This is a genomic window from Moraxella lacunata, assembly GCF_002027545.1.
Taxonomy (GTDB): domain Bacteria; phylum Pseudomonadota; class Gammaproteobacteria; order Pseudomonadales; family Moraxellaceae; genus Moraxella; species Moraxella lacunata.
On sequence record NZ_MXAN01000037.1, the window covers coordinates 1 to 42,587 of the forward strand.

General features: G+C 44.4%; 42 protein-coding genes and 1 pseudogene. 11 read left to right on the plus strand and 32 right to left on the minus strand.

The window, feature by feature from the left end; translation table 11 throughout:
• Window positions 1-99: 99 nt before the first annotated feature.
• The 8 genes and pseudogenes from rpmG to alaS form a co-directional block, all read right to left on the minus strand.
• A complete protein-coding gene (gene rpmG / locus B5J94_RS05790; protein WP_003659281.1) occupies window positions 100-255 on the minus strand; it encodes a 50S ribosomal protein L33 in 156 nt (51 codons plus the stop codon).
• Between the two features lie 20 nt (window positions 256-275).
• Window positions 276-512 carry a 50S ribosomal protein L28 gene (rpmB, locus tag B5J94_RS05795; protein WP_029102716.1) on the minus strand — a complete coding sequence of 79 codons (237 nt, stop codon included), beginning with the start codon at window positions 510-512 and terminating at the stop codon, window positions 276-278.
• 251 nt (window positions 513-763) lie between these two features.
• Window positions 764-1,108, minus strand: coding sequence for a HopJ type III effector protein (locus B5J94_RS05800; protein ID WP_062498159.1), 345 nt, complete (start codon window positions 1,106-1,108; stop codon window positions 764-766).
• 91 nt (window positions 1,109-1,199) lie between these two features.
• Window positions 1,200-1,367 (minus strand): annotated as a pseudogene (gene csrA, locus B5J94_RS05805) (carbon storage regulator CsrA); the annotation flags it as partial.
• Window positions 1,368-1,532: 165 nt separating this feature from the next.
• A complete protein-coding gene (locus tag B5J94_RS05810) occupies window positions 1,533-2,819 on the minus strand; it encodes an aspartate kinase (RefSeq protein ID WP_062498157.1) in 1,287 nt (428 codons plus the stop codon).
• A 36-nt stretch (window positions 2,820-2,855) separates the two neighbouring features.
• Window positions 2,856-3,371: a hypothetical protein gene (locus B5J94_RS05815; protein WP_143821911.1), complete on the minus strand. Its 516-nt coding sequence runs from the start codon at window positions 3,369-3,371 to the stop codon at window positions 2,856-2,858.
• Window positions 3,371-3,622, minus strand: coding sequence for a hypothetical protein (locus B5J94_RS13850; RefSeq protein ID WP_143821912.1), 252 nt, complete (start codon window positions 3,620-3,622; stop codon window positions 3,371-3,373). Before B5J94_RS13850 ends, B5J94_RS05815 begins: the two co-directional genes overlap by 1 nt.
• Before the next feature lie 163 nt (window positions 3,623-3,785).
• Window positions 3,786-6,449: an alanine--tRNA ligase gene (gene alaS, locus B5J94_RS05820; protein ID WP_062498165.1), complete on the minus strand. Its 2,664-nt coding sequence runs from the start codon at window positions 6,447-6,449 to the stop codon at window positions 3,786-3,788.
• Window positions 6,450-6,730: 281 nt separating this feature from the next.
• Here alaS and B5J94_RS05825 point away from each other — a divergent pair, with 281 nt between their 5' ends.
• The gene (locus tag B5J94_RS05825; RefSeq protein WP_062498152.1) at window positions 6,731-6,958 is read left to right on the plus strand and encodes a hypothetical protein; all 228 of its coding nucleotides are present in this window, start codon (window positions 6,731-6,733) and stop codon (window positions 6,956-6,958) included.
• A gap of 177 nt (window positions 6,959-7,135) precedes the next feature.
• Window positions 7,136-8,902, plus strand: coding sequence for a GspE/PulE family protein (locus B5J94_RS05830; protein WP_062498150.1), 1,767 nt, complete (start codon window positions 7,136-7,138; stop codon window positions 8,900-8,902).
• A gap of 89 nt (window positions 8,903-8,991) precedes the next feature.
• On the opposite strand, the gene B5J94_RS05835 is transcribed toward B5J94_RS05830, so the two are convergent.
• The 5 genes from B5J94_RS05835 to pgsA form a co-directional block, all read right to left on the minus strand.
• Window positions 8,992-9,750 carry a hypothetical protein gene (locus B5J94_RS05835; protein ID WP_062498149.1) on the minus strand — a complete coding sequence of 253 codons (759 nt, stop codon included), beginning with the start codon at window positions 9,748-9,750 and terminating at the stop codon, window positions 8,992-8,994.
• A gap of 241 nt (window positions 9,751-9,991) precedes the next feature.
• A complete protein-coding gene (locus tag B5J94_RS05840; RefSeq protein WP_156471025.1) occupies window positions 9,992-10,750 on the minus strand; it encodes a ComF family protein in 759 nt (252 codons plus the stop codon).
• 3 nt (window positions 10,751-10,753) lie between these two features.
• Window positions 10,754-12,022, minus strand: a complete 1,269-nt coding sequence (locus B5J94_RS05845; RefSeq protein ID WP_143821914.1) for a phospholipase A — start codon at window positions 12,020-12,022, stop codon at window positions 10,754-10,756.
• A 250-nt stretch (window positions 12,023-12,272) separates the two neighbouring features.
• On the minus strand, window positions 12,273-14,423 hold the full coding sequence (locus B5J94_RS05850) for a cytochrome c biogenesis protein CcdA (protein WP_158081041.1): 2,151 nt from the start codon (window positions 14,421-14,423) through the stop codon (window positions 12,273-12,275).
• Window positions 14,424-14,569: 146 nt separating this feature from the next.
• Window positions 14,570-15,217, minus strand: coding sequence for a CDP-diacylglycerol--glycerol-3-phosphate 3-phosphatidyltransferase (gene pgsA / locus B5J94_RS05855; RefSeq protein WP_062498140.1), 648 nt, complete (start codon window positions 15,215-15,217; stop codon window positions 14,570-14,572).
• Between the two features lie 167 nt (window positions 15,218-15,384).
• Between pgsA and B5J94_RS05860 the strand changes: the two genes are divergently transcribed.
• The 4 genes from B5J94_RS05860 (at window position 15,385) to B5J94_RS05875 (ending at window position 20,265) form a co-directional block, all read left to right on the plus strand.
• Window positions 15,385-16,614, plus strand: coding sequence for a BaiN/RdsA family NAD(P)/FAD-dependent oxidoreductase (locus B5J94_RS05860; RefSeq protein ID WP_062498138.1), 1,230 nt, complete (start codon window positions 15,385-15,387; stop codon window positions 16,612-16,614).
• Between the two features lie 193 nt (window positions 16,615-16,807).
• The gene (gene pnuC / locus B5J94_RS05865; RefSeq protein WP_062498134.1) at window positions 16,808-17,566 is read left to right on the plus strand and encodes a nicotinamide riboside transporter PnuC; all 759 of its coding nucleotides are present in this window, start codon (window positions 16,808-16,810) and stop codon (window positions 17,564-17,566) included.
• Window positions 17,567-17,842: 276 nt separating this feature from the next.
• Window positions 17,843-18,286: an Mpo1 family 2-hydroxy fatty acid dioxygenase gene (locus B5J94_RS05870; protein WP_062498132.1), complete on the plus strand. Its 444-nt coding sequence runs from the start codon at window positions 17,843-17,845 to the stop codon at window positions 18,284-18,286.
• A gap of 311 nt (window positions 18,287-18,597) precedes the next feature.
• Window positions 18,598-20,265 (plus strand): formate--tetrahydrofolate ligase, encoded by a 1,668-nt coding sequence (locus B5J94_RS05875; protein ID WP_062498130.1) that lies wholly within the window; start codon window positions 18,598-18,600, stop codon window positions 20,263-20,265.
• Between the two features lie 89 nt (window positions 20,266-20,354).
• On the opposite strand, the gene B5J94_RS05880 is transcribed toward B5J94_RS05875, so the two are convergent.
• From B5J94_RS05880 to nth, 3 genes are all read right to left on the minus strand, one after another.
• Window positions 20,355-21,098 carry a Frag1/DRAM/Sfk1 family protein gene (locus B5J94_RS05880; protein ID WP_062498129.1) on the minus strand — a complete coding sequence of 248 codons (744 nt, stop codon included), beginning with the start codon at window positions 21,096-21,098 and terminating at the stop codon, window positions 20,355-20,357.
• Between the two features lie 247 nt (window positions 21,099-21,345).
• On the minus strand, window positions 21,346-21,681 hold the full coding sequence (locus B5J94_RS05885; protein ID WP_079363997.1) for a hypothetical protein: 336 nt from the start codon (window positions 21,679-21,681) through the stop codon (window positions 21,346-21,348).
• Window positions 21,663-22,310, minus strand: a complete 648-nt coding sequence (gene nth / locus B5J94_RS05890) for an endonuclease III (RefSeq protein WP_062498163.1) — start codon at window positions 22,308-22,310, stop codon at window positions 21,663-21,665. The genes B5J94_RS05885 and nth overlap by 19 nt, the downstream gene beginning before the upstream one ends.
• A 267-nt stretch (window positions 22,311-22,577) precedes the next feature.
• Between nth and B5J94_RS05895 the strand changes: the two genes are divergently transcribed.
• A complete protein-coding gene (locus B5J94_RS05895; RefSeq protein ID WP_062498127.1) occupies window positions 22,578-23,069 on the plus strand; it encodes a 4'-phosphopantetheinyl transferase family protein in 492 nt (163 codons plus the stop codon).
• A 160-nt stretch (window positions 23,070-23,229) separates the two neighbouring features.
• Here B5J94_RS05895 and B5J94_RS05900 read toward each other — a convergent pair whose 3' ends face one another.
• Window positions 23,230-23,727, minus strand: coding sequence for a transposase (locus tag B5J94_RS05900; protein ID WP_062498126.1), 498 nt, complete (start codon window positions 23,725-23,727; stop codon window positions 23,230-23,232).
• Between the two features lie 95 nt (window positions 23,728-23,822).
• Entirely contained in the window at window positions 23,823-26,189 is a 2,367-nt protein-coding gene (locus tag B5J94_RS05905; protein ID WP_062498124.1) for a Lon protease family protein, read from the minus strand.
• Between the two features lie 168 nt (window positions 26,190-26,357).
• Here B5J94_RS05905 and rsmG point away from each other — a divergent pair, with 168 nt between their 5' ends.
• Together rsmG and B5J94_RS05915 are read left to right on the plus strand one after the other, a co-directional pair.
• Window positions 26,358-27,014, plus strand: a complete 657-nt coding sequence (gene rsmG, locus B5J94_RS05910) for a 16S rRNA (guanine(527)-N(7))-methyltransferase RsmG (protein WP_062498121.1) — start codon at window positions 26,358-26,360, stop codon at window positions 27,012-27,014.
• A gap of 340 nt (window positions 27,015-27,354) precedes the next feature.
• A complete protein-coding gene (locus tag B5J94_RS05915) occupies window positions 27,355-28,107 on the plus strand; it encodes a ParA family protein (protein WP_062498119.1) in 753 nt (250 codons plus the stop codon).
• Here the strand turns inward: B5J94_RS05915 and B5J94_RS05920 are convergent, their stop codons facing one another.
• The 12 genes from B5J94_RS05920 to B5J94_RS05975 all read right to left on the minus strand — a co-directional run bounded on the left by B5J94_RS05920 (window position 28,108) and on the right by B5J94_RS05975 (window position 36,962).
• On the minus strand, window positions 28,108-28,569 hold the full coding sequence (locus B5J94_RS05920; RefSeq protein ID WP_062498117.1) for a threonine/serine exporter family protein: 462 nt from the start codon (window positions 28,567-28,569) through the stop codon (window positions 28,108-28,110).
• Entirely contained in the window at window positions 28,569-29,393 is an 825-nt protein-coding gene (locus tag B5J94_RS05925; RefSeq protein ID WP_062498115.1) for a threonine/serine exporter family protein, read from the minus strand. The genes B5J94_RS05920 and B5J94_RS05925 overlap by 1 nt, the downstream gene beginning before the upstream one ends.
• Window positions 29,394-29,526: 133 nt before the next feature.
• Window positions 29,527-30,459, minus strand: a complete 933-nt coding sequence (locus B5J94_RS05930) for an electron transfer flavoprotein subunit alpha/FixB family protein (RefSeq protein WP_062498113.1) — start codon at window positions 30,457-30,459, stop codon at window positions 29,527-29,529.
• Between the two features lie 149 nt (window positions 30,460-30,608).
• A complete protein-coding gene (locus tag B5J94_RS05935) occupies window positions 30,609-31,358 on the minus strand; it encodes an electron transfer flavoprotein subunit beta/FixA family protein (protein ID WP_062498111.1) in 750 nt (249 codons plus the stop codon).
• A gap of 307 nt (window positions 31,359-31,665) precedes the next feature.
• Window positions 31,666-31,878, minus strand: a complete 213-nt coding sequence (locus B5J94_RS05940; RefSeq protein WP_062498109.1) for a cold-shock protein — start codon at window positions 31,876-31,878, stop codon at window positions 31,666-31,668.
• 307 nt (window positions 31,879-32,185) lie between these two features.
• Window positions 32,186-32,590, minus strand: a complete 405-nt coding sequence (locus B5J94_RS05945) for a hypothetical protein (protein WP_143821915.1) — start codon at window positions 32,588-32,590, stop codon at window positions 32,186-32,188.
• A gap of 150 nt (window positions 32,591-32,740) precedes the next feature.
• Complete coding sequence (ilvC, locus tag B5J94_RS05950; RefSeq protein ID WP_062498104.1) at window positions 32,741-33,763, minus strand: ketol-acid reductoisomerase; 1,023 nt, start codon at window positions 33,761-33,763, stop codon at window positions 32,741-32,743.
• Between the two features lie 46 nt (window positions 33,764-33,809).
• A complete protein-coding gene (locus B5J94_RS05955; protein WP_062498101.1) occupies window positions 33,810-34,178 on the minus strand; it encodes a PIN domain-containing protein in 369 nt (122 codons plus the stop codon).
• Window positions 34,165-34,407 carry a hypothetical protein gene (locus tag B5J94_RS05960; protein ID WP_062498099.1) on the minus strand — a complete coding sequence of 81 codons (243 nt, stop codon included), beginning with the start codon at window positions 34,405-34,407 and terminating at the stop codon, window positions 34,165-34,167. Before B5J94_RS05960 ends, B5J94_RS05955 begins: the two co-directional genes overlap by 14 nt.
• A gap of 37 nt (window positions 34,408-34,444) precedes the next feature.
• Window positions 34,445-34,732, minus strand: coding sequence for a putative quinol monooxygenase (locus tag B5J94_RS05965; RefSeq protein WP_062498097.1), 288 nt, complete (start codon window positions 34,730-34,732; stop codon window positions 34,445-34,447).
• Window positions 34,732-35,244: an acetolactate synthase small subunit gene (gene ilvN, locus B5J94_RS05970; RefSeq protein ID WP_062498095.1), complete on the minus strand. Its 513-nt coding sequence runs from the start codon at window positions 35,242-35,244 to the stop codon at window positions 34,732-34,734. The genes B5J94_RS05965 and ilvN overlap by 1 nt, the downstream gene beginning before the upstream one ends.
• Complete coding sequence (locus B5J94_RS05975; RefSeq protein ID WP_228144537.1) at window positions 35,244-36,962, minus strand: acetolactate synthase 3 large subunit; 1,719 nt, start codon at window positions 36,960-36,962, stop codon at window positions 35,244-35,246. Before B5J94_RS05975 ends, ilvN begins: the two co-directional genes overlap by 1 nt.
• A 583-nt stretch (window positions 36,963-37,545) precedes the next feature.
• On the opposite strand from B5J94_RS05975, the gene B5J94_RS05980 reads away from it, so the two are divergent.
• A complete protein-coding gene (locus B5J94_RS05980) occupies window positions 37,546-38,007 on the plus strand; it encodes a hypothetical protein (protein ID WP_062498091.1) in 462 nt (153 codons plus the stop codon).
• Window positions 38,008-38,163: 156 nt separating this feature from the next.
• Here B5J94_RS05980 and rpoN read toward each other — a convergent pair whose 3' ends face one another.
• Window positions 38,164-39,765 (minus strand): RNA polymerase factor sigma-54, encoded by a 1,602-nt coding sequence (rpoN, locus tag B5J94_RS05985; protein WP_062498089.1) that lies wholly within the window; start codon window positions 39,763-39,765, stop codon window positions 38,164-38,166.
• Window positions 39,766-40,058: 293 nt separating this feature from the next.
• Here rpoN and B5J94_RS05990 point away from each other — a divergent pair, with 293 nt between their 5' ends.
• Window positions 40,059-40,925, plus strand: coding sequence for a nitrilase-related carbon-nitrogen hydrolase (locus B5J94_RS05990; RefSeq protein WP_062498087.1), 867 nt, complete (start codon window positions 40,059-40,061; stop codon window positions 40,923-40,925).
• Here B5J94_RS05990 and B5J94_RS05995 read toward each other — a convergent pair whose 3' ends face one another.
• The gene (locus B5J94_RS05995; protein ID WP_228144536.1) at window positions 40,926-42,047 is read right to left on the minus strand and encodes a tyrosine recombinase XerC; all 1,122 of its coding nucleotides are present in this window, start codon (window positions 42,045-42,047) and stop codon (window positions 40,926-40,928) included.
• Window positions 42,048-42,587: the final 540 nt, after the last annotated feature.

The window sequence follows — 42,587 nt, forward strand, 5'->3', positions numbered from 1 at the left end:
TAGCCATTTTTCATGCAAAATGGCTTAAAGCGTTAAATCTTCATCTTATTTTATAAAAATGTTATCAAAGGTAGGCACGCCCTAAATTAAAGAGCAAAATTATTTGATTTTTGCTTCTTTAAATAGAACGTGCTGGCGAATTTTTGGGTCAAATTTTTTGATTTCCATTTTGCCAGGCATGGTGCGTTTGTTTTTGGTGGTGGTGTAAAAATAACCAGTGCCAGCCGTAGAAACGAGTTTGATTTTATCTCTCATGGTATTATCCTTTTGCTAAATTAAATCTTTTGACCTTGGGCACGCAAATCGGCAAGCACTTTGTCAATACCGTGCTTGTCAATGATACGCATACCTTTTGAAGATACACGAAGACGCACAAAACGGTTTTCAGATTCTACCCAAAAACGATGGTTGTGTAGGTTTGGCAAAAAACGACGGCGGGTTTTGTTGTTAGCGTGAGATACGTTATTACCCACTAGTGGGCGTTTTCCAGTAACTTGGCATACACGAGACATGATGAACTCCTATATTACGATGTGGCACGGATATTGAGCGGTATCGGTTGTGCCGTTTAAACAATCGCCACAAAATTAGGTATGGACTAGGCGGATTATTTAAACTTGTTAGTGATGTCATTTCATCATTATTGTTAAAGGCGACAATAAATAGAAAGTGACAGAAAAATCAAAGCCCGAATTTTACACCAATTTCACTCATATTTCAAGTAAAATTTTAAAATCAGGCTTATTTTATCAAATTTACAAAATTAGCGAGCAGTCAAAGCACTCACAGGCATACCAAACCCTTGCCAACCATAATGCAAAAAGTTACGGATATTGGCGTGGTCGGTGCCGTCTGGTGTGTCTAGCACCGCCTGATAATGTTCGGCAAATAGTTTTAGGGTGTCAAGCTGATTTAGACCGTGCAGTTTGGCAAGACTAAACACCTTGGCAGAGCCTTCGTTAGTGCCGGCAGGATTGACCGCTTCGCCATTATGAAAGGCGACAGGCGTATAAGTGTAATTGGCATCAATAAAGGCAAGCACGTCTTTGAACGTCAAACCGCCCTGCTCAATGCCATTTAACAACCGTGAAATGTCAGTGTGATTCATCATGCATCCATTAGCGATTAAAATAATCGTCGTCGTCAAATGATGGTGGGGCAAAGTTGCCTTGTTCTAGATGGCTCATGTGCATTTGCATAGAGCGTTCGTGTTGGATACGCTGATAAATCTCTTCACGGTGAACAGCGATGTCTTTGGGGGCATTCACACCAAGACGGACTTGGTTGCCTTTGACGCCCAGCACGGTAACGCTGACTTCATCGCCAATCATGAGAGTTTCGCCAACACGGCGAGTTAGGATTAACATAATAGCTCCTTGCTATAAAAACAATGCTAAAAAGCAGAAAAAATAAAAATTACCCAAATTACCCAAGTTGTTATTATAAAACTTCTTGGGTAACTTGTCAGCTTTTTTTGGCAATTTTTACGTAATGATTATGATTAATAAACCAAATCGTTACATAATTGCTAGTTATAGCCCTGCAACCTTACTCTCACCGTCTTCACGGTCAAGCCCAAAGGCAGTGTGTAGTGATTTGACCGCTTTTTCCAAATGCTCTTCTTTAATAAGTACAGATACTTTGATTTCGGAGGTTGAAATCATTTGTAGGTTGATGTTTTCGGACGCTAATGTCTCAAACATTTTGCTTGCCACGCCTGCGTGCGAACGCATACCCACACCCACGATAGAGACTTTGACCACATCGCTCGCTCCCACCACTTGAGTCGCTCCAATGTCGTCTTTGACTTGCTCGTTTAGGATTTTCATGGCTTTGTCAAAGTCGCCACGAGGCACGGTAAAGCTAAAATCGGTTACGCCATTTTCAGACATGTTTTGGATAATCATATCCACTTCGATGTTGGCTTTACCAATCGGGCTTAAAATGGCGGATGCAATACCAGGGCGGTCTGGCACACCAAGCACAACGATTTTGGCTTCATCACGGTTAAAGGCAATGCCTGAGATTACGGCACGTTCCATATCATCTCCTTCATCAGCGGTAATCAGCGTACCGACAGTTTGTTTAAATTCATCATCAAAAGCCCCGTCATTACCTTCATCAAAGCTAGATAGGACACGAAGTGGCACTTTGTATTTGCCTGCAAATTCCACCGAGCGGATTTGTAGCACTTTTGAGCCGAGGCTTGCCATTTCTAGCATTTCTTCAAAAGTGATTTTAGAGAGCTTTTTGGCTTTTGAGGTTACTCGTGGGTCGGTGGTGTATACGCCGTCCACGTCTGTGTAGATTTGGCATTCGTCCGCCCCAATGGCAGCGGCAATTGCCACGCCTGTGGTGTCCGAACCGCCACGACCTAGCGTGGTCAAGTCGTTGTGTTCGTTCACGCCTTGAAAGCCTGCCACAATCAGTACTTTACCGTCAGCCAATTCTCGTTTTAGGTTATCAGCATCAATATGCTCAATGCGGGCTTTGGTGTGGGTGGTGTCGGTCTTAATGGCGACTTGACGACCCGTCATGGATTTGGCATCCACGCCCAAGTCTTTTAGTGCCATGGCAAGTAGAGCGATAGACACCTGCTCGCCTGTGGCAACCATTTGGTCGTATTCACGAGGGTCTGGGTCGTTTGAAATTTCACGAGCCAAACCGATGAGTCGGTTGGTTTCTCCGCTCATTGCCGAAACCACCACCACCACCTGATGACCGTGGTCGTGCCAGCGTTTGACACGCTTGGCGACATTTTTGATACGGGTGGTATTCCCCATTGAAGTACCACCGTATTTTTGTACGATTAGTGCCATAATTTTTCCTTATAAAATAAAAATGGCTTTGGAAGATTAAATGAGTTTGTTTAAAAGTTGGGATTTTTGTGCTTCGGATAAACCTAATTCTTTGCCTAATTTGTTGGTATAATTTACCCAATGAATGTGGTCGTAAATTTTTTCAAAATTTTCTTTATCAAGAAAACCAATATCTGCCAATACACCCCTTTGTCTTTTATCTTTGATTTCAAGGGTACTATGCTCTCGCATAAAACCCCTTTCAAATTTTGTTATATTGTCATAATATATGGTAATAATATCATTTGATAATGGTTTTTTGGGAAAACGAATGTAAGTATCAGTTACAATAATCTTTTTAGTTGGTTGTAATGATTTAATAACTATGAACACCCCAAGCAGATTAAATAAAATTAACAATAATATACCAATCATAGAGATAATAACTGACATAAAGCCAAAAGAATTTTCAGGCAAAAATATCATTGCAATACTCACGATATTACCAATCAGCATTATCCTTATTCCAAATTTTGCAGGAATACAATAATCATATTCTTGGTAATACGCCATTACAAATTATGCCCCTTTAATTCAAAATAAAACGCCACTGCCATTATCATCACCGCCACAAAAATCCACACCGCATAAAAAATCCAATAGTTTTTGACTTTAAAATTTTGGCAAATGGTTTTTTCATCAATCGTCATTACTATACCAGTCAAAAAACTTACTGATGTCCAAACACTACTTTCATCAATACTACCAAGCATTAACAAAAAGAATATCAAACAAGTGGTATAGCGTACGATTTTAATAACCATTGCAATTTTCTAATTAAAAAGTTTTTGGGTGTAAGGTGCGTACCACGCACCAATTTGTGCAATCAGCATAAACTTGGTGCGTATTACGCACCTTACAAATTGGGATTGTAGTACAAAATTGTACGGGCGAATTGCAATTCGCCCCTACACATTCCCAAATTACTTACGCCAATTTACTCGCCAACTCGCCTTGCAACTCCGAAAGTACCTTATCAAGCCCATCAACCTTACTTGCCCCGCCTTGGGCGTAGTCAGGCTTACCGCCACCTTTACCGCCCAATTCGCTTGCCAAATGACGAATGATGTCGCCTGCCTTGACTTTATCAGTCAAGCCCTTCGCCACGCTTGCCGACAGTGCCAAATCATCACTCTCGCCCACCAGTACAATCACTCCGTCAAGGCGAGATTTTAGGGTGTCCATGAGTCCACGAATGGCTTTACCGTCCACGCCTGCCACTTTGGCGATGAGTAGGTTTGTCTCGCCCACTTTGACCGCATTTTGTAGTAGCGACACCGCTTGTAGGCTTGCCAGTTTTTGCTCGGTGCGTTCTAGCTGTTTTTCAAGCTCACGGTTACGCTCGGCAAGGCTACCGACACGGGTTTCAATCTCGCCACGTTTTGCCTTAAAATTCGTTGCCAAATTACCCAAAATCGTCTCGCCTGTCTGCACATAACGCACCGCCCCCATGCCTGTCAAGGCTTCAATACGGCGAACGCCCGATGCGATACCACTCTCGGAGACGATTTTAAACAGACCGATGTCGCCTGTTTGAGCCACGTGGATACCACCGCACAGCTCAATGGAGAACGTAGAGTTATCGGCATTTGTCCCCATGGTCAGCACACGCACGGTTTCGCTATATTTTTCACCAAACAGAGCCATTGCCCCTTTGCCAATGGCTTCATCAATGGGCAGGTATTCAATCTGCACGGGGGTATTTTTTTGGATTTGCTCGTTTACCATGCGTTCAATGGTAGTCAGCTCATCATGACTGATTGGCTTATCATAAGAGAAGTCAAAACGAAGCACATCTGCCGACACCAGCGAGCCTTTTTGGGCAACGCCTGTGCCTAGCACCGCACGCAAACTGGCGTGTAGTAGGTGCGTGGCGGAGTGGTTTTTAGCAGACGCTTTACGCACATCGGCAATTACTTGGGCGTTGGCGGACTGATTTGGGGCAATCTCGCCCATTTTTACCGTGCCATAATGGATAATCGCCGTGCCTGATTTTTTGGTATCTTCAACAAAAAACACCCCTGTGGACGTGCTAATCTCGCCTATCTCGCCCACTTGACCGCCACCTTCGGCATAAAATGGCGTGGCAGACAGCACAATCACACCTTCATCGCCTTCGCCCAGACGCTCCACCGCCTTGCCGTCTTGGTACACGCCCATGATTTGGCTTTGGTTGTCTAGCAGGTCATAGCCGACAAATTCGGTTGGGGTCTCCACCTTTACGCTACTTGTGTAATCCACATCAAATTTGCCCGCTTCTCTGGCACGAGTGCGTTGGGCTTCCATCGCCACATTAAAGCCGTCTTCATCAATACCCACGCCACGCTCACGAGCGATGTCGGCAGTTAGGTCGGTTGGGAAACCATAGGTGTCATACAACTTAAACACCGTCTCGCCTGTCAAGGTGTCGCCTGTGTTTAAACTTTCTAATTCGCCCGATAATAGACGTAAGCCCTGTGCTAGCGTTTTGGCAAATTGTTCTTCTTCTTTTAAAATGACCGCTCCGATTTCGTCTTGTTTTTCAATCAATTGCGGATAGGCTTCGCCCATTTCCTTGATAAGAGCGGGGACAAGTTTGTAAAAGAACGCCCCGTCTGCCCCCAGTTTATTGCCATGACGTACCGCACGGCGAATGATACGGCGTAGGACATAGCCACGCCCTTCGTTACTTGGGCGAACACCGTCAGCGATGAGAAACGACACGGCACGGATATGGTCGGCGATGACTTTAAAAGACGGCTCATAAGTATTTTCCACGCCAATCACTTGGGCGGTCGCATTCATGAGATTGATAAACAAATCCGTCTCATAGTTGCCATATTTGCCCTGCATGACCGAACTGATACGTTCTAGCCCCATACCTGTATCCACGGACGGCTTGGGTAAGGGTTCTAGCGTGCCGTCTTTTTGGCGGTTAAACTGCATAAATACACAGTTCCAAATCTCCACATAACGGTCGCCGTCTTCGTCAGGCGTACCCGGTAGCCCGCCTGCGATATGCTCGCCATAATCATAAAAAATCTCGGAGCAAGGCCCGCAAGGTCCTGTATCGCCCATCGCCCAAAAGTTATCCGACTGATAAAGTCCGCCTTTATCGCCAATGCGAATAATCCGCTCAGGGGCAAGCCCGATGTCCTTATGCCAAATGTCAAAGGCTTCATCATCGGTATGATAGACAGTTACATAAAGGCGGTCTTTTGGCAGGGCAAGCCATTTGTCATCGGTCAAAAACTCCCACGCAAAGGCAATGGCATCCTTTTTAAAATAATCGCCAAAACTAAAATTACCGAGCATTTCAAAAAACGTATGATGACGGGCGGTGTAGCCAACATTGTCAAGGTCGTTGTGCTTGCCTCCTGCACGCACGCATTTTTGTGATGACACGGCACGCACATAGTCTCGCTTTTCTAACCCCAAAAAGGTGTCTTTAAATTGGTTCATGCCGGCGTTGGTAAACAGTAGCGTGGGGTCATTGTGCGGAATTAGGCTAGATGACGGTACAGGCGTGTGGTTTTTGCTTTTAAAAAAGTCAATAAAGGCTTGACGCACTTCGGTCAGTTGCATGGTTTTATTTAAGTGAGCGGTTGTCATGGTCATATCCAGTAGATTGCCTGTGATTTTTAAAAATCATGGGGCGAATTTAATTTTAAATAAACGGTTAATTTTATCACAAACCGCCATAATTAACAGTGATTTTAACCAATTTTTCACAAAATTTGGTTGAAAATCTAAAAATTTTAATAACTTTTTGGAATTAATATGAAACCCTTATAAAAATTATGGAATTTTAGATAAAAACGCTTAACATTCATGTAAAAAAGGTGTATAAATAGCGTATAGATTTTATCCATAAAAGTAATAGGGGGTTTACCATGAACATTCCACTGTTTAGTGCCATCTTTTCGATTGCTTCTACCGTACTCATTGGGGTTTTGATGATTGTGGTGTTTGTCAATGACATGACCAATATGCAAACGGTGCTTGGTGCTGTGGTCGCAGGACTTGTGGTAAGCATTCCTATCGCCCTTGTCGTTACCAAACGTATCGCTGCCATGACAAACTCTGCCAGCTCCACTCCCAATCAACAAAAAACGCAGTAACGCTTTTGGCACAGCTTATCTAGCCTAATATCACAATACCAGCCAGAGAGCCAAGCCACAGCCGAAACAACAGATACGCCATGATAGCACGCCCTATCATGGCTTGTCTTTATTTTGGTTAAACAAAGCCAATAATTCATGTTACAATAGCATTTATTTATCACAAATAGAGTCGTCATGAATGAGTTGTCCCTAATCGTCGATTTGCGTTGGTGCTTGGATGAGCTATTAAAAGAAGGTCGCATTGACCAAAAATCATACAATCTTGTCATCACCAGTCGCAACGACCCCGCCTTGCACCCTGTCCAAAACATCGCCCGTTTTAATCTGACCAATTTATTAGACCATCAGCCCCTAACTTTGGATAAGCTCAATCTGTGGTTGGCGGGCAAAGCTGGTGTGGACGTGGTGCGAATTGACCCCCTAAAAGTGGACGTGCCGAGCGTGACGGGCATCATGTCCTTTGAATACGCCAAAAATCAGTACATTCTGCCCATTGCTGTGACCGACACAGAAGTCATCATCGGCACTGACCAACCTTTTTATCACGATTGGCATGCCAACATCAGCCACATCGTCCACCCCAAAACCATCAAAACCGTCTATCTGTCGCCCGAACAGCTAAGTCGCTACCGTGCCGAGTTCTATCAAGTAACAAAAGCCATCGCAGGGGCAGACATCGCCCACAAAAAAGCAAGTGCGGACGTTACCAACGTAGAAGCCCTGCTCCAACTTGGCGATAATAGCAATCCCGATGCCAATGACCAACACATCGTCAAGGTTGTGGATTGGCTCTTACAATATGCCTTTGAACAGCGAGCTTCCGACATTCATTTGGAGCCACGCCGTGAGACGGGCAAGGTGCGATTTAGAATTGACGGGGTGTTACATACCGTGTATGAGATGCCGAGTGCGATTTTGACAGCCGTTACCGCTCGTATCAAGATTTTGGGGCGACTAAACGTTGCCGAAAAACGAAAGCCCCAAGACGGGCGATTAAAAACCCGCACGCCAAAAGGACTAGAAACCGAACTTCGTCTATCTACGTTGCCCACCGCTTTTGGCGAAAAGCTCGTCATGCGTGTGTTTGACCCCGAAGTGCTGGTACGCACCTTTGCCCAGCTTGGCTTGACGGGCAAACAGCTAGAAACGTGGCACGCTCTCACCTCTCATCCCAACGGCATTATTCTGGTAACAGGTCCAACGGGTTCAGGCAAAACCACCACCTTATATAGCACACTCAAACAACTTGCTACCGAAAAAGTGAACGTATGTACCATTGAAGACCCGATTGAGATGATTGAGCCGTCTTTTAACCAAATGCAGATTAACTCGGCGATTGATTTGCACTTTGCAGACGGCATTCGCTCGCTCATGCGACAAGACCCCGACATCATCATGGTGGGCGAAATCCGAGACGGCGAGACGGCAGACATGGCGGTGCAGGCAAGTCTCACGGGGCATTTGGTGTTATCCACCTTGCATACCAATGACGCTCCAAGCTCCTTGACACGGCTACATGATTTGGGCGTTCAGCCGTTTTTGACATCGGCAACCATTTTGGGTATTATGGCTCAAAGGCTTGTCAGAACGCTTTGCCCCCATTGTAAATCCGCCCAAGACGTGAGCGAAAACTCGCCCCTAGCGGACGAATGGCGTGGGCTTGTCGCTCCGTGGAATGCTCCCGTACCGTCCAAAATCTACACCGCCGTGGGCTGTGACGAATGTAGAAACACAGGCTACAAAGGGCGAATCGGGCTATATGAGATTTTGCCGTTGTCTAACGAACTCAAAAAACTGGTTGCCAAAGACGCAAGCCTTGACGACCTAAAACGCCAAGCATATAGCGAAGGCGTACTACCGTTACGCATAGAAGGGGCAAAACGTGTGGCAGAAGGTGTTACCACGCTTGAAGAAGTGCTAAGGGTGGTTCCATTAAATTGACCGACAATGCCATCTAAAAAATTCCAAAACCCGAAATCAAAACAAACCCCAAAGTTTAAAACTTTGGGGTTTTAAGTTAGGTGCTTAGATTAGAAGCGATATGTTGCACCAACTTTAACGATGGGATACCAGGTAGGGTTATTATCTCTGATGGTTTTTTCTAAGTCAGCTTTGAACTCTTTTTCACGTTGACCGCCTAGAACAGTAGCGTTATCCACATTCACCTCGGTTTTCCATTTACCAGTATAGGTAGCACCCACCTCACCAAAGAAACCTAAGCGACTGTTGCTGTTAATGTTTGGCTTAACGCCCAAAGTTAAGTAAGGGGCTAGGGTATTACCAGACTTTGCCTTAACGTTAATGTCGCCATTAACCTGATACTCTTTGTTATCAATCTTAAGGGTAGCATTAAGCTTGTTGTCTTGCACAATGACACCAGTACCCACGGTCAAGCGGTTTTTCCAAGGACGTAGATTAACACCAACATAAGGGTTGCTGTAATCGCCATCAAGTCTTAGGTTGCCTTGGTAGTCGTCCCACTCATCGCCCAGTACTTTTTTCCAGTTGATGATAGAGTCGCTACCACCAATATCGGTATCCACATCAAAGCTACCACCATTCCAACCAGCGACCACTTCGGTTGATTCGTTGGCTGACCATGCAATGCTCGCACCATAGCCCAATGTACCAATCTCAGCATTGATGGCACCTGGTTTGGCTAGTGTGGTAAATACAGTTTTGCCACTGTCCACAATAGTGTGACCTGCATCAGTTACGACATTTGCCATGGCAGTACCAGAAAATAGTACCACAGTAGTTAGGGTTGCTAACTTTAAAGTTTTCATCATTTTTTCTCCAAAAGTAATATATAAACTAAATATTAATTTATATGCTTTTATTTTAATATTAAAAAGCCATAAAATCAATAGTCAATTCAAAGGGATTTGTGATATTTTGATGACTTTCATGTTTTGTTGTGTAAACGTATAGACTTCAAATTACCAAAAAAGATTGTTTTATAAAAACAACAATCTTATGTATGGCAAGACAAAGTTTTTAAATCGATTCTCATCCGCCAAAAGCCACCCATCACCTACCCCACACCGGCAGATGAATCCCCTCTCGCCCATGCAACACACAAACGGCATGAACTTTGGCGGTAGCATGCTCTGACCAAATGGCATTTGCCATGGCAAGCAGTGTTGAGCCTGTGGTTACAACATCATCAACCAGTATCGCATGGCGGGTAGGTAGCGTACCGGTAAGATAAAAATCATGCTTCACATTTTGCAAACGCTCACCACGACTAAGACCACGCTGATGAATGGCATTATCCAAGCGAGAGATGCCCTGCCATATCGGTATCTGCCACAAAAAAGATAAATACTTGGTCAAAATCAGCACAGGGTGAAAACCCCGTTCCACCAAACGAGTGCCTGTGGTCGGAGTTGGAACAAGCACGGCGTTATCGGCACTCACGCCTTGGGGTCGCCTGACGTATCTCATCAGATGATACAAAACCATAAGTGATGATACATTCGCTTTATCCTTAAAAACCGTCATGACCCGCTTTAATGGCACCTCATAATAAGCAGCTGCATACAAAGGCATCTCCTGCTTATCATCACGTATGACAAATATTGGCAATCTATCCGCCCATTGTGCATGGCAATAAATACAAAGTAATGGCGTACGATAAAAAGGGGCATGGTAAAATGGGGCATGTTGGGTTGCATGTTCCATCTTTAAATCAGCTCTGACATCTATCGCTTGTCCACATAACTGGCAACACTCATGTATGTATGAAGCAAGCATGGCAAGGGCATATGGGGGCAGACGAGCAGGCAAGGATTATAACCCCATCCAATCGTTTAACATCACACCCACACCCACGGTTGTAGACTCATGATTATAATCAATGATGGATGAGCCATAGCCATGAAACAGCTGAACATAACCACTTACGCCTTTGCCGATGGGGCGAACATAGTCAAGTTGAATCGCTCCTTTGCTGTTCTTAGGATTATAACGCAAAGTGCCTGATACGTTATTACCCTTATCAAACTGATACATAAAACGCACATCACCATAATAATCCATGATATCAGGATTATCGTTGGGCTTGGAGCCATTGTCCTTTTTTAAGATACGCCCCCACACACGTGGCATGACCGTAAACTTACCCCACTCTGCTCCTGCCATGGCATAGGCACGATTCCACGAACGTGACAGCGGGTCATCCTCACCATTTGAGTGATGTACCACACCTGCACCCAACATACGCAACCTACCACCAAAGGGCAGGTCTGCCACCACAGGCTGAGTGATGAACAGCTCTGGCTGATAGTCATGAGCCCTAAACGGACGTGAGTTATCTTCGTTATACACCTGCCAATGCGACTGCTGAGTATAGCCAAACCACATGTCTGCGTTCGTGCCAAACAGGTCTTCGACAACTTTGGATTTAAATGACACTTGGAATTTTAACTCGGTACTACGAATGTCATTGTCGGTATAGTCCACCACTTCTTGAGTTGAGGTGCTGACCGAACGGTTGGGTTTGGTATTGACAAACACCGGCAGGACATACATGGGGTTATGGGGACGAGCCTTCCACAGTCCACCACTGTTTTTGTCCAAGTCATAAGCCAGACTCATCGGAGTGTATCTACCACCATCCACACTACCAAAGCCGCTGGCACTGATGTTAGGACTCATATCATCACTCATCTCATTCATGCCATCGTCTGTTAAAGTCATATCAATGGCCGATGAATACTTGACAGGCTCAATAAAGGCAATTTGTGGGCTACCTTTTATAAGATGTCCAAATGTCTGTTTTAAATCAAGGGGACGTTTTTCATGAAGCACGCTTGGCACCCTACCTAGGGCAATGCTATCAAAACATGCCAAACGCTCGCCATCATTTAACACAGACGCACAATCAAAAAACAGCCGTTCATCGTATATGGGGCTTGCAATGTCAAGCTCACTTATCTGCACACGCTCATCAGAGATGGGTAGTATCATCTCTTCTGCCCATGCCTGCCCACTCATGACACCCAAACACGGTAACAAGAATGACACAGCAAGGCTCAATCGCTTTGGAATAAAATTCATAAATATCTCACACAAGCACATAACGCAAATGATGTTAGCCGCTCATCAAATAAGAGCGGTACATTGGGCATCATGTATCTAAACCTTATCTAATTTTATCAATCATTATACACTAGAACAAACAGCATATTTTAACAAAAATCAAACATGCTTGTAAATTGTAAATCAAACAGTAATTAGGACGTGCCTACCTTTGATATTTGTATGAAAAACACAAAAGGTAGGCACACCCTAATTATTTAAAAAATCATCAAAATTTTGCCAATGCAGTCTCAAAATCGGTACGCTTAACCTCACCGAGCAGCATGGTTTGTAATTGTCCTTGCTGATAAATGAGCAATGCAGGTGGCCCAAACAGCCCATAACGTGCCAATACGGCTCGGCTGTCGTCATTGGTCTCAGTGATATCCAGTTTAACAACTTGATAATTTGACAGCACCTCGGGGCGGTTGGTAAACAGTGTGCGTTCCATGATGCGACATTCCACACACCAATCGGCGGTTACATCCACCAGTACTTTTTCATGACTGGCAAGAATGGGGTCAAGTTCATCCAGACTGCTTATCTTAATATCTGCCCTAGCATCTGCGATGGTCGCTGTCGCTGTTGTCCCAAGTTTGCTCAAAGGTCGCCATGGGTCATTTGCCCCCATGCTTGCTCCCACCACAAGGCACGCCGTCCAAACAACCCCTACCAAGGCAAAGGCATGGGATGCCATATTTTTTATTCTAAACAGCCATACCGCCGTCATCGCAAACCACACCGCCCAAATGACAAGCATGACAGGCGACAGCAGTAGTCGCTCCAACAAAGACAGCGATACCGCCAGTAATAATAATCCACAAAATTCCTTGACACGGTTCATCCACTCGCCTGCTTTTGGCATGAACTTACCTTGTGCCAAACCGATGAACATGAGTGGCACAGACAGCCCCAACCCCAAAGAGAATAAAGCAATAAAACCAAAAGGCACACTACCGCTTACCGAAACCGCCGTCAAAGCTCCTGCCATGGGGGCAGACACGCAAGGCGATACCACCAACGCCGATAACGCCCCAGCAATAAAGCTACCACCGACACTGCCCAGTTTATCGTCAGCAGATTGAGACTTTCTGTGTAAAATGTTTTGCACCCCAGATGGCAATGTTATCTTAACAACATCAAACATATACAAGGCAAGCAAGGCAAAAATAATGGCAAATATTCCCAACACATAAGGATTTTGTAACAGTCCAAGCACACCCAATGCCTGCCCAAACCACGCAATCAATCCCCCCAGTACGCCATAAGCGGTTGCTACGCCCAGCCCATAACTGCCCGACAAAACAAAGCCTTTTAAAGCGGTGTTAGATTTGTTGTGCGTTACAATATTAGCAACAATCGGTATCATTGGATAGACACATGGTGTAAAGGATAACAACAATCCTGCCAAAAAGAGCAACAATACCGCCAAAGCAGGGTTTTTGTTAATACCAAAGGGGTCGCTTTGGCTGCTGAGCGCCTGATGATTGGTGTCTAAGGTTGTCTTAGTTTGGGTATTGGTTGAGGCATTGGTTGAGAGATTGACCATACCATCAGAGGTATGACTGTCCAAACCCATATTTGGCTCACCCATGACCCCCCCTTGCTCATCATCAAGCACATGAGTTACCAATGGCGATGATGGGGTTGATGATGTTTGATCAAGCGTGGCATTTTGGTTGGTGGATAAACTCACCTCATTTTGATTTGTCGCTGTCTGTCCAGATTGGGCAGGTGCTACATTTGGATTTCTTTTATCCAAAGCATGGTTTGAGTCATTATTTAAGCCAGACCCTGCGTCTTTGGGTGCACCTTTTCTAGATGGGCTTGTCTTATTTGCGCTCTGAGTGCCTGTGTCATTATTTTTTGATGAATCAGAACTGCCTGTCAGATTGATGGTGGTATTTAGCGTCTCAGGAGGATAGCATAGCCCCGCCTTGGCACAGCCCTGCCAGCGGATACTTATCGGAGCATTCGTATCAGCACTGGCGGTCAATTTAACAGTTGCCACCACGTCATCATCAAACACCGCTACCCGTCCAAACTCAGGGTCATCTATCATGGTGTGTGTTTTATTAAATGACCATGTTCCCATACTCACACCATCAGGTAAGGTCAGTTTGATTTTATCTTTATATACATAATGCCCAGGCGTTACGCCAAATGTGAGTGTGAGTAGGTTGCCTTGCTGATGGGCAGAGACGTTAAAAGCCTGATGAACAGGTAAAAATTTTGATTTGGGTTGCTGGGCGAATAAACTTGATACACTGCCATCGCTTTTGGCGGTATCAGCAGACAGTGCCATCGCTGGCAGGGGCAGAGTCAAAGACAAAGCAATCGCTAGGATGGAAAAACGGGGCGAACAGGTGAATTTTGACATATTTTTAGCCATGATGAAATGATAAAATGGCATAAGCCACAGAAAAAACGGCTTATTATATCATAAGCCATTTTTGGCGATTATACGCAACTTACACATGATTGTGGATTTTTGTTAATTTTACTTCAAATTTAATTACTTCAAATTTAATTTTGCTTTAAATAAGGCCATGCCGCCCTAAGATAAATCATCATTGACCATAAGGTTAATATCACCGCAACAACCATCAAGGCATAACCCAACGTCTCCAAACTCTCCCAGTTAAGCAGCAACACAATAATGGCAATCATTTGAAATGTGGTTTTTAATTTACCCACATATGAGACCGCCACACTGGTACGATTACCAAGCTCTGCCATCCACTCACGCAGTGCAGACACAGCAATTTCACGAGAAATGATGACAATGGCGCTAATCGCCATCACGATGTTTGGATGCCACTGCACCAAAACAATCAGTGCTGCTGCCACCATCAATTTATCCGCCACAGGGTCTAAAAAGCGTCCAAATGCCGAACTCTGGTTCAATTTACGTGCCAAATAGCCATCGAGCCAATCGGTCACTGCCGCCAATATAAAAACAAACGTCAGCAAAAAATGACGGAGCATGTTATCGCTGTATTCTAGCATGCCAAGGCGAGCAATGGCGTTATCAGGAATGGCAGGCACACCAATGCCAAGTGCGGGGGGCATGTACGCAATCGCCACGAACAGCGGTATCATGACAATGCGAGCAATCGTCAAGTTATTGGGCAGGGTAAAAATGCTAGTCTTGTTGGGCTTATCGTTAGACATGGCGAGTTAAACATAAAAATATGGGCGTATGATACCCTAAAATGGGGTGTTTTTGTGTAAAAATTTAAGATTTTTACACAGATTTTTGGTAAAATAAAGCAATTTTTATGCCCACTTTATTTTTATCCTTTATCCTTTGACACTCATCATCAAATCATCACACCATCATGACTCATCCGACCCCATCATCGCCTAAGCCCGCCACCCACTTTGACGCCATCATCATCGGTGCAGGGGCTTCTGGGCTGTTTTGTGCTTTTCATCTTGCCCAGCGTGGCAAAAGCGTGTTGGTGCTTGACCACACCAACAAAGCTGGCAAAAAAATTCTCATGTCAGGGGGCGGACGGTGTAACTTCGTCAATATGGACGTGCGTCCTGAGCATTTTATCAGCCATAATCCGCATTTTGTACGGTCGGCATTGGCAAAATTCACGCCCCATCATTTCATGAATTATGTCTATAAGCATGGCATTGGTTTTCATGAAAAATCGCACGGGCAACTGTTCTGCGATGACTCATCCAAAGACATCCTAAACATGCTCCTGACCGAATGCGACCATCATGGCGTAACCATCTGGCTAAACACCAAAATCAGCACCATCAACAAGAGCGACACATTCACCCTAACCACGCACAAAGACAACCGTGAGCATACCCTGTCTGCCCACTCACTCATCATCGCCACAGGCGGTCTGTCCATTCCCACGCTTGGGGCGAGCGGTTTTGGCTATCAGGTTGCCGAGCAGTTTGGACATCAGATACTGCCAACATCGGCAGGGCTTGTGCCATTTACCTTTACCGGCCACATCGGAGCCATGGCAAAAGAGCTAAGCGGTATCAGCATGGACGTCATCGCCTTTAATGACAAAGCCCAATTTGCCCTACCGCTACTGTTTACCCATCGGGGACTGTCAGGCCCTGCCATGCTTCAACTATCCAACTACTGGCAAATCGGCGAGTACATTCACATTAACCTACTGCCACACATGAGTGCAGGCGAGCTGTTAATCAAACACAAACACACGCACCCCAAACAGCACATTCGCACCGCCTTACAACCCTATTTTGCCAAAAAACTGCTATTGGCGTTAGAGAGCCATTTTTGGCAACAGCACAAAGACAGCGATCTTGCCAACATCAAGGACAAAGAACTCATCACGCTTGGCAATACCCTAAACGACTGGCAAATCAAGCCATCAGGCACCGAAGGCTACCGAGTGGCAGAAGTAACCCTTGGCGGTGTGGATACCCGTGATGTATCTAGCAAAACCTTTGAGAGTAAGCTGTGCGATGGTCTATACTTTATCGGCGAAGTGCTGGATGTCACAGGTCAGCTTGGCGGTTATAATTTTCACTGGGCATGGGCAAGTGGCTTTGCGTGTGCGATGGCGGTGTGAGTAGGTTTTATTGGAATTTTTTTAAATCAGCCCCATGTTTAGCCTTAATATCAGTGACTGATTCATCAAGGGAGAGTTATTAATTTAATCTCACACCCAAAAATCACCCAATAATCAACAAACCACCATTTTAGGTTAAGATTAGATTAAAATCACTTTTAAGTTTTTTGAAATAACTTCACTAAGGACACCCATGCAATTTAAATTTCTGGATAACATCACAGGATTTGGCGATAAAGATTGGTCAAAGCAATGGATAATCGCTTGGTTTGTGGTTGGGGTCATCGCCCTATTTGTCGGCTTTTGGCAAACCACCGAACACACAGGGCTTGACTGGTTTTATCTTATCGTCTCCTACATCGGGCTTTTGTGCGTGGTCGGCTTGTCCTTTCGCAAAAACGTCATGGGCAACGGCTTTGGTATGCTTGCCACTATCGGCGAAGTGGTCGTGCAGGGCAGTCGTGGAGCGATTGGACTCATGCTTGCCCCACTCTTTAACTTTTTTACGCACGTTTGGGGCGTGATTTATTGGAAAAAGAACACGGACGCAGACGGCGATATGCTTGTGCAATCGGCAAATAAATATGTGTGGACAATTACCGTTTTATTTATCACTATTGGCATTTATTTATTTCCAATTATCAATGATTGGCTTACCACTCATAATTACGCCATTTATCAAGATGACGGCACTACCTTTATGGGGATTAGCTTTTATACCATTAACATTTTGGCATTTATTTTATCCGTTACCGCCCAAGCCACGATGATAATGCGATATTCTTTTAATTGGTATTTGTGGATTATTGTTAATATGGTTTGGCTTATTGTCAATATCATGACCGCCAATTATATTTTTGCTATTCAGACAATGGTTTATCAGGTTAATGCCATTGTTGGGTTATATGGGTGGTATCGGAGCGAAAAGATAAATAAAGCCGAAAATAAATAACCAAAAAGTCATTTAGCAGTCATTTAAAAATCTTAAATATTAAATCTTTATCATAGCAAACGATTGACAATATTTTTATCATGGGTTAAATTGCACTTTACAAGATGAAAAAGCACTATGGTTTCCGTTCGTGGTGAGCCATGCCTGCCCATAACGGTTTTCCTACCCGCAGGCATGGCTCAGGGTGAACGGTTTCCGTAGTAAAGTTTAATTTTGTTAGCTGTATTAACAATAAATTAACCCATTCTTTTAACAAGCCTAAAATAAAGACATTTTATGCACCCATTTAAATCGCAAAAACCTTTATCACTTTGGCTGTCCGAATATGCCGTCAGCCATCAAAATCCCACGAACAAACGCATTCATTATATCTGTGTGCCGATTATCTTTTTGACCATAGTCGCCCTGCTTTATCACATTTCTGTGTATCTGCTCGCAGTCGTTACGATAGGCGTGCTATGGTTTTATGTGCGATTGTCTTTGTCGTCCTTTGTTGCCATGCTTGCCTTTTATGGGCTGTGTCTTGGTATTGCCGTGTTTGCCCCTGTTGGTATTTGGTTTTGGGTTGGGGTGTTTGTGGTGGCGTGGATTGGGCAATTTGTCGGGCATAAGATCGAAGGGGCAAAGCCGTCATTTTTTGAAGATTTGCAATTTTTGCTGATTGGACCTTTGTGGGTGGCGTTTGCACTGCTTGGCAAAACACCCGCCCGACAATCATAACCCTAATTTTGTCATGGCTTTTTGCTGATAAAATGATTATAATCATTTTATCAATAATGACGACTACACCCAATAAACTTTAAAATTACTACAAACACAATGATTTGTGGATGTAGGGGCGTGTTGCGTACGCCTATAAAAATTGGCATGTTATCAAAGGACGTGCTCAGCACGTCCCTACAAAGCCTGTGGTAAATATTAAGTTTGTTAGGTGTAAGTGTTTGATTTAGCAAGGGCGAATGTGATTCGCCCCTACAACCCATTTAATCACATTCCATTTACCCACATTGACACGATGTTAAGGACTTATCATGACCCAACTGACCGACGCCCAAATCGCCAGTAACGCCCTGGCGACCATCGCCCCCATCAGTGACATCGCCCACAAACTCGGGCTGTCCGACGACGACATTGAACACTACGGCAAATACAAAGCCAAAATCCGACACACCCCGACCACTGACCGCCAAGGCAAGCTCATCTTAGTGACCGCCATCAACCCCACGCCTGCTGGCGAAGGCAAAACCACGCTCGCCATCGGGCTGGGCGATGCATTAACCGCACTCGGTGAGCGTGCCGTGCTTGCCCTTCGTGAGCCATCGCTCGGTCCTGTGTTCGGCATCAAAGGCGGAGCGACAGGGGGCGGTCAGGCACAGGTCGTCCCCATGGAAGACATCAACCTGCATTTTACGGGTGATTTTCACGCCATCACCAGTGCCAATAACCTACTGTCCGCCTTGATTGATAACCACATTCATCACGGCAATGAGCTGGGCATCAACCCCAAAAAAGTGCTGTGGCGACGTGCCTTGGACATGAACGACCGCTTTCTTCGTCACATCATGGGTGGCATGGGCAAACCCAGTGATGGCGTGATTCGCCCTGATGGTTTTGACATTACCGTGGCGTCTGAGATTATGGCGGTGTTTTGCCTAGCACGGGATTTGGACGACCTAAAAGAGCGACTGGGCAACATGATGGTCGCTTACCGCTTTGATAATACGCCCGTGTTCGCCAAAGATTTGCACGCCCAAGGAGCGATGACCGCCCTACTCAAAACCGCTTTTGCCCCCAACCTAGTTCAAACCATGGCAGGCACGCCCACACTCATTCATGGCGGGCCTTTTGCCAACATTGCCCATGGCTGTAACTCGGTCGTGGCGACACGACTCGGGCTGGCACTGGGCGACTATGTGGTGACCGAAGCAGGCTTTGGGGCGGATTTGGGGGCGGAGAAGTTTTGTAACATCAAATGCCGACTGGCAGAGCTTCGCCCCGATGCAGTCGTGGTCGTGGCAACCGTGCGTGCCTTAAAATACAATGGCGGGGTCGCCAAAGATGACTTGACTGGCGAGAATCTCTCCGCTCTGTCCCAAGGACTGCCCAACCTACTAAAACACATCGACAACATGAAATCCGCCTTTGGTCTGCCTGTGGTGGTCGCCATCAACCGCTTTGTCAGCGACAGCGATGCCGAACTTGCCCTAATAGAACAAGCCTGTCATGACAAGGGTGTGGCGGTATCACTGTGTGATGTCTGGGCAAAAGGCGGGCAAGGCGGTCTTGACCTTGCCCAAAAAGTCATCGATGCCACGCACGCCCCCAACCACTTCACTCTGACCTACGATGATAACGCCAGTGTCAGCGATAAAATCACCGCCATCGCCACGACCATCTATGGGGCGGACGGTGTGTCACTTAGTGCCAAAGCCTTATCTGACATCAAAGCCATTGACAAATTAGGCTTATCACACCTGCCCATCTGCATGGCAAAAACCCAATACTCGCTCTCTGATGACACCAAAGCCCTAGGCAGACCCACAGATTTTACCATCAGCGTGCGTGAAATTACCATCTCGCACGGGGCTGGGTTTTTGGTCGCACTCTGTGGCGACATCATGAAAATGCCTGGACTGCCCAAAGCCCCTGCGTCCATGAGCATTGATGTGGTTGATGGGGAGATTGTGGGGCTGTTTTAGACAACCAAGAATCCATTTGATGATTAATATCGGCTATGGAAAAACCTGCCATAGCCGATATGCCAGATCGGCAGTTGTTTTTTAGTTTTTTATTTCTTATGCTGTTCTGATTTTTGGGTGAGCTTCACTCTTGTGTCCGCCCACGCTTGCTCCATTTTTTGTTTATATGCTTGCCAATCATCATCGCTTTGGTTGGGCTGTTTGTGGCTATCAGGGTTTTGTTGGGACGTTTCTTGTGGCATTAATTCTTGCGATGTTAATTCTTGGGGTATTAATGGTACATTGTCCGATATGTCATTTTGATGGTTATTGTCGCTCATTTTATCATTATTACTGTTATCATCACCGCTCTTATCATCATGATTGATTGGCTTACTATTAATTAACTTTTCGTTTTTATCAGTATGATTGATTTGCTTGTCGTTAATTAATTTTTCGTCTTTATCAACATAACTGTTTTGGCTTTCATCAATATCATGCATAGATGCCGTGATTTTATCATTGACAGTCGTTTTTGTTATTATTTGCTCTGATGGTTTGCTTTTTGCGACCGCTACCGAACGCTGTCCATGTTGATAAAACAGCCTTGCCCCCAAACACATCCATAAAACAGCCCCAATCACAAACATAATGAAATCGGCATTTTGCACCCCGTCTTTGGTTGTTACTATGATAACAAGCCACACCAAATCCAACAACGCCATAATCATAATGATGGATAAGACATTGATACGGCTAAGCTGTTTTTTGGGCAATAGAAATATCGGACTGACCAGCCAATAAACCGCCAGTAAGGGAAAAATAAAATTAACACTTAACCATAATCCAAACATTTTTACCTATATGAAATTTAAATTAATGATTATTTAAACCAATTTTTCATTTTTACTGATTGGCAAATTATCATCACTTTATCTCACAAAAAACTGAATATATGCTTCTTTATCATCATATACTTCTAAGGTTTTACTATAAAAATGACATTTATTATTTTTATCAGGATAAAAGGCTTCTACATCATCGGTCTCATAAATGATATTTGGATTTTGGGTTAGCTGATGATTTAATTTGACGATATTATCAATTTAATTGCTTAACGCCTTGATGAAATTCAGAATTAGCACCAAATAATAATTGAATGTACAATAAAAATTGGCGGATTTTATTTTCTTTAAATTTATAATCAACCGTAATTTTTATATCTTTACAACCGCTAAATTCATTTTGAAGGCTTGGTTCGGGGGATAATTTTTCAAGATAAATGATGTGTTTGTGTTTGGCAAGCGTTTGGATTTGATTGATTTTAATAGAATAATTATCTCCGCCTGCAAAACTTAGCGATGAAAATAGGCTTATCGCCGATATTCCCAATACGCCAACTACCTTTTTAAAAATCGTTACGCTAAATCTGCCCATTTGTCCTTATCCTTAAACATACATTCATCAAACACCACGCACGAGCCACATTTTGGCGAGCGAGCCATGCAGGTATAACGCCCATGCAAAATCAGATAATGATGAGCGTCCACCAGATATTTGGCAGGAATGCGTGTCATGAGAGCCTTTTCTACCGCCAGCACCGTTTTGCCTGTGGCAAGTCCCGTGCGATTGCCTACCCGAAAAATGTGCGTATCTACCGCCATGACAGGCTCGCCAAAGGCGGTGTTTAGCACGACATTGGCGGTCTTTCGTCCCACACCTGCCAACGCTTCTAGCTCGGCTCGGGTGCGTGGCACTTGTCCGCCATGCTTGTCTAGCAGGTCTTGGCAGGTCTTGATGACGTTGGTCGCTTTTGAGTTGTACAGCCCGATTGAGTTGATATAACTCTTTAAGCCGTCCAGCCCCAAATCCAAAATCGCCTGCGGGGTGTTTGCCACAGGAAATAGGCGAGCGGTGGCGATGTTCACGCTTTTGTCGGTGGCTTGGGCGGAGAGCATGACAGCGATGAGTAGCTCAAAATCGGACGAGTAGTTCAGCTCAGTTACAGGCTCTTTGATATGCTCGGACAGCTTGGCAAAGAACCGCTCACGCTTGTCGGCATTCATCGGGCGAGACGCTGGCGTGTCGGCAGTTTTGGCGGTGGCAAGTTTCGTTTTTGTGGTTTTGGCGGTCATGGCAGGGGGCTAGACAAAATGGGTATTGGCGATTATTATACCACAATTACACCGACCGTTATTTTAAAAATCTCAATATCGTTTTTATATCTTGCTTATGATTTATTTATACCATACGCCATTATCAAATATTATCTTGGATAATTTAACACCGCTTGATAAAAAAAAATCATTGCCAATCATCGCCATGCTCATTTAATGCACTTTTGCCAAAACAATCATTTACCCATACCCATTTATGATAAAAAAGACAATGGCAAACCCTTTATAAAAAATATCCCCAATCTGCATTTTAATCAATCTCATTGCCAAACTGATTATGCCCTAATATATAGTTTAACCATTCAAAATATCGGCGTGGATATTGAAAACACCAATCGTCATGTAAATAAAAACGCCCTTGCCAAACGTTATTTTCATGATGATGAATATTACGCTTGGCAACAAAGTCAAGATGATAAATTGTGGTTTGTCTATTGGACGATTAAAGAAGCGGTATTAAAAGCACATGGTCTGGGCATTCGTCTGCCATTACATGAATTAAAGGCAGTGTTTATGACGGATGATAGTGGGTATGTATGTCATGATGGGATTGGGAAATTTTATTTTAAAAATATCTGGGTGGACGAATGCGTGATAACGGTGGCATATCCATTTGATTTTGGGGCAGTTGGGATTGTTGGGGTGTAGGTTTTTGGGTTTTGGTTTTTAAAAGGGGTGTGTTGTAGGGATATACTATACATATCTAATTTTAAAAGTTACTATAAATTTCTGATATGTGGACGTAGGGGCGTGCTCAGCACGCCCCTACAAAGCCTGCAGTAAATATTAAAAACACAAATCTATTTCTTCAAATCTCATAAAACCTATCCTGTTCCCACAATGCAGGATTATTACTGATGTATTCTGAAATCATTTGATAAGATTGTTCATTTCTAATAATATGCTCATAATAGTTTTTCTGCCAAACCGAATGATTAAATATATGTTTTAATTGACTGCTCACGCTTGATTTGTAGCCACGAACAATAGAACCTATGGTATTGGATTGACTGATAAATTTATCTTGATGAATATTTGGTAATTGCTCTTTTATTTCTATAATGGCGTGCATATGATTTGGCATGATGATAAAATCATGTAATTGAATATTTCGTCTTTTATTTTGATTATCCAGCCAAGTATCATGAGCGATTTTTCCACAATCATTTAATATCATTTGATTATCTATGATATGACCAAATAAATGCAATCGGTTAATACAACAAATGGTAATAAAATAATAACCATGATTGGTGTAATCATAATATTGTAGGCGAATGGTTTGCCTATTTTGAGAATGTGTCATTTTGTTGAAATTATTGGATTGTGGGTATTATCGGGCGTGTAGAGCCAGCCCCTACCATACGACTTAGTACACACCTTTAATAATATGCCAGTTTTTCATTTCTCTTTATCATCATCTTCCCATTGTATAAGCCGTCTTACAATTTTGCCAAATAGCGTATCCTTTTTATAATCGCCTTTTTTATTTTTATCATGAATCGGCATATCGGTCAAAATAAACAACGCTTCATAAATGCTACTCACCGCATAAATATGAAACTCGCCACGCTCTACCGCCCCTACGATGTTATCAGGGAGCATGAGTTGTCCGATGTTGGTTTTTGGGATAATCACGCCTTGCTCGCCTGTTAGTCCACGCTCAAAGCAAGCGTCAAAAAAGCCGATGATTTTTTCGTTCACACCGCCAATCGCCTGAGCGTCCCCAAGCTGATTCATGGAGCCTGTGATTGCAAGTGATTGATTTATCGGCACATTTGCAAGGGCGGACAGTAGCACGGCACATTCGGCAAGGGTGGCACTGTCGCCGTCAATGTGGGCGTAACTTTGCTCAAAGGCAAGGCTTGCTGAGAAGTTCAGTTCGGCAAATTGGCTAAATAATGAGCGTAAAAAGCTCGTCATGATGAGCATTCCCTTGGCGTGCAGACTTCCGCCAAGCTCCACGTCTCGCTCTATGTCTAGGATTTCGCCTGTGCCAAACTTGGGGGCGATGAGTGCGGTCAAGCGGGCAGGCAAACCAAATTCGCTGTCGGCATAGGCAATCACGGTCAAGGCGTTGATTTGCCCGACCACTTTTCCTGTGGTATTGATAAGCTGTTGTCCGTTTTGAATCTCTTGCCAATACAGTTCTTTTAAATAACCTTTTCGCTCTTTGATGTCGTCTAAGGCATTTTGGACGTGGGTTTTATTGACGGTTTTTGGGCTATTTTTATTATCAGTATCATCAGAATGATTTAAATAAAACTGCCGTGCCGATTCTACCACAAGTTGTAATAATCTGTCTCTATGAAAATCCAATTTGTCTTTATCATCGGCATAGACGGACAATTCGTCCAATATCGCCCCAAAGGCGGTATTATCAAATGTGGGTAATGCTTGTTTTTTTATCATGTCGGCGATTTTGCCAATAATAAATAATTCGCTGTCGTGATTGCGTGGCAAAGTATCATTAAAATCGGCTCGGATTTTAAATAGGTTGTTAAATTCAGGTTCAAATTCTAACAATTCATAATATAAATCAGGCTCGCCCAATAATATCACCTTGACGGATAATGGCGTGCTATCAGGCGATAAAGATACCGAGCCTGTTAGAGTTAGCATTTGTTCTAGGCTTGATATGCTAAGAGATTTTGATTGTAAGGCTCGCTTTAATCCTTGCCACGCATAGGGGTGTTCTAATAACGATGACGCTTCTAATAACAAATATCCGCCATTGGCTTTATGCAATGCCCCTGCCCGTATCATGCTTGCGTCTGTCAAAATCGTGCCAAGCTGAGTGACGTATTCAATATGCCCCAAAAGATTGGGGTGGGTCGGCATATCTTCAAAGACAATGGGCGAACCGCTATTTGGCGTATGGCTGACCGCCACATTGACATAATAGCGATTGGGGATATTTGCCGTTTTTACCATAAAGTCTTCATCATGCTCTACGATAAATAGGATATTTTCCATGATGTCTTTTTGATATTCGGTTAAATATTGACTGATTTTTTTATCGTGTTTATTGCCATATTTTTTTAAAATAGGTGTAAATAATGGTGTGATGATTTTGATTAACAAAGTTTCGTGAAGTTCATCTATTTTTTGATTGACTTCATCATCTAAATTGTCCAATTCTATGTTTATTTTGGTTAATTTTTTTTGTAATTTATCAAGGGCGGTATTGTTAATGGGTTTTTTGTCGTCAATGGGCGTAAATATCGCTTTTTGGTCGGCAGAATGAAGTAGGGTCAAATTATGACTTTTGGCGGTGGCGTTGATTTCATCAAGCAATTGCCTTTCTTGTTTTTGGGCGGATTGCTTAATGGCGGTAATGCTGTTTTGGTAGCTGATGCTATTAAATTTGGCGATGATTTTTTTATATAATTCATGCCAAAGTTTGTGCATATCTTTGGCAAAAATCGCCCCTTGACCGCTTGGTAGGGTAAGTGCAATCGGGTGGCGGGGTGCGTCAAAATTATGCACATAAACCAAGTCGGGCGGGGTCGGCTCGTGTTTGGCACGTTCGGCAAGCAGACGGGTGATGAGCGTGCGTTTGCCTAGCCCGTTTTCGCCCACGGCAAAGACGTGGTAGCCGTTGGCTTTGATGTCAAGGGCGGTCTGTATGGCATTGACAGCTCGGCGTTGCCCAAAGTGGTGCGGTGTGGGGCTTGCGTGCGTGCTGTCGGGTGGTAGGGCGTGGGTGTCGGTGTAGCGTTTTAGGGCGGTGTGGGGCAGGCGGTAGGGGGCGAATTGGTCGGTCATTGTTGTTATTAAAATATGAAAAAGGGATATTTTAACAGATTAAAACGTGATAAAATAGGGGATTTACAAATTGGCGGTGTTTTTCCGTTCGCCCTGAGCTTGTCGAAGGGTGTATAGCAAAAAGCCGTTAAAATCAACTTAAACAACCCAATTATTATTTATAAAAACATGACTTATCATAAAATATCCGCCCATGCCGATGAATTTGCTCATGAATTAGAGCGTGTCTCCGATAAGCTAAATTTAACATTTAGTGAAGTACAAATAAAGCAACTGCTCGGCTATTTGGATAATCTTCTGCTTTGGACAAAAGCGTATAATCTCACCGCCATTACCGCCCCAAAAGAGGCGTTTATCAAGCATATTTTGGACTGTTTGGCGATTGTGGCGGATTTACCGTTTGCCGATAAATCAGGCGTAAGCGTGCTTGACATTGGCACGGGGGCAGGGTTGCCGTCTGTGATTATCGCCATTATGCGACCTGATTGGCACGTTACCGCCCTTGATAGCAATGGCAAAAAGGTGCGGTTTATCCGTCAAATGGTGGGCGAGTTGGGACTTGCCAACGTCAATCCTGTGGCAAGTCGCATTGAGGGCTTTGACGGGGCGTTTGATGTCATCACGTCTCGGGCGTTTGCCAGCCTTGATGATTTTGTCAATCTTGCCAAGCCTTATTTGAAGGCGGACGGTGTGCTGTACGCCATGAAAGGCAAAGCACCAACAAGCGAGGATGTGGTAAATTTGACAGATTGGCAAATTGAAGTCAAACCCATTAACGTGCCACAAATGAGCGATGAGCGGTGTGTGGTGTATTTGACGCATTAAAGTTATTTTAAAAATTAGGTAGTAGTCTAAAAAGTATGCTGAACTAGGTTTTCCGTTCACCCTGAGCTTGTCGAAGGGTAGGAAAACCGTTATGGTTCGACAAGCTCACCACGAACGGTTTTCCTTGTAGCATACTTTTTGAACCAGAGCCAAAAATTAAAATGTATACTTCACTCTCAACTTAAAACGGTAACTTATTGATTATCTAATAATTATTTTTGGGATTGTAGGGGCGAATTGCAATTCGCCCTTGATAAATCAATCACTTGTGTAAAGTTGAGAATGGGGTAATGTATGGGTAATTTGCCCTAATCTAACAAATTGATAGTAAAGGTATTTTATGGAAATTATCGCAATCGCCAACCAAAAAGGCGGTGTCGCCAAAACCACAACGGCGGTTAATCTGGCAAGTGCGTTGGCACTTATCGGCAAAAAGCGTGTGCTACTCATTGACCTTGACGCACAAGGTAACGCCACAACCAGTCTGGGGCTTGACAAAAATGAGCTTGATTATACGGTGGCGGACGTGTTGCTTGATGACGTGCCACTGGTCAAAACCATTATGGCAAGTCAGCACCTTGATGTGGTGGGGGCAAACCGTGATTTGGCAGGGATTGATGTATCGCTTGCGGACGTGGCGGATGCACCGCTTTTATTAAAAAACGCCCTACAAAACGCCAAACTGGACTATGACTATGTCATCATGGACTGTGCCCCAAGCCTAAGTATGCTGACCGTGAACGCCCTTGTCGCCACAGACGGCGTGATTATCCCCATGCAGTGCGAGTATTTTGCCCTAGAAGGCATTGCTGATTTGATAGATACGATTGAAAAGCTCACTCAAATCAACCCCAAACTGCACATTCGTGGCGTGGTGCGGACGATGTATGACGGGCGAAGTACGCTTGCTCAAGATGTGTCGACGGAGCTTGAAAATTATTTTGGCGAAAAATTGTACAAAACCGTCATTCCAAGAAGTATCCGATTGGCAGAAGCTCCGAGTTTTGGCAAGTCCATTTTTGAGTACGAAAAGTCGTCCAAAGGGGCTATCGCTTATCATCAGCTTATGAATGAAGTGTTGGGACAGCCGTAACTACACAATCGGCTTTCTGCGATAAAACAAAATCCCTGGAATCGACAGCCCCAACACCAATGCCGAGATGACAAAAATCGCTTCAAAAAAGTACGTCATCATCAGTACAAACAGCTCCATACTAAACCCAAAATACCCTATCTGCACCATACTCACCATTGCCTTATACGCCACGATACCCGGCATGAGAAAAATCACGCTCGGCACGATGAGTGCTTTTGGCGGTAGCCCATGTCGCTGAGCAAAATACACCCCCAAAAAGCTCGGCAACATCGCCCCAAAAAATGTCGCCACCGCCAGATGACTCCCCACCGCCAACAGCCCTGTTTTGGTAACATAACCCAATGCCGTCATGACAAGGCATAGCCCGACATAACGTCTCGGTAGCGTAAACATCAAGCACCACCCCAGCGTAATCACGCAAGACAGCCCCACATTCGTCAGTAGCGTTAGCACAGTCATCACAGCCCCCAATGCGGTATGCGTAACAAAATCAAGGCGATAACAATCCCCACACACGCCGATAACGTCAGCATGGTCGCAAACATCCACCGCCCTACCCCCATGTTGATATACCCCTTTAAAATGTCCGATAAGGCGTTAATGATAGGAAAGCTCGGCACCAGTAACAGCACGCTAGACGCCACCGCCACATCGGCATTGACCCCAAGCTCTAAAAAGTACGCCACCGCCCCAAGCAAAGTCGCCACAAAGGCGGTAATAATAACCACCACAAAAGGGTTAAAATGATGAGCGGACAGATACATACGGGTGCGTATGGCACAAAAACCTGCCACGAGCGTTACTAGCGAGATAGCCAAGCCACCGCCGTTGAGATAAGCAAAACAGGCACAGGACATACCCACAAAAAATGCCATGAGCGTGTTGGGATATGTGGTGCGGTCGATGTTGTCCAGTCGCTTTTCGGTATGGGTAACGGCGTGTTCGTCTCGTCCGCCTGCTTGTCTTTGACGTTCGACATCTAGGACAATCTGCTGAATCTGCACCAAGATACTCACATTAATCCCTTGATGAACGGTGTTGCGTACGGTGGTGATACAATGCCCGTTATACAGCGTGGTGAGTGTAATGGCATTAAAAGACAGTCCGCATTCCACGCCCCCAACGCCCAACGCCACGCCCAAACGTTTGGTCAAATCCACCACAACCACTGACTCCGCCCCATACTGCATGAGCAACAACGCACAGCGAACGCACAGGCGAGTGATTCGCTGTTGCTCTTCGTGCGACAGATAGGGCAGTTTTTTGGGCATCACATCGGACATGGCAGGGATAACGGCAAATGGCTAAGAATAAGGTGATTATTGTAATCCAAAATGGACGAAAAATACAGTATGAACTCGCCTAATAAAAAACGCACTTGATATCATCAAATGCGTTTTTGATAAGTCTTATCAATTACAACTTAGAAGTCAGCTCAGGCACTGCCACTTGATAATCCGCTTCTAAGAAATAATCCGCCACGCTCGCAATCGGAGCTTCTGGGTCGGTGTTAATCGCCACAATGGTCTTAGAGTCTTTCATACCTGCTAGGTGCTGAATCGCCCCTGAGATACCCACGGCAATGTACAGATTAGGGGCAACGATTTTGCCAGTTTGACCCACTTGCAAATCATTGGGTACAAAACCTGCGTCCACCGCCGCACGGCTAGCACCCATGGCAGCACCGAGTTTATCCGCCAGTGGCTCGATGTATTTGGTAAAGTTCTCGCCACTTGCCAATGCTCGTCCGCCTGATACCACGATATTGGCAGATGTTAGCTCTGGACGGTCAGATTTGGCAAGCTCTTCACCCACAAAGCTTGATTTGCCACTATCACCGCCCACGCTCACGCTCTCAACGCTTGCACTACCGCCTGTGGCAGGTGCCGAGTCAAACGCTGTACCACGCACGCTTAGCACGATTTTATCTTCTGCCGATTGTACGGTTGCTGTGGCGTTACCTGCATAGATAGGACGTTCAAAAGTCTTGGCATCAATCACTGCCGTGATGTCTGATACCATGCTCACATCAAGCAAGGCGGACACTCGTGGCAAAAAGTTCTTACCTGTTGTTGTTGCAGGGGCAATGATGTGGCTATAATTACCGGCAAGCTCCACCACCAATGGGGCGACATTTTCGGCAAGCTGATTGGCAAAGGCAGGGTTGTCAGCAAGTAGCACTTTACTCACGCCTGATACTTGGGCGACACTGTCGGCAACGGCTTGGGCGTTTGAGCCTGCCACTAATACATGAATGTCGCTGTCAATTTGACTGGCGGCGGTGATTGTGGCAAGGGTTGCCGATTTTAATTCTTGGTTGTCGTGTTCAGCATAAACTAATACGGTCATGGTTGTATCCTTTTTATCTTTACAATAGTCAAATAAATGGTCAAATTAATTTGGGAGATGTAAGGGCAAATCACATTTGCCCTAATTTGGACTTATGGGTGAATAAATCACCCCTACATTTCCACCTTTTAATTAATTTTGAAATTACTTTAAATTACCTTCGCTTCGTTTTTAAGTTTATCAATCAACTCATCAACGCTCGCCACTTTTACGCCTGCACTGCGTTCGGCAGGGGCTTTGACTTTTAATGTGGTCAGTTTAGATGTCATGTCCACACCAAAATCGGCAGGAGTCTTGGTGTCTAGTGGCTTTTTCTTGGCAGCCATGATGTTAGGCAGTTTTGGAAAGCGTGGTTCGTTAAGACGCAAATCTGTGGTAACGACCGCAGGCAGTGGCAAATTCACGGTTTGCAAACCACCGTCAATCTCACGAGTTACTTTGACCGCACCGCCTTCTACCACCACTTCGGACGCAAAAGTACCTTGACCGACATTCATGAGTGCCGCCAGCATTTGCCCTGTTTGGTTATTATCATCATCAATGGCTTGCTTGCCGAGTAGGATAAGCTCTGCCCCTTCGGCTTCTGCTACGCCTTTTAGAATTTTGGCGACTTGCAAAGGATATGCTTTTTCGTCTGTTTCCACCAAAATCGCACGGTCAGCACCCAATGCCAATGCCGAACGCAGTTGTTCTTGCGATTGGCTGGTGCCGATAGATACGGCGATAATCTCGCTTGCCACGCCTTTTTCCTTTAAGCGAACCGCTTCTTCAATGGCAATTTCACAAAATGGGTTTACGCTCATCTTGGCGTTGGTCAAGTCCACGCCAGACTCATCTGCTTTAACACGCACTTTGACGTTGTGGTCAACAACACGCTTGACGGCAACTAATACTTTCATGGTTACTCCGTTTTTTGGGTTTTAAAAATTTAATAAAAATATATCACATTTATCAGCTTTATGCCATGCTAGATTGTCTAAAATTTACAAATTTTGGTCAAATACTTAACGTGAATGAGCAGTCATTTTTATTTTTGGTGGTTTGGATAATAAGCAATGGCATTCTTTTAAAAATCCAATCATAGGGCAAATTGCAATTTACCCCTACACGCTTTTCCGAAATACATTGCCATAAAATAACAAAAACAAAAACAAAAACAAAAAAGCACCCAAATTACTTTGAGTGCTTAGCCAATGATATTGGCAATTAGATTTTTTCAATCTCTTCGGCTTGTGGGCCTTTTTTGCCTTCGCCTAGAATGAACGCCACTTTTTGACCTTCGGCTAGGGTTTTAAAACCAGAACCAGTAATGGCACTGTAATGGGCAAATACATCTTGACCGCCTGCATCTTGGGCGATAAAACCAAAACCTTTGGCTTCATTGAACCATTTAACGGTACCAGTAACTTTGTTTGACATGAGAGTTTTCCTTGAAAATGGGGAAATAATGGCAAAATGCCGTGAAAATATTTATGTTGCCAAAACCGCAAAATAAGTTAAAGATACGACGCTTAAACTCTACATCAAACCGTTAAGCTACCTTAATGGTTCAGTAATAAATCTAACATACGCCCTGATACCAGCACTCGTCCGCAAGTTATCAAAGTCGTTTTTTCGCACAAAGGCGAGTAAAACACAATATATGGTACATAAACTATGGTAAATAAATACCATACGACTATTATAACAAAATTTTACCAAAAAAGGGGATTTATTTTTATAAATTTTACAAAAAAGATAAATTGGTGTAGGGCAAAGCAAGCATACCCACACAAAGCACGGCAAACACAAGGGCGAACGACTGTGAATAGGTAAGATATTTGCGTGGAAAGATGATATCCTTTGGGTCATCGGGCAGGTCATCGCCGATGAATTTCGCCCCTTTTATCCAGCTTAGTAGCGAATACACGCCATAAACCACAGGCACGCTCATCAGCACCCCGTCAAATTCCAAAAAGTACAACGCCAGTCCCGACACAATAAGCCATGATGACGTTAAAATGCTAATAACGACAAAGGGGGTATTTTGGGGCAATTTGCCACCGTTACGGGCAACCCACGCCGACTCCACCCAAATCAAAATGGCAATGATGAGACTTGCCAAAATATACAAAATGGCAAAATCGGACAAACTGTTTAAAAAATGGTGAATATTATAAGCTATCATTAAAAATAAATCTGCACAAATGTGCTATTATACGCTGATTGGGGCGTACTGGCAAGACATGAAAAAACAACCGCCCAAAGGACGGTCATTTTTATTTAAAAAAGAAAACCTAAATCAGTTTTTCTCTTTATCAATGATTTTGTTGCCACCAATCCATGGCATCATCGCACGAAGTTTCGCCCCAGTTTTTTCAATTTCATGCTCGGCAGTGTTACGGCGACGGGCAGTCATTGACGGATAGTTTAGCTGACCTTCGGCAATGAACATCTTGGCATATTCGCCTGATTGAATGCGTTTTAGGGCGTTACGCATGGCCGCGCGGGATTGCTCATTGATGACTTCAACACCTGTTACGTATTCGCCATATTCTGCGTTGTTAGAGATTGAGTAGTTCATATCGGCAATACCGCCTTCATACATCAAATCAACGATGAGTTTTAGTTCATGCAAACACTCAAAGTACGCCATTTCAGGAGCATAACCAGCTTCAACCAAAGTCTCAAAGCCCATTTTAACCAGCTCTACCGCACCACCACAAAGAACGGCTTGTTCACCAAACAAATCGGTTTCGGTCTCATCTTTAAAACTGGTCTCAATGATGCCAGAGCGACCACCACCCACGCCAGCAGCATAAGACAGAGCTACTTGCTTGGCATTGCCTGACGCATCACGCCAAATGGCAATCAAGTCAGGGATACCACCGCCTTTGACAAATTCAGAACGGACAGTATGACCGGGGGCTTTTGGGGCAACCATAATCACATCTAAGTCTTTGCGTGGCACAATTTGGTTATAGTGAATGGCAAAACCGTGAGCAAAGGCAAGTGTTGCCCCTTGTTTGATGTTTGGTTCAATGTCATTTTCGTACAATTGCTTTTGAAATTCATCTGGGGTCAAAATCATCACCACGTCCGCACCAGCAACAGCGTCGGCAGTTTCGGCAACGTTTAGACCAGCGTTCTCGGCTTTTTTCCAAGAAGCAGAGCCAGCACGAAGGCCTACGGTTACATCAACGCCAGAATCTTTTAGGTTTAGGGCGTGGGCGTGACCTTGTGAGCCGTAGCCGATAATGGCAACTTTTTTGCCTTGAATGATAGACAAATCACAATCTTTGTCATAATAGATATTTAAGCTCATACGAGTTTCCTTAAAATAATGCCCGTAATTTAAGGGCGTGGGTTAATTAAAAACTTATTCTGTTTAGATAATTATTGACTTTTTTATCAAAAGAAAAAATTACGCTATTATCAATGATGCGATAAGCAATTAATAAGCAATCCATAGAAGTTTCTTTAAAAATTGATAAGGATTTTAGGATAACTGACTTATTTTCACTTTCAATCACATCATTTTCAAATAGTATCAAAAGTTTATCAGCAATCAATGCTCCGTCAATTTTATAAACGCTTTGTAATACGTGAATGACTTCATAAATGACGGCATTTAAACAAATCACATCATTATCATCAATGATTTGCTTGGCTTGTTGGCTTAATATATCGTGGTCTTGCAATAAAAAACGCAACAAAATATTTGTATCAATCAATGCCATATTTTTTCCTGATTGCCATCTCTACCGCTTGTTCTTCTTTTGGCATTAAGTCAGAATTCGCAAATTGTGCCAACCCCCCTGCAAAATCGGATTTTTTGGTTGGTTGTGATACAAATTGATGTAAGGGCATTAAATGCACCTGCTCATCTTTGACAATGACTTGTAGTTGTTTTTCATCTTTGATGTATGCCTGCACCATTGGCGGTAGGCTGGCAAGCTCTATAATCATTTTTATCTCCTTAAATCATTTTAGTAGATAATCAATACTAATCATCTATCATGATTAACGGCTCATAATGTCGCTCTACATCAGCAGATACCACGCCCCACGCAGACAAACGCACACGAGCTTGATGAAAGTCGAAGGCTTCTTTGTTCACAAATTCTTCATAAACCCAAAACTTATCGACATCGCTGTTGTCTTGTGTGATTTGAAATATCAAACAACCACTTTCTTGACGTGTTAAGTCAATGTGTTTTTTAAGTTCATCTAAAATAACTTGCCGATTGGTTTTAGGAATGATGATATGACCTTTTAAGACAACTTTTGCCATCACAAAGAAAGCGTCCGCTCGCCCCGTGCAATACCAATCACGCCAGAGCGTACCACTTCTAGGATTTTATCTCGTCCGATGACATCAATAAAACCGTCTAGCTTGCCTGCATCCCCTGTGATAAGAATGGTATAAAGATTTGCCGATACGTCCACGATTTGGGCGCGGAATATGTCCGCCGTACGATAGACTTCTTCACGGTACACCCCTGTCGCTCGCACTTTGATGAGCATAAGCTCACGCTCAATCTGACTACCGCCAGAGACTTCCGATAGGTTTTGGACTTTGACCACTTCAATGAGTTTATGAAGCTGTTTGGTAATCTGCTCAATCTTATCGGCAGTGGTAATCGTGGTCAGGGTAAGCCGTGATAACGTGGGGTCTTCGGTGGCGGCGACGTTTAGCGTATCAATGTTATAGCCACGCTGACTAAACAGCCCAACCACACGAGACAGCGAGCCTGCTTCGTTTTCCATCAGTACCGAAATCAGATGTTTTTGTAACTGTGCCATTAGGTACGCTCTCCTTTTGATAACCACATATCACGCATGGACTGCCCTGCCACTTGCATGGGATAGACGTGCTCACTTCTGTCCACATACACATCAATAAATACCAAACCGTCCATTTCTAGGGCTTGTTTTAGCTCCTCCTCCATAGTAGCAGGGTTGGTGATTTTTACGCCTTTATGTCCATAACTTTCTGCCAATTTGACAAAATCAGGCAATGACTGCATATACGACTGGGCGTGTCTGCCTTCATAAAGCATGTCTTGCCACTGCTTGACCATACCAAGCTGAGCGTTGTTTAAATTTAAAATCTTAACAGGCAAATTATACTGCAAGCACGTTGATAGCTCTTGGATATTCATCTGAATGGAGCCTTCGCCTGTGATACAAACGACCGTCTTTTCAGGACAAGCCAATTTTGCCGCCATGGCATAAGGCAGACCTACACCCATAGTACCAAGTCCGCCAGAGTTTAGCCATTGGCGTGGCTCGTCATATTTATAATAAAGGGCGGCGAACATTTGGTGCTGACCGACATCGGACGTGATAATCGCTTTACCGTCCGTGAGCTTGCACAGCGTTTCAACGACACGTTGTGGCATAATCGCATGGACAGGTGCGTCCGTGTCATCGCCATAACGCAAACCATGACGTTTACGCCATTCGTTGATTTGCGTCCACCAGTCGGCAAGGGCGTGTTCGTCTAGGCGTTTGTCGCTGGATTTGACAATATTTACCATTTCGGTCAAGACAGGTTTGACATCGCCCACGATAGGGATATGAGCGTTAATGGTTTTTGAGATAGACGTTGGGTCAATGTCAATATGGATAATGGTTGCGTTTGGGCAGAATTTTTTGACGTTGTTGGTAACACGGTCATCAAACCTTGCCCCCACCGCCAAAATAACGTCCGCATGGTGCATGGTCATGTTGGCTTCATAAGTGCCGTGCATACCGAGCATACCGACAAACTGCTCGCTCGTGGCAGGATATGCCCCTAGCCCCATGAGCGTGTTGGTAACGGGCAAGTTTAACAAATTGGCAAGTTCACGAAGTTCATCGCTTGCCCCGCCTTGCACCACGCCACCGCCAGAGTAGAGTACAGGGCGTTTGGCAGACAGTAGCAAATCCACCGCTTTTTTGATTTGACCGCTATGTCCTTTGGACGTTGGCTGATAAGAGCGAATGTGAATCTCGCTTGGCATAAAGTAGTCAAATTTATCGGCAGGGTTCGTCATATCCTTTGGAATATCCACCACCACAGGGCCAGGACGACCTGAGCTTGCGATAAAAAAGGCTTTTTTGATAATCGTGGGAATCTCGGCAGGGTTACGCACTTGAAAACTATGCTTGACCACAGGGCGAGACACGCCAATCATGTCGCATTCTTGAAAGGCATCATCGCCAATCAAGGTGCTTGGCACTTGCCCTGCCAGTACCACCATAGGAATAGAATCCATAAACGCTGTGGCAATGGCGGTTACGGTATTGGTAACGCCCGGCCCTGACGTGGCTAGCACCACGCCTGCACGTCCTGTAACACGGCTATAAGCGTCCGCCATGTGTCCTGCCGCCTGCTCATGGCGAACTAGGATATGCTCAATCTCGTCTTGCTTAAATAGGGCATCATAGATATGTAGCACCGCCCCACCAGGGTAGCCAAAAATATGGGTTACGCCTTCATCAATCAAGGCTTGTACCAACAACTCCGCCCCACTCATGGCAACAGTTTCGCCACGGGCAAGTTTGGCTTGATTTTCATGGAAATGTTTGGCAGCGTCTGCCGTCTGAGTATGCCCCGTCATGTTGGGGGCTTGGGTGGTTTGCTCTGTCATATCAATCCTTTTTCCCAAAATGGGGTTAAACAAACACAACTTACCAAAGACGTGGTACAAGGACTGACAAAGAGATGAGAATGTCGTCTTGCAGACCGGTAAGTCTTGTGCAATGTTAAATCGGTGTGAATAAACGGTAATCTATTCGCTTGGACTTAACAAACGTCTTTTTGATAAAGAACGCTGACTTCTATAACTAATTTTTATAAGTTAAAAAACTTTTGACAAATTTAGTTATTAAAATTAAGATTTGGCTATCTTACCCCAAAACATCTTTTTTGCCAATAGTTTTTTAAAGATTATTGTTAATTTTTTCAAATAACACCAAAATTTGTTCAAAAAGCGACAAATACCGCATTTATTCGCCTAATTGGTCTTGATTTTATCGTGGTTTTGTTGCAATATTAGCATTAATTTTTTGCCGATTTTGGATGGGCAATTCACACCGTCCAACAGTAAGGATTTTTTCATGAAACTTCATACCTTAACCGCCCTACTTCTTAGTGTTGTCACTTTTGGCATTACCGCCAATGCCAATACCACCATCTATGAGAGCATTGGCAAGCATGGCGAAGTGGTTTATAGCCAAATGCAACCAAAAAATACCACCAATTTTAAAGTTCACTCCATGCGTAATGATGGGCGTGTCGCTGATGCAGGTCAGCTGTCAGAACAAACCCAACAACAAGCAGCGCCATCACCCGAAGCTCAGCGTATTGCCGACCTAGAACAGCAAAATCAAGCCCTACAAAATCAAGAGCTTGCCAATCGCTGTCAGTCATTGCGTGCCAACTTTGCCAACCTAACCATCGGTGGTCGTATTTTTGAGACCAACGCCAATGGCGAGCGAGTCTACCTAAATGATCAAGAGATTAGCTCAAAACGTCAGCAACACCAACAACTGATTAATCAGTACTGCCAAGGTGTATAAGACACGTCATGCCACTCATGAGAAAAAACTCCACACTTGAGCGTGGAGTTTTTTATGGCTAGGGCGTGTCTGCCATTGATAACATTTTTATAAAATAAGATGAAAATTTAACACTTTAATCCATTTTTCATGGCAAAGACCAAAGGCAGGCACGCCCTAGATTTTTTGTTTGCGTAGTGTTGATGGCAAAATCCCCATCGCTTCACGATATTTGGTTACGGTTCGCCGTGAAATACTTACGCCCTGCTCTTCTAACACGCCAGTAATAGAAGCATCTGACAGTGGTTTTTTGGGGTTTTCGTTTTGAATCATGCTTTGGATTTGGGCGGAGATGGCAGTTGATGATATCTCGCCATCTTCACTGCCCACACCAGATGAGAAAAAGTACTTTAAGGGATACAAGCCCTGCGGGGTGAGCATGGTCTTATTGGTGGTCAGTCGTGAGACGGTGGACTCATGCAGTCCAATCTCATCGGCGACATTTTTTAGGGTCAAAGGAATCATCGCTTCCACACCCCGCTCCAAAAACCCCTGCTGGCGACGAACGATACAGCCTGCCACTTTAAGCAAATTTTGGTTACGCTCATCAATGCTGCGAATGAACAGACGGGCATCATTTAGCTTATCTTTGAGATAAATATTATCATCGCCATCATCGCCTTTTTTGATGAGACTGGCATATTCTTGGTTGATTTGCAAATTAGGGATAACTTCTTGGTTTAACACCACTCGCCATGCATCGGTGTCGGTGACATTAGCCAGTGACTTCTTGGCATATCTGCCTTTTGTCTCTTCTAAGGCAATGACTAGAATATCAGGAATATCAATACTTTGGTCGATACTGCCTTCATTTTTATAAAACTCAGATGCAGGCTCGGGGTTAAGACTGCGGATAATCGCCATCGCCCCTTTTATCTCAGCAGAGCTTAGGTCGGTGTCTTGCATGAGTGCCTTGATGTTGTTCGTCTCCAAATGAGTGGTCGCCCCAAGCACCATATAAGCTTCGTCGGCAAAAGGCAGATCAGGGTCATCTTTGGTCAGCTCGTCAAGTTGCAATCTTAGGCACTCGGGCAGATTTCTCGCCCCCACGCCTGTTGGCGAACACGCCTGAATGCGTTGCAACACCGAGACAATCTCAGGCGGGCTAATCGTCTCTTCCCACTGATAAAAATTGGCAAGGGTCGCCAAATTCTGATACAACTCATCCACACCCAGACGGATATAACCCATCTCATCCATGGCGTCCAGCAAATAATCCAAAATCAGCGACTCTTTGGCATTCATGGGACTAAAATTCATCTGAAAACGCACATGCTCTTGGATACTGGTGTGTGTCGCTCCCAAAAACTCATGCTCATCATCATGCCTACCTGCCACACCAAAATCACCATGATATTCAACATCAAAGGCATAGACATTATCCCAAGCTGTATCCATTGCTCCATCATCAAAACCAGACTCAGTCAGTTTATCATAGCTGTCGCCGTCAAAAGGTTCATCAAAATTATCTGTATTTGATTGATCGTTTTTTTGCCAACCATTATCTGTCCAGTCATCCAAAGTCAGCTCATCGCCGTCAAACTCCGTCTCAAAACTCTCATCAACCCGTTCAAGCAAAGGATTGCTGTCTAGCTTCATCTGCACTTCTTGCTCCAATTCAAGGTGCGACAAAGCCAGCAGACGGATTGCCTGTTGCATTTGTGGGGTGAGTTTTTGGGATTGGTTTAAGCCAACGCCCAAGCCAAATGAGAGACTCATGGGTGTACTACTGTCCTAATTGTTAAAATATCTACTAACTTTTAAATTTTACAACATTTTGGCATAATTTTTGCATAGATTTTGCCAAAAGGCGTAAATTTTACGACATAACACCCCAATAACGCCCATCATTGTTATTTTATAACTTATTTTCCTGCCTAAAATCTCATCACAACCCCATCCATCATGACCATCACGCCAACCATCAAGTCACCCCAAATTTGTCCAAAAGTTGCCTAGCTTGATAAATGGCTTTATAATAAATTCAACATCATGCACCAACAAGGACAACCATGCCAAAGATTGCCAACATTCAGCTAAATTCCCAAGATAACATTGATAACAACCTAGCCATTATCAAAAAGGCTGTCTCTACCGCCAAACAAAATGGGGCGGACTTGGTGGTTTTGCCTGAAAATGCGTGTGTCATGGGGTCGCAACGTGAGCTTGCCAGTCGTTTTGATGAGATGGTGGATTTTTATGCACGCCTTGCCCGTAATATGGACATTCATATCTTGGCAGGGACACTGCCCTGCCCCACTCGCCCCGATGGCACGCCCATAGACGGCAAATTAGACAGCAAATTTCGCCAATCCAGCCTACTGTTTGACAATACAGGCACACTCATCGCCCGCTACGACAAAATCCACTTGTTTCGGGCGTCGGTGGCGGACGGTGTGGGCAGTTATGATGAAGGTCGCACCTTTGAAGCAGGCGATACACCTGTCGTGGCTCACTGTGTGCTAGGCGGTGTGGCAGTTGGCATTGGCATGACCGTGTGTTTTGATGTGCGATTTCCCACGCTTTATCAAAAACTTAGAGACATGGGGGCGGACATCATCACTGTGCCGTCCGCCTTTACCCACACCACAGGTAAAGCTCATTGGCAATCCTTGCTAACCGCTCGCTCGCTTGATGGTCAATGCCTTATCATCGGCTCGGCACAAGGTGGCACGAACCATTTTACCCACAAGGGCAAACCCCAAACCCGCCAAACGTGGGGGCATGGCATGATAGTGAACGCCAACGGGCAAATCGTCAGCAGTACAGACACGACAGACGGTGGCGATTTTACAATCATTTATGCTGATTTTGATAAAGGTGAGCAGAATGATATCCGCAAAAACATGCCGATATTTGAATGTCGGGTGGAGTTATAATTAGGACTTTTTGGCGGTCGCCCTAGGATGTGTCTTGTCATAAACCTTGGTCAGCGACCCAAAGTCCACATGGGTATAAATCTGCGTGGTGCTAAGATTGCTATGCCCCAACAGCTCCTGCACCGCACGCAAATCACCACTAGATGACAACAGGTGCGACGCAAAACTATGCCGAAGCAAATGTGGGTGCAAACTCTGGGCGATGCCTGCCCGAGTGGCACACAGCGACAGACGAAGTTGTATCGCACGCTCGCTTAGCCTTTTGCCGTGTCGCTCACTGATGAACAACGCCTTGACGGTACTGGTAGGCGTGATGTCATCAGGCTTGGCAATTTTGGCGACTTTTTTGGCTTGCCATAATGTACGATAAGGCAGGTAGGCATTGATGGCTTGTATTGCCTTGGTGCCGACAGGGACGACACGCATTTTTTTGCCTTTGCCCAGCACCCTAACCGATTTGGCAGTCAAATCCACATCCGCCACATCAAGCGATGCCAGCTCCGCCAAACGCAGACCGCTACTGTACATCAGCTCAAACATCGCCTTATCTCGCACCCACAAATCCGCCTGCTCGGGGTCATCAAGTGGGGCTTGCTCCAACAGCTGTGTCATCAAATCCACATCCAACACCACAGGCAAGGGCTTGGGGGCAGATTTTAGGCGATAACCGATGGTCGGGTTGCAGATACTCACTTTGCTGTCTGTTGTCCGCTCCTGCTCCTTGATGGCAAACTGATAAAACCGCTTGATGGCAGAAATGTCCCGTTTGACACTCACTGTCTGCACCCTATCCTGCTCCAACCGTGTCACGACATACCACTCCAAATCCTTGGGGCGACAGTCCTGCCAGTCCACGCCATAACGCCCCAAAAACTCGCCAAAGCGGTGCATGCTCGCCCGATACGCCGACAGCGTGTGGGGCGAATAATTCTGCCCTGTCAGTGACGACAGCCAACACTCTATCGCTGATAGCAGAGTCTGAGCCGTGGCTTGTCTTGGGCCTGTATCATGGCTAATGGGCATGTCATGAGCCTGCTCTATTTGCTTGGCTGGGCTTGACAGATGAGTGTTACTGGATGATTGGGCGGAGTGGGTTTGGTTTAAAATGGCGGACAATCTCATGGCTATGGCTATTATTGGATAAATGCTAGATAAGTGTTGGATAAATATCGGGCAAATTATTGGGGTGGATTTGGTAAATTAACCCCACTCTCAACTTTATGCAAGCGATCGATTTATCAAGGGCGAATGTAATTCGCCCCTACAATATTAAAAATAATTTCCTAAAAATCAATAAGTTACCATTTTAAGCTGAGAATGAAGTAAATTAGCAAAATTAGATTAGGGGTTTGAGAGCAACCACACCTAACGCACTTAATATTTACTACGAGTTTGTAGGGATGTGCTTTCCACATTCTTTAATGCTGTCATTTTTATGGGCGTGCACAGCACGCCCCTACATCCAAACATCATTGCGTTTGTATTAGGGCGTGCCTACCATTGATAACATTTTTATAAAATAAGATGAAAATTTAACGCTTTTATCAATTTTTGCATGAAAAATGGCTATCCGACCACTTAATTTGGAAGGTTAAGTTAAAATTTTAAAATTTACATGGTTAAGTGGTCGGATTGTTTTTCTTCGTCAAAAGCTTGTTTGAT

Bases quoted from the DNA above. Each gene is read 5' to 3' on its own strand.
- rpmG (WP_003659281.1), bottom strand. From the start codon at position 255: ATGAGAGATAAAATCAAACTCGTTTCTACGGCTGGCACTGGTTATTTT.
- rpmB (WP_029102716.1), bottom strand. From the start codon at position 512: ATGTCTCGTGTATGCCAAGTTACTGGAAAACGCCCACTAGTGGGTAAT.
- B5J94_RS05800 (WP_062498159.1), bottom strand. From the start codon at position 1,108: ATGAATCACACTGACATTTCACGGTTGTTAAATGGCATTGAGCAGGGC.
- B5J94_RS05810 (WP_062498157.1), bottom strand. From the start codon at position 2,819: ATGGCACTAATCGTACAAAAATACGGTGGTACTTCAATGGGGAATACC.
- B5J94_RS05815 (WP_143821911.1), bottom strand. From the start codon at position 3,371: ATGGCGTATTACCAAGAATATGATTATTGTATTCCTGCAAAATTTGGA.
- B5J94_RS13850 (WP_143821912.1), bottom strand. From the start codon at position 3,622: ATGGTTATTAAAATCGTACGCTATACCACTTGTTTGATATTCTTTTTG.
- alaS (WP_062498165.1), bottom strand. From the start codon at position 6,449: ATGACAACCGCTCACTTAAATAAAACCATGCAACTGACCGAAGTGCGT.
- B5J94_RS05825 (WP_062498152.1), top strand. From the start codon at position 6,731: ATGAACATTCCACTGTTTAGTGCCATCTTTTCGATTGCTTCTACCGTA.
- B5J94_RS05830 (WP_062498150.1), top strand. From the start codon at position 7,136: ATGAATGAGTTGTCCCTAATCGTCGATTTGCGTTGGTGCTTGGATGAG.
- B5J94_RS05835 (WP_062498149.1), bottom strand. From the start codon at position 9,750: ATGATGAAAACTTTAAAGTTAGCAACCCTAACTACTGTGGTACTATTT.
- B5J94_RS05845 (WP_143821914.1), bottom strand. From the start codon at position 12,022: ATGAATTTTATTCCAAAGCGATTGAGCCTTGCTGTGTCATTCTTGTTA.
- B5J94_RS05850 (WP_158081041.1), bottom strand. From the start codon at position 14,423: ATGTCAAAATTCACCTGTTCGCCCCGTTTTTCCATCCTAGCGATTGCT.
- pgsA (WP_062498140.1), bottom strand. From the start codon at position 15,217: ATGTCTAACGATAAGCCCAACAAGACTAGCATTTTTACCCTGCCCAAT.
- B5J94_RS05860 (WP_062498138.1), top strand. From the start codon at position 15,385: ATGACTCATCCGACCCCATCATCGCCTAAGCCCGCCACCCACTTTGAC.
- pnuC (WP_062498134.1), top strand. From the start codon at position 16,808: ATGCAATTTAAATTTCTGGATAACATCACAGGATTTGGCGATAAAGAT.
- B5J94_RS05870 (WP_062498132.1), top strand. From the start codon at position 17,843: ATGCACCCATTTAAATCGCAAAAACCTTTATCACTTTGGCTGTCCGAA.
- B5J94_RS05875 (WP_062498130.1), top strand. From the start codon at position 18,598: ATGACCCAACTGACCGACGCCCAAATCGCCAGTAACGCCCTGGCGACC.
- B5J94_RS05880 (WP_062498129.1), bottom strand. From the start codon at position 21,098: ATGTTTGGATTATGGTTAAGTGTTAATTTTATTTTTCCCTTACTGGCG.
- B5J94_RS05885 (WP_079363997.1), bottom strand. From the start codon at position 21,681: ATGGGCAGATTTAGCGTAACGATTTTTAAAAAGGTAGTTGGCGTATTG.
- nth (WP_062498163.1), bottom strand. From the start codon at position 22,310: ATGAATGCCGACAAGCGTGAGCGGTTCTTTGCCAAGCTGTCCGAGCAT.
- B5J94_RS05895 (WP_062498127.1), top strand. From the start codon at position 22,578: ATGCACTTTTGCCAAAACAATCATTTACCCATACCCATTTATGATAAA.
- B5J94_RS05900 (WP_062498126.1), bottom strand. From the start codon at position 23,727: ATGACACATTCTCAAAATAGGCAAACCATTCGCCTACAATATTATGAT.
- B5J94_RS05905 (WP_062498124.1), bottom strand. From the start codon at position 26,189: ATGACCGACCAATTCGCCCCCTACCGCCTGCCCCACACCGCCCTAAAA.
- rsmG (WP_062498121.1), top strand. From the start codon at position 26,358: ATGACTTATCATAAAATATCCGCCCATGCCGATGAATTTGCTCATGAA.
- B5J94_RS05915 (WP_062498119.1), top strand. From the start codon at position 27,355: ATGGAAATTATCGCAATCGCCAACCAAAAAGGCGGTGTCGCCAAAACC.
- B5J94_RS05920 (WP_062498117.1), bottom strand. From the start codon at position 28,569: ATGACTGTGCTAACGCTACTGACGAATGTGGGGCTGTCTTGCGTGATT.
- B5J94_RS05925 (WP_062498115.1), bottom strand. From the start codon at position 29,393: ATGTCCGATGTGATGCCCAAAAAACTGCCCTATCTGTCGCACGAAGAG.
- B5J94_RS05930 (WP_062498113.1), bottom strand. From the start codon at position 30,459: ATGACCGTATTAGTTTATGCTGAACACGACAACCAAGAATTAAAATCG.
- B5J94_RS05935 (WP_062498111.1), bottom strand. From the start codon at position 31,358: ATGAAAGTATTAGTTGCCGTCAAGCGTGTTGTTGACCACAACGTCAAA.
- B5J94_RS05940 (WP_062498109.1), bottom strand. From the start codon at position 31,878: ATGTCAAACAAAGTTACTGGTACCGTTAAATGGTTCAATGAAGCCAAA.
- ilvC (WP_062498104.1), bottom strand. From the start codon at position 33,763: ATGAGCTTAAATATCTATTATGACAAAGATTGTGATTTGTCTATCATT.
- B5J94_RS05955 (WP_062498101.1), bottom strand. From the start codon at position 34,178: ATGGCATTGATTGATACAAATATTTTGTTGCGTTTTTTATTGCAAGAC.
- B5J94_RS05960 (WP_062498099.1), bottom strand. From the start codon at position 34,407: ATGATTATAGAGCTTGCCAGCCTACCGCCAATGGTGCAGGCATACATC.
- B5J94_RS05965 (WP_062498097.1), bottom strand. From the start codon at position 34,732: ATGGCAAAAGTTGTCTTAAAAGGTCATATCATCATTCCTAAAACCAAT.
- ilvN (WP_062498095.1), bottom strand. From the start codon at position 35,244: ATGGCACAGTTACAAAAACATCTGATTTCGGTACTGATGGAAAACGAA.
- B5J94_RS05975 (WP_228144537.1), bottom strand. From the start codon at position 36,962: ATGAGTGGGGCGGAGTTGTTGGTACAAGCCTTGATTGATGAAGGCGTA.
- B5J94_RS05980 (WP_062498091.1), top strand. From the start codon at position 37,546: ATGAAACTTCATACCTTAACCGCCCTACTTCTTAGTGTTGTCACTTTT.
- rpoN (WP_062498089.1), bottom strand. From the start codon at position 39,765: ATGAGTCTCTCATTTGGCTTGGGCGTTGGCTTAAACCAATCCCAAAAA.
- B5J94_RS05990 (WP_062498087.1), top strand. From the start codon at position 40,059: ATGCCAAAGATTGCCAACATTCAGCTAAATTCCCAAGATAACATTGAT.
- B5J94_RS05995 (WP_228144536.1), bottom strand. From the start codon at position 42,047: ATGAGATTGTCCGCCATTTTAAACCAAACCCACTCCGCCCAATCATCC.